Origin of the sequence: Desulfovirgula thermocuniculi DSM 16036 (assembly GCF_000429345.1) — a bacterium.
Lineage (GTDB): Bacteria > Bacillota > Desulfotomaculia > Desulfotomaculales > Desulfovirgulaceae > Desulfovirgula > Desulfovirgula thermocuniculi.
Genome location: NZ_KE386888.1, coordinates 3,478 through 58,820 on the forward strand (window position 1 = coordinate 3,478; position 55,343 = coordinate 58,820).

64 protein-coding genes and 2 riboswitches (1 of these 66 running past the window's edge) are annotated in these 55,343 nt (G+C 59.3%); of the genes, 54 read left to right on the forward strand and 10 right to left on the reverse strand.

Annotated elements, in window-relative coordinates; translation table 11 throughout:
- From G454_RS19890 to G454_RS0115970, 5 genes are all read left to right on the forward strand, one after another.
- On the forward strand, positions 1-728 hold a 728-nt coding region (locus G454_RS19890; RefSeq protein ID WP_035108170.1), incomplete at its 5' end, for a 4Fe-4S binding protein.
- A gap of 57 nt (positions 729-785) precedes the next feature.
- The gene (locus tag G454_RS19895) at positions 786-1,253 is read left to right on the forward strand and encodes a hydrogenase iron-sulfur subunit (RefSeq protein WP_156896868.1); all 468 of its coding nucleotides are present in this window, start codon (positions 786-788) and stop codon (positions 1,251-1,253) included.
- Between the two features lie 12 nt (positions 1,254-1,265).
- On the forward strand, positions 1,266-2,402 hold the full coding sequence (locus tag G454_RS0115960; RefSeq protein ID WP_156896865.1) for a 4Fe-4S dicluster domain-containing protein: 1,137 nt from the start codon (positions 1,266-1,268) through the stop codon (positions 2,400-2,402).
- A gap of 33 nt (positions 2,403-2,435) precedes the next feature.
- Positions 2,436-3,011 carry a 4Fe-4S dicluster domain-containing protein gene (locus G454_RS0115965; protein WP_027719357.1) on the forward strand — a complete coding sequence of 192 codons (576 nt, stop codon included), beginning with the start codon at positions 2,436-2,438 and terminating at the stop codon, positions 3,009-3,011.
- A 35-nt stretch (positions 3,012-3,046) separates the two neighbouring features.
- The gene (locus tag G454_RS0115970; RefSeq protein WP_027719358.1) at positions 3,047-3,898 is read left to right on the forward strand and encodes a CoB--CoM heterodisulfide reductase iron-sulfur subunit B family protein; all 852 of its coding nucleotides are present in this window, start codon (positions 3,047-3,049) and stop codon (positions 3,896-3,898) included.
- Positions 3,899-3,968: 70 nt separating this feature from the next.
- Here G454_RS0115970 and G454_RS0115975 read toward each other — a convergent pair whose 3' ends face one another.
- Genes G454_RS0115975 through G454_RS0115985 form a run of 3 tightly spaced genes read right to left on the reverse strand, consistent with a single transcriptional unit; the run spans position 3,969 to position 5,074 of the window.
- Positions 3,969-4,541 carry a manganese catalase family protein gene (locus G454_RS0115975; protein ID WP_027719359.1) on the reverse strand — a complete coding sequence of 191 codons (573 nt, stop codon included), beginning with the start codon at positions 4,539-4,541 and terminating at the stop codon, positions 3,969-3,971.
- Positions 4,542-4,574: 33 nt separating this feature from the next.
- Positions 4,575-4,832 carry a spore coat protein CotJB gene (locus G454_RS0115980; RefSeq protein ID WP_027719360.1) on the reverse strand — a complete coding sequence of 86 codons (258 nt, stop codon included), beginning with the start codon at positions 4,830-4,832 and terminating at the stop codon, positions 4,575-4,577.
- Between the two features lie 29 nt (positions 4,833-4,861).
- Positions 4,862-5,074, reverse strand: a complete 213-nt coding sequence (locus tag G454_RS0115985; RefSeq protein WP_027719361.1) for a spore coat associated protein CotJA — start codon at positions 5,072-5,074, stop codon at positions 4,862-4,864.
- A gap of 258 nt (positions 5,075-5,332) precedes the next feature.
- Between G454_RS0115985 and G454_RS0115990 the strand changes: the two genes are divergently transcribed.
- The 3 genes from G454_RS0115990 to G454_RS19905 are packed head-to-tail and all read left to right on the forward strand — an operon-like array spanning position 5,333 to position 8,069.
- Positions 5,333-6,007, forward strand: coding sequence for an N-acetylmuramoyl-L-alanine amidase family protein (locus G454_RS0115990; protein WP_051276621.1), 675 nt, complete (start codon positions 5,333-5,335; stop codon positions 6,005-6,007).
- A 43-nt stretch (positions 6,008-6,050) separates the two neighbouring features.
- The gene (locus G454_RS19900; protein ID WP_084413568.1) at positions 6,051-6,890 is read left to right on the forward strand and encodes a serine hydrolase; all 840 of its coding nucleotides are present in this window, start codon (positions 6,051-6,053) and stop codon (positions 6,888-6,890) included.
- Positions 6,891-6,905: 15 nt separating this feature from the next.
- Complete coding sequence (locus G454_RS19905; protein ID WP_084413561.1) at positions 6,906-8,069, forward strand: D-alanyl-D-alanine carboxypeptidase family protein; 1,164 nt, start codon at positions 6,906-6,908, stop codon at positions 8,067-8,069.
- A gap of 36 nt (positions 8,070-8,105) precedes the next feature.
- Here G454_RS19905 and G454_RS19910 read toward each other — a convergent pair whose 3' ends face one another.
- The gene (locus tag G454_RS19910) at positions 8,106-8,954 is read right to left on the reverse strand and encodes a spermine/spermidine synthase domain-containing protein (protein ID WP_035108179.1); all 849 of its coding nucleotides are present in this window, start codon (positions 8,952-8,954) and stop codon (positions 8,106-8,108) included.
- A 187-nt stretch (positions 8,955-9,141) separates the two neighbouring features.
- On the opposite strand from G454_RS19910, the gene spoIIAA reads away from it, so the two are divergent.
- The 9 genes from spoIIAA to G454_RS0116045 all read left to right on the forward strand — a co-directional run bounded on the left by spoIIAA (position 9,142) and on the right by G454_RS0116045 (position 17,074).
- On the forward strand, positions 9,142-9,486 hold the full coding sequence (gene spoIIAA, locus G454_RS0116010) for an anti-sigma F factor antagonist (protein ID WP_035108180.1): 345 nt from the start codon (positions 9,142-9,144) through the stop codon (positions 9,484-9,486).
- A 37-nt stretch (positions 9,487-9,523) separates the two neighbouring features.
- Positions 9,524-9,952 (forward strand): anti-sigma F factor, encoded by a 429-nt coding sequence (gene spoIIAB / locus G454_RS0116015; RefSeq protein WP_425387455.1) that lies wholly within the window; start codon positions 9,524-9,526, stop codon positions 9,950-9,952.
- Between the two features lie 14 nt (positions 9,953-9,966).
- Complete coding sequence (sigF, locus tag G454_RS0116020; RefSeq protein ID WP_027719365.1) at positions 9,967-10,746, forward strand: RNA polymerase sporulation sigma factor SigF; 780 nt, start codon at positions 9,967-9,969, stop codon at positions 10,744-10,746.
- Between the two features lie 78 nt (positions 10,747-10,824).
- On the forward strand, positions 10,825-11,019 hold the full coding sequence (locus G454_RS0116025) for a dodecin family protein (protein WP_027719366.1): 195 nt from the start codon (positions 10,825-10,827) through the stop codon (positions 11,017-11,019).
- Positions 11,020-11,359: 340 nt separating this feature from the next.
- Positions 11,360-12,364 (forward strand): TAXI family TRAP transporter solute-binding subunit, encoded by a 1,005-nt coding sequence (locus tag G454_RS0116030; protein WP_027719367.1) that lies wholly within the window; start codon positions 11,360-11,362, stop codon positions 12,362-12,364.
- A 60-nt stretch (positions 12,365-12,424) separates the two neighbouring features.
- Positions 12,425-13,135 (forward strand): DUF1850 domain-containing protein, encoded by a 711-nt coding sequence (locus tag G454_RS22980; protein ID WP_084413563.1) that lies wholly within the window; start codon positions 12,425-12,427, stop codon positions 13,133-13,135.
- Positions 13,024-14,862: a TRAP transporter permease gene (locus G454_RS0116035; RefSeq protein WP_211230142.1), complete on the forward strand. Its 1,839-nt coding sequence runs from the start codon at positions 13,024-13,026 to the stop codon at positions 14,860-14,862. The genes G454_RS22980 and G454_RS0116035 overlap by 112 nt, the downstream gene beginning before the upstream one ends.
- 45 nt (positions 14,863-14,907) lie before the next feature.
- Positions 14,908-16,248, forward strand: coding sequence for an aspartate aminotransferase family protein (locus tag G454_RS0116040; protein ID WP_027719369.1), 1,341 nt, complete (start codon positions 14,908-14,910; stop codon positions 16,246-16,248).
- A gap of 4 nt (positions 16,249-16,252) precedes the next feature.
- A complete protein-coding gene (locus tag G454_RS0116045; RefSeq protein WP_027719370.1) occupies positions 16,253-17,074 on the forward strand; it encodes a beta-keto acid cleavage family enzyme in 822 nt (273 codons plus the stop codon).
- A gap of 151 nt (positions 17,075-17,225) precedes the next feature.
- Here the strand turns inward: G454_RS0116045 and G454_RS0116050 are convergent, their stop codons facing one another.
- Together G454_RS0116050 and G454_RS21175 are read right to left on the reverse strand one after the other, a co-directional pair.
- Positions 17,226-18,098, reverse strand: a complete 873-nt coding sequence (locus tag G454_RS0116050) for a MurR/RpiR family transcriptional regulator (RefSeq protein WP_051276640.1) — start codon at positions 18,096-18,098, stop codon at positions 17,226-17,228.
- Between the two features lie 69 nt (positions 18,099-18,167).
- Positions 18,168-19,160, reverse strand: a complete 993-nt coding sequence (locus G454_RS21175) for an aminopeptidase (protein WP_027719372.1) — start codon at positions 19,158-19,160, stop codon at positions 18,168-18,170.
- A gap of 607 nt (positions 19,161-19,767) precedes the next feature.
- On the opposite strand from G454_RS21175, the gene G454_RS0116060 reads away from it, so the two are divergent.
- Positions 19,768-20,139 carry a hypothetical protein gene (locus G454_RS0116060; RefSeq protein ID WP_027719373.1) on the forward strand — a complete coding sequence of 124 codons (372 nt, stop codon included), beginning with the start codon at positions 19,768-19,770 and terminating at the stop codon, positions 20,137-20,139.
- Between the two features lie 311 nt (positions 20,140-20,450).
- On the opposite strand, the gene G454_RS20660 is transcribed toward G454_RS0116060, so the two are convergent.
- On the reverse strand, positions 20,451-20,708 hold the full coding sequence (locus G454_RS20660) for a nucleotidyltransferase domain-containing protein (protein ID WP_051276629.1): 258 nt from the start codon (positions 20,706-20,708) through the stop codon (positions 20,451-20,453).
- 65 nt (positions 20,709-20,773) lie between these two features.
- Positions 20,774-20,986, reverse strand: coding sequence for a HepT-like ribonuclease domain-containing protein (locus tag G454_RS22810; RefSeq protein WP_342669776.1), 213 nt, complete (start codon positions 20,984-20,986; stop codon positions 20,774-20,776).
- Positions 20,987-21,163: 177 nt separating this feature from the next.
- On the opposite strand from G454_RS22810, the gene spoVAC reads away from it, so the two are divergent.
- The 7 genes from spoVAC to G454_RS0116105 all read left to right on the forward strand — a co-directional run bounded on the left by spoVAC (position 21,164) and on the right by G454_RS0116105 (position 27,642).
- Positions 21,164-21,610 (forward strand): stage V sporulation protein AC, encoded by a 447-nt coding sequence (gene spoVAC / locus G454_RS0116075; protein ID WP_035108181.1) that lies wholly within the window; start codon positions 21,164-21,166, stop codon positions 21,608-21,610.
- Between the two features lie 6 nt (positions 21,611-21,616).
- On the forward strand, positions 21,617-22,630 hold the full coding sequence (gene spoVAD, locus G454_RS0116080) for a stage V sporulation protein AD (RefSeq protein WP_027719375.1): 1,014 nt from the start codon (positions 21,617-21,619) through the stop codon (positions 22,628-22,630).
- 4 nt (positions 22,631-22,634) lie between these two features.
- Positions 22,635-22,991 carry a stage V sporulation protein AE gene (gene spoVAE, locus G454_RS0116085; RefSeq protein WP_027719376.1) on the forward strand — a complete coding sequence of 119 codons (357 nt, stop codon included), beginning with the start codon at positions 22,635-22,637 and terminating at the stop codon, positions 22,989-22,991.
- A 13-nt stretch (positions 22,992-23,004) separates the two neighbouring features.
- Positions 23,005-24,510, forward strand: coding sequence for a spore germination protein (locus G454_RS0116090; protein WP_027719377.1), 1,506 nt, complete (start codon positions 23,005-23,007; stop codon positions 24,508-24,510).
- Between the two features lie 83 nt (positions 24,511-24,593).
- Complete coding sequence (locus tag G454_RS0116095; RefSeq protein WP_027719378.1) at positions 24,594-25,586, forward strand: acyl-CoA dehydratase activase-related protein; 993 nt, start codon at positions 24,594-24,596, stop codon at positions 25,584-25,586.
- On the forward strand, positions 25,583-26,671 hold the full coding sequence (locus tag G454_RS0116100) for a CoA protein activase (protein ID WP_027719379.1): 1,089 nt from the start codon (positions 25,583-25,585) through the stop codon (positions 26,669-26,671). The genes G454_RS0116095 and G454_RS0116100 overlap by 4 nt, the downstream gene beginning before the upstream one ends.
- Positions 26,668-27,642 (forward strand): acyl-CoA dehydratase activase, encoded by a 975-nt coding sequence (locus tag G454_RS0116105; protein WP_027719380.1) that lies wholly within the window; start codon positions 26,668-26,670, stop codon positions 27,640-27,642. Before G454_RS0116100 ends, G454_RS0116105 begins: the two co-directional genes overlap by 4 nt.
- A 29-nt stretch (positions 27,643-27,671) precedes the next feature.
- On the opposite strand, the gene G454_RS0116110 is transcribed toward G454_RS0116105, so the two are convergent.
- Positions 27,672-27,971 (reverse strand): carbohydrate-binding protein, encoded by a 300-nt coding sequence (locus G454_RS0116110; protein ID WP_027719381.1) that lies wholly within the window; start codon positions 27,969-27,971, stop codon positions 27,672-27,674.
- 153 nt (positions 27,972-28,124) lie between these two features.
- Positions 28,125-28,312, forward strand: a riboswitch (Lysine riboswitch).
- Positions 28,313-28,428: 116 nt separating this feature from the next.
- Between G454_RS0116110 and lysA the strand changes: the two genes are divergently transcribed.
- The 5 genes from lysA (at position 28,429) to G454_RS0116135 (ending at position 34,591) form a co-directional block, all read left to right on the forward strand.
- Positions 28,429-29,778 (forward strand): diaminopimelate decarboxylase, encoded by a 1,350-nt coding sequence (gene lysA, locus G454_RS19920; RefSeq protein ID WP_051276632.1) that lies wholly within the window; start codon positions 28,429-28,431, stop codon positions 29,776-29,778.
- Between the two features lie 114 nt (positions 29,779-29,892).
- Positions 29,893-32,526, forward strand: a complete 2,634-nt coding sequence (locus tag G454_RS0116120) for a CBS domain-containing protein (protein ID WP_027719382.1) — start codon at positions 29,893-29,895, stop codon at positions 32,524-32,526.
- A gap of 28 nt (positions 32,527-32,554) precedes the next feature.
- Positions 32,555-33,145, forward strand: coding sequence for a site-2 protease family protein (locus G454_RS0116125; RefSeq protein ID WP_169719395.1), 591 nt, complete (start codon positions 32,555-32,557; stop codon positions 33,143-33,145).
- 19 nt (positions 33,146-33,164) lie between these two features.
- Entirely contained in the window at positions 33,165-34,142 is a 978-nt protein-coding gene (trpS, locus tag G454_RS0116130) for a tryptophan--tRNA ligase (RefSeq protein WP_027719384.1), read from the forward strand.
- A gap of 59 nt (positions 34,143-34,201) precedes the next feature.
- Complete coding sequence (locus G454_RS0116135; protein WP_027719385.1) at positions 34,202-34,591, forward strand: hypothetical protein; 390 nt, start codon at positions 34,202-34,204, stop codon at positions 34,589-34,591.
- Between the two features lie 8 nt (positions 34,592-34,599).
- Here G454_RS0116135 and G454_RS0116140 read toward each other — a convergent pair whose 3' ends face one another.
- Complete coding sequence (locus G454_RS0116140; protein ID WP_027719386.1) at positions 34,600-35,262, reverse strand: hypothetical protein; 663 nt, start codon at positions 35,260-35,262, stop codon at positions 34,600-34,602.
- A gap of 119 nt (positions 35,263-35,381) precedes the next feature.
- Here G454_RS0116140 and G454_RS20665 point away from each other — a divergent pair, with 119 nt between their 5' ends.
- The 24 genes from G454_RS20665 to aroA form a co-directional block, all read left to right on the forward strand.
- Positions 35,382-35,927 (forward strand): DUF2953 domain-containing protein, encoded by a 546-nt coding sequence (locus G454_RS20665; protein ID WP_027719387.1) that lies wholly within the window; start codon positions 35,382-35,384, stop codon positions 35,925-35,927.
- Between the two features lie 182 nt (positions 35,928-36,109).
- Complete coding sequence (gene ytfJ / locus G454_RS0116150) at positions 36,110-36,556, forward strand: GerW family sporulation protein (protein ID WP_281168488.1); 447 nt, start codon at positions 36,110-36,112, stop codon at positions 36,554-36,556.
- Positions 36,557-36,660: 104 nt separating this feature from the next.
- On the forward strand, positions 36,661-37,254 hold the full coding sequence (locus G454_RS0116155; protein WP_027719389.1) for a nucleoside recognition domain-containing protein: 594 nt from the start codon (positions 36,661-36,663) through the stop codon (positions 37,252-37,254).
- Positions 37,255-37,257: 3 nt separating this feature from the next.
- The gene (locus G454_RS0116160; protein ID WP_027719390.1) at positions 37,258-37,794 is read left to right on the forward strand and encodes a nucleoside recognition domain-containing protein; all 537 of its coding nucleotides are present in this window, start codon (positions 37,258-37,260) and stop codon (positions 37,792-37,794) included.
- 43 nt (positions 37,795-37,837) lie between these two features.
- Complete coding sequence (locus G454_RS0116165) at positions 37,838-38,578, forward strand: pseudouridine synthase (RefSeq protein WP_027719391.1); 741 nt, start codon at positions 37,838-37,840, stop codon at positions 38,576-38,578.
- 37 nt (positions 38,579-38,615) lie between these two features.
- On the forward strand, positions 38,616-39,080 hold the full coding sequence (locus G454_RS0116170; protein WP_211230144.1) for a hypothetical protein: 465 nt from the start codon (positions 38,616-38,618) through the stop codon (positions 39,078-39,080).
- A gap of 13 nt (positions 39,081-39,093) precedes the next feature.
- Positions 39,094-39,513: a HutP family protein gene (locus tag G454_RS0116175; RefSeq protein WP_027719393.1), complete on the forward strand. Its 420-nt coding sequence runs from the start codon at positions 39,094-39,096 to the stop codon at positions 39,511-39,513.
- Positions 39,514-39,538: 25 nt separating this feature from the next.
- Positions 39,539-39,916 carry a chorismate mutase gene (gene aroH, locus G454_RS0116180; protein WP_035108173.1) on the forward strand — a complete coding sequence of 126 codons (378 nt, stop codon included), beginning with the start codon at positions 39,539-39,541 and terminating at the stop codon, positions 39,914-39,916.
- Positions 39,917-39,982: 66 nt separating this feature from the next.
- Positions 39,983-40,048: riboswitch (Fluoride riboswitch) on the forward strand.
- 64 nt (positions 40,049-40,112) lie between these two features.
- Positions 40,113-41,297 carry a cation:proton antiporter gene (locus G454_RS0116185; protein ID WP_027719395.1) on the forward strand — a complete coding sequence of 395 codons (1,185 nt, stop codon included), beginning with the start codon at positions 40,113-40,115 and terminating at the stop codon, positions 41,295-41,297.
- 12 nt (positions 41,298-41,309) lie between these two features.
- On the forward strand, positions 41,310-41,741 hold the full coding sequence (locus tag G454_RS0116190) for a universal stress protein (protein ID WP_027719396.1): 432 nt from the start codon (positions 41,310-41,312) through the stop codon (positions 41,739-41,741).
- Positions 41,742-41,770: 29 nt separating this feature from the next.
- The gene (locus tag G454_RS0116195) at positions 41,771-43,534 is read left to right on the forward strand and encodes a dynamin family protein (RefSeq protein WP_027719397.1); all 1,764 of its coding nucleotides are present in this window, start codon (positions 41,771-41,773) and stop codon (positions 43,532-43,534) included.
- A gap of 18 nt (positions 43,535-43,552) precedes the next feature.
- A complete protein-coding gene (locus G454_RS0116200; protein ID WP_084413567.1) occupies positions 43,553-44,059 on the forward strand; it encodes a HEAT repeat domain-containing protein in 507 nt (168 codons plus the stop codon).
- A 17-nt stretch (positions 44,060-44,076) separates the two neighbouring features.
- On the forward strand, positions 44,077-45,261 hold the full coding sequence (locus tag G454_RS0116205) for an MFS transporter (RefSeq protein WP_027719399.1): 1,185 nt from the start codon (positions 44,077-44,079) through the stop codon (positions 45,259-45,261).
- A 191-nt stretch (positions 45,262-45,452) separates the two neighbouring features.
- Positions 45,453-47,006 carry an anthranilate synthase component I gene (gene trpE, locus G454_RS0116210; RefSeq protein WP_027719400.1) on the forward strand — a complete coding sequence of 518 codons (1,554 nt, stop codon included), beginning with the start codon at positions 45,453-45,455 and terminating at the stop codon, positions 47,004-47,006.
- Positions 47,007-47,026: 20 nt separating this feature from the next.
- Entirely contained in the window at positions 47,027-47,677 is a 651-nt protein-coding gene (locus tag G454_RS19930) for an anthranilate synthase component II (RefSeq protein WP_051276646.1), read from the forward strand.
- Complete coding sequence (trpD, locus tag G454_RS0116220) at positions 47,674-48,708, forward strand: anthranilate phosphoribosyltransferase (RefSeq protein ID WP_027719401.1); 1,035 nt, start codon at positions 47,674-47,676, stop codon at positions 48,706-48,708. The genes G454_RS19930 and trpD overlap by 4 nt, the downstream gene beginning before the upstream one ends.
- Complete coding sequence (trpC, locus tag G454_RS0116225; RefSeq protein WP_027719402.1) at positions 48,705-49,487, forward strand: indole-3-glycerol phosphate synthase TrpC; 783 nt, start codon at positions 48,705-48,707, stop codon at positions 49,485-49,487. The genes trpD and trpC overlap by 4 nt, the downstream gene beginning before the upstream one ends.
- A gap of 14 nt (positions 49,488-49,501) precedes the next feature.
- Positions 49,502-50,122: a phosphoribosylanthranilate isomerase gene (locus tag G454_RS0116230; RefSeq protein WP_027719403.1), complete on the forward strand. Its 621-nt coding sequence runs from the start codon at positions 49,502-49,504 to the stop codon at positions 50,120-50,122.
- Between the two features lie 18 nt (positions 50,123-50,140).
- Positions 50,141-51,349 (forward strand): tryptophan synthase subunit beta, encoded by a 1,209-nt coding sequence (gene trpB, locus G454_RS0116235; RefSeq protein WP_425387454.1) that lies wholly within the window; start codon positions 50,141-50,143, stop codon positions 51,347-51,349.
- Complete coding sequence (gene trpA / locus G454_RS0116240) at positions 51,330-52,169, forward strand: tryptophan synthase subunit alpha (RefSeq protein ID WP_027719405.1); 840 nt, start codon at positions 51,330-51,332, stop codon at positions 52,167-52,169. Before trpB ends, trpA begins: the two co-directional genes overlap by 20 nt.
- Positions 52,156-52,986 carry a 3-deoxy-7-phosphoheptulonate synthase gene (gene aroF, locus G454_RS19935; protein WP_051276634.1) on the forward strand — a complete coding sequence of 277 codons (831 nt, stop codon included), beginning with the start codon at positions 52,156-52,158 and terminating at the stop codon, positions 52,984-52,986. Before trpA ends, aroF (G454_RS19935) begins: the two co-directional genes overlap by 14 nt.
- Positions 52,987-53,199: 213 nt before the next feature.
- Positions 53,200-54,243: a 3-deoxy-7-phosphoheptulonate synthase gene (gene aroF, locus G454_RS0116250; RefSeq protein ID WP_027719406.1), complete on the forward strand. Its 1,044-nt coding sequence runs from the start codon at positions 53,200-53,202 to the stop codon at positions 54,241-54,243.
- On the forward strand, positions 54,228-55,325 hold the full coding sequence (locus G454_RS0116255; protein ID WP_027719407.1) for a prephenate dehydrogenase: 1,098 nt from the start codon (positions 54,228-54,230) through the stop codon (positions 55,323-55,325). Before aroF (G454_RS0116250) ends, G454_RS0116255 begins: the two co-directional genes overlap by 16 nt.
- Positions 55,322-55,343: the beginning of a 3-phosphoshikimate 1-carboxyvinyltransferase gene (gene aroA / locus G454_RS0116260; RefSeq protein ID WP_027719408.1), read on the forward strand. The gene runs 1,271 nt beyond the window's last position; 22 of the gene's 1,293 nt are visible here — the first part of the coding sequence; its start codon is at positions 55,322-55,324; the stop codon falls past the right edge of the window. Before G454_RS0116255 ends, aroA begins: the two co-directional genes overlap by 4 nt.

The window sequence follows — 55,343 nt, forward strand, 5'->3', positions numbered from 1 at the left end:
GCCAGGCCGTAAAGAACGCTTTAAAGCTAAAGGAGCTCAACCCGCAGGCGAGGGTGTATGTGCTTTACCGGGACATCCGGGTGTATGGGTTAAACGAGCGGTATTACACCCTGGCGCGGCAGAAGGGAGTTATCTTCATTCGCTACGACTTAGAAAGGAGGCCGGTGGTAGAGGCGGCGGGTGAAGGCTTGGCGGTCAGGGTGCGCGACCATGTTTTGGGGGTGGAATTGGTCATAGAGCCGGACCTGGTGGTTTTGAGCACTGGGGTGGAGCCTGGGGAGGACAACGGGAGACTGAGCCAGTTGTTCAAGGTGCCCCTGAGCAGCGACGGGTTTTTCCTGGAAGCGCACATGAAGCTGAGGCCGGTGGACTTTGCGGCGGAGGGGTTGTACTTATGTGGTTTGGCCCATTCGCCCAAGCTGGTGGGTGAGTGCATAACCCAGGCCAACGCTGCGGCCATGCGGGCGGTGACGCTTCTGGCCAAGGAGCGCCTGGCCAATGTGGCCATAACGGCCACGGTTAACCCCCGGCGTTGCGTGGCCTGCGGGGTTTGCGTCAAGGTGTGCGACTACCAGGCCCGGAGTGTGGACCGCTTGCGCCGGGTGGCGGAAGTCAACGAAGCCCTTTGCCAGGGCTGCGGGGCCTGTGTAGCCGCCTGTCCCAACGGGGCTTCGCAGCAGAAGGGGTTTGAGAAGGGACAGTTGCTGGCCATGCTGGAAGCCGTTTAGAAATTCAGAATTTAGGAGGTTTTTACAATGAGCGTAATGCTTTCTCAGCAGCCGTTGATGGGGCCGGCTCAAGAAGAGGTGCAGGAGTCCGGCCTGAAAGCGGCAGCTTCTTTTGAACCCAAGATCATCGGCCTGGTTTGTAACTGGTGTGCATATGCCGGTGCCGATCTGGCCGGGACTTCCCGCATACAGTACCCGCCCAATATCCGCCTGGTGCGGGTAATGTGCAGCGGCGCCGTAGACCCCTTGTATATCCTGCGCCCCCTCCTGAACGGGGCCGACGGTGTGCTGGTGGGCGGGTGACACCCGGGGGACTGCCACTATGGTAGTGGCAATTATAAGGCCCGGCGGCGCATTGCCGCCCTGCGGGCCATTTTAAAACAATTCGGTATAAACGAGGAGCGGGTGTGGTTCCGGTTTATCAGCGCTTCCGAAGGCAAGCGTTTTGCCGAAACGGTGCAGGAAATGGTTAGCGCGTTAAAAAAACTGGGTCCTAACCCTTTGCGCCACCGCTGGGACATTTGAAGTTTGTCGAGGGTGATAAATGTGAAAACAGCTTTAATTAAAGTGAATGGCGGTTCTCCACGGCAGGCTATCATAGACCTCTTCAAGGCCATGCTGGAACAGCGTATCGTGGATGCCCTGATTGTCCCTCAGGAAGTGCCGTCCCGCCGCATGGTGGTGCCCACCCTGGTGGTGTCCAGTGATGGGCTAGCCAGCGCCATTCCTTTTGCCCCGGTGGCCATTATCAATGCCGCCCGAGCGGTAAGCCGGCTGACAGCCACTGATCCAGGGTTCAAGGTGGGGGCTATTTTACGGCCCTGTGAAATACGGGCGCTGGTGGAAATTGCCAAATTGCGGCAGGCCACGCTGGAGCGGATCCTGATCATCGGTGTGGACTGCCTGGGCACTTTTGAACCAACCGATTATTATCACTTGACGGAAACAGGCCTGGATGTTGAGGCCTGGTTGGCCCAAGCTGCCAGTTCAGGTCAAGTGGCCCTGAACGGAACAAAAGTCAGGACGGCCTGCGCTATTTGCAACGCCATATCGCCCGTCGGTGCCCATTTATCTCTGCACTGGGTGGGTTGCAATGTTAACGAGGAGCTTTATTTAACCTATGATGACAGCGCGGTGAACCTAGACGATCTCTTTGAGGCCGGCATTTTATGGCCGGGGGAATTGCCGCCGGCCAGGCAATCGCTGGTGGAATCACTACAGAAGCAGCGCCGGGAAGTGGAGGAACAATTGTGCGCTGATTTTGCCTCCCGGGTAGCCGACATCAATTGCTTGCTGGATGAACTGGCCTCGTGCATGGGGTGCCACAACTGCCGCAAGGTCTGTCCTATATGTGTTTGCCGTGAATGCATTTTTGAGAGCAACCTGTTTGAACATGAACCGGCAAAATACTTGCAGTGGGCTGCGGCTAGTGGGGCAATAAAACTGCCCGCCGATACCCTGCTTTACCACTTGACACGCATGCATCACATGGCCGTCAGTTGCGTGGGCTGCGGGCAGTGCGAAAGCGGTTGTCCTAGCAAGATTCCCTTGACCTTGCTTTTCCGCACCATCGGCAAAACGCTCCAGGATCTCTTTACCTATGTACCCGGCGCCAACGTGGGTGAGCCGCCTCCTTTGACCACTTATAAAGAGCATGAACTGGAACCCCGGTAGTCGTCCATGTCCGCTTTTGTGAGGTGAATTTTCATGGCTACGGGCGTCTTAAACCTTCCGGCAGGGAAAGTGGAAGTGAATACAGGTTTTCTGGAAGAGGTGGCCCGGTTAAGCGGCCAGCCCCTGGAGCTCTGTTTCCAGTGCCAGAAGTGTACCTCCGGGTGTTATCTCACCCAGGACGGTGATTACGCCCCCAACGAGATCGTGCGCTTAATTCAGTACGGAGCCCGGGAGGCGGTGTTGCAGAGCAAATCCATCTGGCTCTGCACGTCCTGCGAAACCTGTGGCCTGCGCTGCCCCAATGGCATCCGCATGGCAGAGGTTATGGACACGTTGAAGCAAATGGCCGTGGCCCGTGGTCTTGTTCCTGCCGGTGAGGTCAGTGCCCTGTTTCATGAGCTGTTTTTAAAGGAAATCCGGGCTATCGGCAGGGTACAGGAAGCAGTGCTGATGCTCAAGTTTAAACTGAAAACCGGCAACCTTTGGGAGGATATGGATTTAGGCTGGCGGTTGTTCCGGCGGGGCAAGCTACCCCTTGTGCCGCGGCTGAAAAAGAACCCGGCGGTGCGGTGGGTCTTTGAGCGGGTCGCCGGGCAGGCCAACAATTAGGCAACCCATAAATTTCCTGGAAGAGGTGGCGTCATATGCAATACAGCTATTATCCCGGTTGCTCCCTGGAAGCCACCGGGGTGGAATACAACCTTTCCACCCGGGCAGTAGCTGCGGCGCTGGGGGTGGAATTGGTGGAGTTGCCCGGCTGGACCTGCTGCGGTTCCTCCTCGGCCCACGCGGTGAATAAAGACCTGGCCTTGGGATTGGCGGCTCACAATATTGCCCTGGCTCAGGAGCACGGCCGGGACCTGGTGGTGCCCTGTGCGGCCTGTTATACCCGGCTGTCCAAAGCGGACTACCAGATGAGGCACGACCCGCAGGAAAGGGTGCGGGGGGAGAAGCTGGCCGGGTTTACCTATACGGGCGAAATAACAGTCTACTCCTTCCTGGAAGTGGTAAAGGATCACATAGGCACCGAAATGATTGCCCGGGCGGTGCAGCGGCCGCTGACCGGCTTAAAGGTGGCCTGTTACTACGGGTGCCTTTTGGTGCGCCCGCCGGAGGTGCGTCCCTTTGACCGGGCTGAAGATCCCGTCTCCTTGGACGAGGTGGTGGCAGCGCTGGGGGCAGAGCCGGTTTCCTGGTCCTATAAAACCACCTGCTGCGGTGCGGGGCTTTCCCTCACCCGGCCGGCGGTGGTGAAGCGCCAGGTGGACCGCCTCCTGGCTGCCGCCCGGGAGGCCGGGGCCGAGGCCCTGGTCACCGCCTGCCCCCTTTGCCAGAACAACCTGGAGATGCGACGGCCGGCTACGGAAAGCCTCCCCGTATTTTACTTTACGGAGCTGATAGGCTTGGCTCTCGGGCTGGGCGAGGCCCGTGCCTGGCTGAAAAAGCACCTGGTCGATCCTCTCAACCTATTACAAAAGCTTTCCCTTGCCGTTTGATGGTTGCCGGCGCCTTATTCTCGGCGGCGCAAAAAGGAGCGGGAGGGGCACTTGCCTCTCCCGTATCCATTTAAAAAATCTTCTTCCTGGCCATTTCCTCCTGTACGTCGTTTAGTGCCTCGCCGAAGCGCTGGAAATGCACCACTTCCCTTTCCCTCAAAAAACGCAGGGTGTCCTTTACGCCGGGGTCGTCGGTAAGGCGTATGAGGCGCTCGTACGTAGCCCTGGCCTTCTGCTCGGCGGCCAGGTTTTCGTGGAGGTCGGCCACCGGGTCGCCCGTGGCCTGGATGTAGGCTGCTGTCCACGGCACGCCGTTGGCATCTGCCGGGTAAACCGCCTGGTCGTGCAGGGCAAAGTAAGAGCCGAGGCCCTCCCGGCGCAGCTGCTCGGGGGTGGCTCCCTGCAGTAAGCGGTAGATCATGGTGCCGATGATCTCCCAGTGGGCCAGCTCTTCGGTGCCGATGTCTGTGAGGAGGCCTTTTGCCTTATTGGTGGGCATGGTGTAGCGCTGCGTGAGATAGCGCACGGCAGCGGAGAGCTCGGAGTCCGGCCCGCCGTACTGGGCCATGAGAAACTTGGCCATGCGCAGGTCCCTGTTATAAACCCTCACCGGGTACTGCAGCTTCTTTTCGTAAAGCCACATAACCGCATCCCGTCCCTTTCCTTACGTGGCTGGTTAGTATTGCACTTCCCAGGGCCACGGCTCTTCAATCCAGCGCCACCTGTGCTCCACGGGTGAGGAGCCGTATGCCGCCAGAGGGCCGTACGTGCGTTCGTAATGTGCCTTTAGCTGGTTGAGCCGCTCGGCAACCGTGTTGTAGTCGTTTAAGGGCTCCTGCTCGCCGGGGTGAGTATCAAGGTAAAGAGTAAGCTCAACGGCCACGAACTCCAGGGCCTGGATTTCGCGTAGCATTTGAGCCTGCTTCGGATCCATGGTTTTTTCCTCCCCAGAAAAGCTGAAGGTTAATACGGGTAGGGGCTGTAAAGCTCCGGGAACAAGGTGCCTTTTTCCAGCGCCTCACCGGGGCTGTATATTTTGCCGTAGCGCTGCCAGGGCACGTAGGCCTGGGCCAGCTCCACCGGCGGGTAATAGGCCGCGACGTGTGCCTCCGGGACCGCCGCCTGGGCAAGACCGGCCTTTGTTTCCTGGGAAGCCGCTTCCTTCGGGCTGCTCATACCTGGAACCCCCTTTGCATTCATCTACCAAACATACTATGTTATGGTAGCCCGTAAGGGCACAGTTTGGCACGGCCTGTAAGAAACTACCTTTTGCGGGGGCTTATAAATTTGGGGCATAGGGTAAACGCTTTAGATAGGGTCATGGTCCTCAATTTCGCCTAAGTTTAGCTTTCGCTCGGCTCAGCTTGCTTCCGGGCCAAATCCAGCTTCCAAAGTAAGGGATAATCCGTGGGAGGGGGGAAGTGTTTCTCCGGAGTGAAAAATGTTTCGCTGCTAAGGCTGGCGGCCCTCACGGCTTTTTTTTGCCTCTCCTGCGGCCTTGCAGGCGCCGGAGCCGGTTCTCCTTTGAGCGGGCGGGTGGTGGTCATCGATCCCGGGCACGGTGGGGATGATCCCGGTGCCCTGGGGTGTCACGGGATTGTGGAAAAGGATGTGGCCATGGAAATTGCCAGGAAGGTGGCTCTTGCCTTCAGGGAGGCGGGGGCGCAGGTTGTCCTGACCCGCGACGGGGACCTGGACCCGGAGGGCAGGAGGGTAGAAATACGCGATTTGCCCCGGCGGGTGGAGCTGGCCAACAGGTGCAGGGCCCATCTTTTTTTAAGCATTCACCTGAATCACTTCAGCGAGCCCGATGAGTACGGCGCCCAGGTGTTTTACCAGTGCGGGTCGGTGGAAGGTAGGAAGCTGGCGGAGGCCATCCAGGCCGAGTTGAACCGCCACCTGGTTGACGTGGGACGCCAGGCCCTTGGAGGGGACTTTTACGTGTGCCGGAACGCCCGCATGCCGGCAGTTATTGTGGAGGTGGGGTTTTTAAGCCACGAGGAGGAATCCAGGCGATTGACCGATCCGGAGTACCAGGAGCGGGCTGCCAGGGCCATCCTGGAAGGCGTGGCCAGGTACCTTCAGGGCAACCGGGAGGAGGTGAGGTAAGCTGCGCGGCCTTTTCCTTGGAGGCATCTTGCTTTTGCCCCTCATGCTGGGCATCCTCTCGCTACGCTCTTCAACCCCTGCCGCGCGGGAGGTGGACTACTTCCCCCTGAAAAGGCAGGTGGAAGAGTTTGTGCAGGGTAAAGGGGCAACCTTTGCCGTTTACTTTGAAGACCTGGCTACGGGAAAAGGCTTCGGCATAAACGAGGACAAGCCCATGGTGGCCGCCAGCACGGTTAAGCTCCCCATGGCCTTGTACATCAACGAGCAGGTGGTGCAGGGGAAAATGCGCTGGAGCGATCGGGTGGCTTACAGCCGAGATACTGACTACGAAGAAGGCTCGGGGGTGCTACGCTACGAGGCCAGGGACGGCGATACGTACTCGCTACGCCTTTTGACCAACCTGGCCATAACCATTAGCGATAATGTGGCCTTCCGCATGCTGGCCAGGCACGTGGGGCGGGACAACTTTATTGCTTACATGAAGGAGCTGGGTGGTAAGACCGTTTACCCGGAAGGCAAGAACTTGACCACCGCCAGGGACCTGGCCGTCTACGTACGGGCCACCCTGGACTTTGCCCGCCGACACCCGCAGGAGGGGGGGCGGTTGCTGGACGATCTGGCGCACACCGCCTTTCACTTCGGGCTACCGGGCATGCTGCCTCCCGATGTGCCAGTGGCCCACAAAGAGGGAGACCTGGAGGGCATAGCCAATGACTGCGGGGTGGTCTTCTGCCACCGGCCATACATCCTGGTAGTTTTAACTAGTGGGGTCAGGGATGTACGGGAGGGCTTCCGGGACATTGCGGCAATCAGCAAAATGGCCTACGACTTCCAGCAGGGGTTGCCGCCTGCAGAAGTCTATCCTTACTGGAAGGGTAACTGAGGGAGGGCTGAAAGGGTGTTAAGGAGAAAATTTTTGCTCTGCGCCGCGCTCTTCTTATTCCTTTTCTACGGCACCGCCGTCCCGCTTTGGGCCCAAGAAGCTGCCACGACCGGTATCGACCTGAATGCGGAGGCGGCGGTGCTCATGGAGGCTCACGGGGGAAAGGTGCTGTGGGCCAAAAACCCGGATAAGGAACTGCCCATGGCCAGCGTGACCAAGATCATGACCCTGCTGCTGGCCGTGGAGGCGGTCGAGCAAGGAAAGGCGAGCCTTGAGGAACGGGTGGTGGCCAGCGAAAACGCCTGGGAGATGGGCGGCTCGCAGATTTACCTGGAGCCCGGCGAGGAGTTTAGCTTGAAGGAGATGCTCATTGCCGTGGCTGTAGGTTCGGCCAACGATGCCAGTGTGGCCGTGGCCGAGCACCTCATGGGCAGTGAAGAGGCTTTCGTGGAGGCCATGAACCGGCGGGTGCAGGAAATGGGCTTAAAGCACACCCGCTTTGCCAACTGCACGGGGTTGCCGGCCAAGGGGCATTATACATCCGCCTACGATATGGCGGTCATCCTGAGGGAAGCTCTGAAATATCCCCTCTTCCGCCAGCTCTCCTCCATCTACGAGTACGACTTAAGGGGAGGGAAGTTCAAGCTCTGGAATACCAACAAGCTTTTAAAGTGGTACCAGGGAGTGGACGCGGGCAAAACGGGGTGGACCACTGAGGCCAAGTATTGCCTGGCCTCATCGGCGGAGAGGGACGGACTGCGGCTAATTGCGGTGGTGCTGGGGGTTCCCGAGCCCAGGGGTCACTTCCGCGAGTCCATAAAGCTCTACAATTACGGCTTTGCCCGTTACAGGGCCGTCAACCTCCTGCCGGCAGGCGCAGTGGTGGCCAGCTTGCCCGTGGAAAAAGGCGTTCCCCCGGAGGTGGAAGTTGTAACGGCCGAGCGGGTGGCGGTGGTGGTGCCCAGGGGAGAGGAGCGGGGATTTACCACCACCTACGAGTTGCCGCCCAGGTTGAAGGCTCCCCTGGCGCAGCATCAGGCGGTGGGCTACTGCGTGGTGCAAAAAGGGGGCCAGGAGGTGCACCGCGTGCCCCTTCTGGCCGGTCGGGAAGTTAAAAGGGCCAGCTTCCTGCAGCAGGTAAACCGCGTTTTAAACCGGGTGTACGGCCCGGGCAGGTAAAAAAAAGAGGTGCTCCGGTAAACGGGGCACCTCCTTTTATTCCTTCTCCAGCGCTTTTCTTAACGGGCGCGGCAGGAGGAAGGCACGACGGTAGGTTTCCTCGTCTAAGTAGCGCAGGTCCGGGGGGAACGGCTGCAGGGGCCTTCCTTCCAGACCTTTAAGGCAGAGCAGGAAGCCCCACAGGTCCTCATAGGAGGGGATGAATTCCACATAGGGCAGGACGGTGGGGAAAATACCGGACACCATGCGGTAGAGCCAGGAGAAGCCCTTACCGCCAAAAGCGTAATTTGCGGACGTTCCCTGCACGGCCACACTACCCTTTTCCTTTAAGACCCTGTAAAGCTCCTTAAAGAAATTTTCGCTAAGGACGGTGGAGGCGAGGCCGAAAGGATCGTCGGTTACGTCTACCACGGCCACATCAAAGGAGCCCGCGGGGCAGGTGGCCACGTATTCCGCAGCATTGGTAAAGACCAGCCGGCAGCGCGGGCTGCCCGTCAGGCTACCTTTAAGATGTTGCCGGCATAGCTCTACCACTTCCCGGTCTATATCAACCCCGACTACCTCTTTTACGGTGGGGTAACGCAGGATCTCCCGTACTGCCTGGCCTTCCCCCATTCCGCAGACGAGTACCCTTTCGGGGGCAGGGTGGGCGACCATAGCAGGGTGCACCAGCAGCTCGTGGTAGATGTACTCATCGGCTTCGGCCGATTGCAGTACACCGTCGAGAAAGAGGGAGCGTCCCAGTTTTTCCACATCGAGTATCTCCACCTGCTGGTAAGGTGTCTTCTTGCGCACCACCACGGAATGGACGCGGTAGAGGCGCAAGCCCCCCGTAGTGGCGTCTGACGTCTGGTACCACTCTTCTTCTCTCAAAACCTCTTTCATGGCTTTCCCTCCAAAAAACATTATACACCTTTCTTCTCTTAATTTCCTCCAAAATGTTGCTTTAGCGGCAATTTGCTTTTTAGCAGGAAATATGGTAACATTTAGCAGGAGGGTGTGGATTTGCCTTGGGCAAGAGCGGCATAACACTACCGGCAATTTGAGGTGAGTCAGGCTTATGAATGTGAATATGAAAAAGACAATAGAAGTGGAGTTTAAGGAAGGCACGCTCATTGCCCGCCTGGAAGGAGAGCTGGACCTGCGGGTGGCCGATTTGTTACGCAAGGAGCTGGAAAAGGCCATCGGCCGCTACCCCTTGCGCCACCTCGTCCTTAATCTGGGCCGGGTAACCTACATGGACAGCTCCTGTCTGGGGGTCATTCTCGGGCGCTACAAGCGCCTGGCCCAGCAGGGGATCGGCATTTCGCTGGTGGGCCTCCAGCCTCAGGTACGAAAGGTCTGCGAGCTTTCGGGGTTGCTGCGCATTATGGCCGAGTACGGCAGCGAGGAAGAAGCAGTGGCCAAGGCCGGATGAGGGGTGCTGCGAGGTGAAGGTAATTAACCAGCTGAAAATGGAGTTCCCCAGCCTGCCCGAAAACGTCGCCTTTGCCCGCGTGGCGGTGGCCTCTTTTGCCTCCCAGCTCGATTTTACCATTCACGACATTGAGGAAATTAAGGTGGCCGTGTCCGAGGCCGTGGCCAATGCCATCGTCCACGGTTACGGTAACTCCCGCGGGGGGTTAATCAGGGTTTGCCTCAAGCTCACCGATGAGGCGCTGGAAATCCAGGTGGAAGATCACGGCAAGGGCATAGAGGATGTAAAAAAAGCTCTTGAACCCACCTATTCTACCGACCCCGAGAGGATGGGCCTAGGTTTTGTTTTCATGCAGGCCTTTATGGATTACCTGCACGTGGATTCCGCTCCCGGTAAGGGAACACGCGTGACCATGGTCAAAAACGTACCGCGGGGTGCCGCTGCAGCCGCTTCAGAAAAGCATTGAGGTGAAAGGCGGTCATGAGCACAAGGCTGATGGAGATGAACCTGCCGCGCTTTCCCCTGCTCAGCGACGAGGAAATGCGTGAACTGCTGCGGCGTGCCCAGGCGGGGGATAAGGCTGCCAGGGAAAAGCTGGTCAACTGCAACTTAAAGCTGGTGTTTAACCTGGTGCGCCGGTTTCAAAATCGCGGTTACGAGCTGGAGGACTTGTTCCAGATAGGCTGCATTGGGCTGATGAAGGCCATTGATAAGTTCGACCTGAGCTACGACGTAAAATTCTCTACGTATGCCGTGCCCATGATTGTGGGGGAAATAAGGCGCTTCTTGCGTGACGACAACCCCGTTAAGGTAAGCCGCTCGGTAAAGGAAGCCGCCTACCGCATCCATCAGGCCCGCCAGCAGCTGGCCGCCAGGCTGGGCCGCGAGCCCACGGTAGGAGAGGTGGCCCTGGAGGTGGGGCTTTCCCGGGAGGAAGTGGTTACCGCCCTAGAGGCGGCCCAGGCACCCACGTCCATTTACGAGACTTTGCACCAGGACGAAGGGGATCCCATTTACCTCCTGGATCAGTTACAGAGCGACGAGAAGGGCGACCTGCCCTGGCTAGATCACATTGCCGTGCAAGAAATGCTCAGGGGCCTGCCCGAGCGGGAGAGGAAGATCATTACCTGGCGCTTTTTTGAAGACCAGACCCAGGCGGAGATAGCCCGCCGCCTGGGCCTCTCGCAGGTGCAGGTTTCCCGCCTCGAGCGCCAGGCCTTGAAAAGGTTAAGAGAACTCATGCAGAAGGACGTGCCGTAGTTGGCCCCTTGCATAAAGGAAGCTCCGCTTACAGAAAATAGGGCTGGTCGAAAAATTCAAGGCAAAGGGGGAGAAAGGATGCACATTAAGGTAGCCGAGCTGGTGGGTGAATCGCCCAACGGCTGGAGGGCCGCCGTGCAGGCTGCCGTAGATGAAGCCTCCAGGACCTTCGGCGACATTGTCGGCGTAGAGGTGCTAAACCTCACGGCCAACGTGGAAAACGGCAGGGTGACCGAATACAAGGCCAACGTAAAAATTGCCTACAAGGGGTAGCTGCAAAATTGCCAAGGAAAGCCCTCCGGGAGGAGGGAGCAAAAAGAACCCCCGCCCAGAAGTCTTGGCTGCCGGGCAAGGGGTTCTTTTTTATGCCTTGAGCAAAAAATTTTTCCGCGGGTGCAGTTGCAAGCAGGAAAATTCAAGGAAGCGTTGAAACTATTAAGTAAGTTCTTTATGAAGAAATAATTGTCCCATGCAGTTGTAGAAGAAGGATATATTTCAATATAGCATGACACAGTAAAAGGGGGGTGCATTGGGGGTTCCGGTTCTGCATTTCAGAAATTTAAAAAATTGTTTAAATTACTAAAGCAAATGTTGGGGGGAATCAAGGATGGAAATGGCTAAAAAAAAGGCGGTTGCGCTGGTTGCTGCTTTTTTAGCCCTGGTGATGGCCTTTGCCGCCGCCGGTTGCGGGACTAAGGGAACGGGTAAGGACGGTGCTGCGGCCAAGAAAAATGAGTTGCTCTTTGCTACGGGCGGAACGGCAGGAACATACTACCCGCTGGGCGGCGCTATTGCTAAGGTTTGGAATAGCAACATACCTGGCATTAACGTTACCGTCCAGTCCAGCGGGGCGTCGGTAGAGAACCTGCGCCTTTTGGACAAGGGAGACGCCGACCTGGCCCTGGCAATGACCAATGTAGCCGACGATGCTTTTAAGGGAAAGGGTCAATTTAGCGCCCCCCTGAAAAACTTTAAGGCTGTGGGCGTGGTCTACCCGGACGTCGTACAGGCCATAGTAGCAGCAGATAGCAACATAAAGACAATCCAGGACTTAAAGGGCAAGAAGGTGGCCGTCGGCCCTACCGGTAGCGGCACCGAGGTCACTACGAGGATAATCCTGGCGGCCTACGGGTTGAATTATACGGAGCGGAAAGACCTGCAGCCCGTGTACGCCACCTATGCCGATGCCGTGGACCAGTTTAAAGACGGCCACCTGGATTCCGTATGGAACGTGCTGGCGGTTCCGGCGGCGGCCATTCAGGATATCACCACCACCAAGGGCATCCGCTTCCTGAGCCTGGAAGGCCCCGAGTACGAGAAGCTTTTGGCCGAAAACCCCCTTCTCGTGCCGTACGAAATACCTGCCGGCACCTACAAGGGACAGGACAAGCCGGTTAAGACGGTGGCCATTAACTCGGCCCTCTACGTCAGGGCAGACCTCCCTGAGGACCTCGTCTACCAGTTGACCAAGGTCCTGTATGAGAAGAAGGACGAAATTGCCCAGGGGCACGACCGGGGACGGCAGATCGACCTGCAGAAGGCCCTGGCAGGCATAACCACGCCGGTACACCCGGGCGCGGCCAAATATTACGCGGAAAAGGGCATTAAGCTTCCATAAAGATAAGCGCGGGCAAGGCCGGGGAAAACCTGGCCTTGCCGGTTAACTGATGGGGTAGAAATGAGGGCTTGGCTGGCAATCGCCATACTGGCCGGGTTTCTGGTCGTCCAGGGAAGCGCTTTTAAAATTACGGCCCTGGAAATCGTGCACGGCAGGAGCGGCGCGTTGCTGTACCGGCAGACCGTACAGCCCGGAGAGAAGTTTCACCTGGTATTTACCCACTCTGTTTCACGGCAGCAGGTGGTGGAGATCTATGAGATTAGGCCGGACGGCAGATTGGCCGTGGTGGAAATGGACTTTGACACCAATGGGCCCAATTTGCCGGCAGGGCCTGAAGGGACGACCCGGTGGATAATTGAAAAAAACCGCTTTCGAGTAACGGGGTACGAATTAACGCTGGAGGAAATAAGCCTTTTTGTCGGGCAGGTAGTGGCCAACCACCGCCTTATCATCGGGAATAAGGAGGTATCCCTCCAGGAAGTGGCAGGGCCGGGTGAGTACGTGAAAATAAAAGCCGCTTGCAGCCCTTTAGCTGAGCATGTTTGGAAGGAGGCGCAGTTATGGCTTTACCGGAAGTTAAAGCCGGTGCGGAAGGAATACTGCAGAAATACGACCGCGAGTCGGCATACAGGCGGCTATCGGGGCCACTGGCGGGAGCAGTGTCCATTATATGCATCATCTGGTCTCTTTTTCAGTTGTATACGGCAGCCTTTGGGGTTTTCCCGCCAACGCTACAACGGGCACCGCACCTCGGCTTTGCCCTTGTGCTAATTTACCTGCTCTATCCGTTCAAAAGGGGCGCCAGGCGGGATCATATACCCTTGTACGATTTCCTTCTTGCCGCCTTATCGGCGGCTGTAACATCCTACCATGTGGTCTTTTACCGCGCGCTTATCGATAGGGCGGGAGCCTATACTCCGCTGGACATAGCGGTTTCCGCCCTGGGGGTACTTCTGGTACTGGAGGCCACCCGCAGGGTGGCAGGCCCGGTACTCGTTTCGCTGGCGGCGCTGTTTTTGCTATACGGCTACTTTGGCCCGTATATGCCCGGCTTTCTGGCCCACCGGGGGTACTCCTTTAGCCGGATAGTCACGCACAGCTTCCTCTCCACGGAGGGGATTTTGGGTGTGCCCATTTCCGTATCTTCTACCTTTATCTTTCTCTTCCTCGTGTTTGCCGCTTACCTGAGGAAGACGGGTATCGGGGACTGGTTAACGAAGCTGGCCATTGGTATTGCCGGGGGAGCAACAGGGGGCCCGGCCAAGGCGGCGGTCATAGCCAGCGCCTGCCAGGGTACGGTTTCCGGAAGTTCGGTGGCCAACGTGGTGGGTACGGGCTCGGTAACCATCCCCCTGATGAAGCATATTGGCTACCGCAAGGAGTTTGCCGGTGCCGTGGAAGCTGCGGCTTCCACGGGAGGGCAGCTCATGCCGCCTATTATGGGCGCTGCCGCGTTTATCATGACCGAGTTCACGGGGGTATCTTATGCCAAAATTGCCGCCGCGGCGGCCATACCGGCCATTCTTTATTTCACCGGCGTTTTCACCATGGTGCACCTGGAAGCCAAAAAAGCAGGGCTTAAAGGGCTGCCCAGGGAAGAGCTGCCCAGTGCGGGCAAGTTGCTTAAAGAAAAGTGGTACTTGCTTACCCCCATTGCCGGCATTGTCTTTTTCCTGGTTACCGGCAGGACGGCCATGCTGGCTGCCCTTTACGGGATTATTCTTACCGTAGCGGTGAGCTTCATCAGCAGGGACACGCGCATGTCGCTCAGGGGAATTTTGCAGGGGCTGGAGGAGGGGGCGCGGAGCGCCCTGGGGGTGGCAGCGGCCTGCGCCACGGCGGGGATTCTGGTGGGGATCATTACCCTGACAGGCCTCGGGCTGAAGATGGCCCACGGGATTGTGGAGCTTTCCGGCGGCAACATTTACCTCACCATGCTCTTCACAATGATAGCCTCCCTTATCCTGGGCATGGGCGTACCGACAACGGCAAACTACATTATCCAGGCCACTATCGCTGCTCCGGCCCTCGTGGCTGCGGGGGTGAAAGTTCTGGCCGCCCATTTGTTTGTCTTTTACTTTGGCATCATTGCCGATGTGACGCCGCCGGTGGCCCTGGCCGCATTTGCGGCTTCGGGAATAGCTGGTTCGGAACCGTTCAGGACGGGTTTTGAGGCCTCAAAACTTGCCTTTGCCGCCTATCTTGTCCCCTACATTTTTGCCCTTTCGCCTTCCCTGGTTTTAATTGATGTAACGCCCCTGGAGATTATAAAAGCGCTGGTTACATCTATCATAGGCATGATCGGGGTAGGGGCGGCAATAGCCGGTTACCTCGTGCGCCGCTGCAGCTACTGGGAGAGGGCAGTGCTGTTTGCAGGTGGTGTCATGCTGGTTGACCCGGGTACCCTGACCGACGCGATTGGTATAGTCGTCGTTTCCCTGGTCTTTCTCTGGCAGAAGGTGAGGGCAGCAAAGGATGCTTTAGCCGGGAAGGCTTGAGGTTCCCGGCTGGCGCATAACCAGGCTGTTAGGAGGACGCCCAAGATGAACGATAACGTTTTTTACAGGAACATCAGGAAAGAGTATCCGATAGTGGATAGGGGAGAGGGGATCTACCTGTATGATATCCACGGCAAGAGATACATCGATGCTTGCTCCGGGTCGGCGGTGGCCAATTTGGGGCACGCCCATAAAAAAGTAGTCCAGGCTATGAGCGAGCAGGCAAAAAGGATAGCCTTCGCCCACTTATCCAGGTGGACTTCCCGCCCGCTACAGAGATTGGCCGATATGGTGGCCTCTCTGGCGCCGGGCAGCCTTAATAAGTTGTACCTGGTTTCCGGCGGCTCGGAAGCTACGGAATCGGCCCTGAAAATGGCCAGGCAATACTACCTGGAAAGGGATGGCAGGAGCTCCAAGTACAAGGTAATCTCCCGCTGGATAAGCTTTCACGGCAACACGATCGGCGCCCTCTCCATGACCGGCGATGTAAGGCGGAAAAAGTATGGCCCGCTGCTCTTAAACTTTCCCAAAGTAGCTCCTGCCTATTGTTACAGGTGCTTTTTCAAGAGGGAGCCGGAAAATTGTGGCCTGGAATGTGCGTACGACCTGGAGCGGGTAATTAAGCTGGAAGGGCCGGAGACCATTGCCGCTTTTATTGCCGAGCCCGTAGTGGGGGCGGCTGCGGGTGCCCTTGTTCCGCCGCCGGATTACTTCAAGGTCATCCGGGAAATCTGCGACCGGTACGACATACTGTTTATTGCCGATGAGGTGATGACGGGGTTTGGCCGCACGGGCACCATGTTTGCCGTGGAGCAATTCGGCGTGGTCCCGGACATCATCTGCGTGGCCAAGGGCATGAGTGCCGGCTACATTCCTCTGGGCGGGTTGATTGTCAAGGACGAGATTTACGAAGTTTTCAAGCACGGATCGGGGGTTTTCGTGCACGGCCATACATACGGGGGCAATCCCCTGGCGGCGGCAGTGGCCGTGGCCGTTATTGAGGTTCTGCTGGAAGAAAAGCTGGTGGAGAACTCCCGCGTAATGGGGGAATACTTGCTTGAGCAGCTGAAGGAAAATCTGAGCAAGTTTTCCATAGTCGGCGACATACGCGGCCGCGGCTTAATGCTGGGTGTAGAGCTGGTGGCCGATAAGGCTACCAAGCGGCCTTTTGACCCGAAGCTAAACATGGCCGAAAGGGTTACACTCAAGCTCATGGAGCACGGCGTAATTGTCTACCCGGGTACAGGTGCTGCCGACGGGGAGGCGGGGGATCACTTTTTGCTGGCGCCGCCCTTAATTATCACCAAAGAACAGGTGGACGAACTGGTAGGGTTGATGGTTAAAGCTTTTGCGGAGCTGGAAAAGGATTTGGTAAAGGGGTTGTAGGGTAATGGAAAAGCTCATCATTACCATTGCTCCAACCGGCAACGTGCCGACGAGGGAGATGACGCCACACGTGCCGGTTACTCCGGAAGAGATAGCCAGGGACATTATGGATTGCTACAGGGCGGGGGCCGCCGTGGCTCACATCCATGCCCGGGATGAAAATCAAAAACCCACGCATAAAGTTGAATTTTTCGCGGAGATCTTGCGCCGCCTTGACGAACTTGGCTGCCCCGTCATCCGCCAGCTTTCCACCGGCGGCCGCCACGGCAGAACTCTGGAGGAACGATCTGCAAACCTCCAGCTCAACCCGGAGATGGCCAGCCTCTGCACCGGCTCGACCAACTTCCCTAACATGGCTTATGTTAACCCGCCGGACCTGGTGGAACACCTCGCCAGGATCATGCTGGAAAGAAACATCAAGCCCGAGATAGAGGTCTTCGACACGGCCATGATCAATAACGCCGTGCTTTTAAAGGAAGCCGGCCTGCTTCGCGAGCCCCTCCATTTTAACTTTGTCCTGGGCATCCGCGGGGCCCTCCCGGCTACGCCGAAGAACCTGTTCCACCTGGTGGAAAGCCTGCCGCCCGGTTCTACCTGGACGGTAACCGTTATCGGCCCGCAGCACGTTTACCTCTCGACCATTGCCCTTGCCATGGGGGGTCACGTGCGCGTGGGCATAGAGGATAACATTTATTACCAAAAAGGGGTGCTGGCCAAAAATGTGCAGCTTGTGGAAAGGATCGTGCGCATAGCACGCGCGGTGGGGCGGGATATTGCCACCCCGGATGAGGCGCGCCGCATTCTGGGGCTCAAGGGCAACTCTTGAAAAAACGAAAGAGCCCCCGCAGTAGGGCTGCTCCGGCATACCGAACCCGGCCCCCGCCAGGCGGTGGGTTCCCCGCCTTCAGTTTGCTGGGGGCGACCCGCCTGCCCGGAGCAGCTTTACGGCGGGCCCGCGGTGGTGGTTGAAGAGGCACTTATTTCGCGGGGGGCTCGTAAACGTTAACCTTACTCCAGATGCTTTCCAGCTCTGCGAGTGTGTGCAGCGTCTCGTCCCTTTGCCTCTCGCTAATGGCCACGATGAGAGCGTTTATGATACTGAGCGGTGCTACAAAAGAGTCGATAAAAGAGTTTATATCGGTGCGAGCCAGGAGGAAAGCATCGGCATGGGTAATGAGAGGGGATAAGAGGCTGTCCGTGATGGCCATAGTTTTTGCTCCCTTTTCCTTGGCCAGCTTTAAAAATTCCACGGTTTGTTTCGTATATCTATGAAAGCTGATCCCGATCACCAAGTCCTGCTCGTCAATGGAAATTAGATTTTCAAATATTGTATCTGGGTTACACCTGATGACTGGTTTTTTCAACACCATCTGGAGGTAAAAGGCAAAAAAATGAGCCAGGGCTGCGGCACTACGCAAACCTACTACATAAATACGCCGGGCCAGGTAAATGGCGCTTACCGCTTTTTCAAAGTCCTCTCTTGAGATTTCTTCCAGCGTAATTTTTAGGTTCTGAATATCGTTGTTTATTACCTTATCGAGAATGTTGCCGTTGCCGAGGGATAAATTCATACGTTCGGCCGTAGTGAGCCTGTTCCGGATAATTTCCTGCACGTCTTTCTGCATATCGGCGTAACCGTCGTACCCAAGGGCAATGGCAAAGCGGACCACCGTTGACTCGCTGACCCTAAGTTCACGGGCCAGGCGGGAAGCAGTTAAGAAGGCCACCCTGTCTGGGTGAGCCAGGAGGTACTCTGCTATTAACCTTTGGCTTTTGGTGAAGCGGGGCAAGTTTTCTTTAAGTTTTGCAATAATCTCCATTATGGTGGTGGCGGCACCTCCAGTTAGCATCTCCACGCCGGAAGCATGATTTCTCAAAAAAGTTTATCATACAAGCTGCGGTACCTACAACCTTTTACCTTACTCACGCTCGAAAACTATTTCCCCCCTGTCGACAATTAACCTGCCGTCTATTTTGACGGTTGCCTCGTACATAACCATATCAATGTGCACAGGTGAATAGACGGTTCCCCCGTAAGTGAGATTTGAACCCAGGGCCACGTGCACGTTTCCCCTGGCCTTCTTCTCCTCTTCGAAGTCGCCGTTTCGTAAAGACATGGGATTTAGGCCGATCCCGATTTCGGCAATGTTGTCGGCATTCTCTACTTCTTCAAGGATTTGCCTTAATCTTCGGGCAGCCGGTCCTTCACCGTAACATTTCACTACCCTCCCGTTGGCTACTTCCAGGGTTACCGGTTCGGCGTGGCTGCCGATGTAGCAAATGGGCCCATCGATTACAAGCCGGCCATGGGCGGTGCCTTCATTAGGCATCTGTGAAACCTCCCCGTCGGAAAAAGCCATCTGCATTCCCGGGAGGTGGGCTTTCCCACACTCTACGAAGACAACTTCTCCGGCTATGCTGGCCCTGAATTCCGTGCCTGCAGGTGTGGTGATCTCTATTGTTTTGCCCTGCCGCCAGATTTCCGCCAGCCTTTCGCCCTCGGCAAATAGGGCCTCGTAGTCGGCCAGTGCTCCACCTTTTATCCAATTGTCCATATCTCTCATGACCATCGAGCAGTGGCGGATCCGTTTGGCTTTCAAGCGCTCCCAGAGGGCCCTGTTGTAAATTGCCGCTCCGGAAGAGCGTGTCAGGCCTATGCTCACGTCTGCTCCATGGTAGGCGGCTTCGATAACTTTATTCACGTTTGTGGACCGATCACCCGGGTTCCTGCTGGGGGTTATACAAATGGTGAATTCCGCTCCGGCAGCCTGGACGGCAGCCGCCAGTGCGTAGGCCATGCGCATATCGGTGGCGGTGTCGCAGACGATGATTACCTCCTCGCCCGGTTTTACGGCCAGCAGTTTTTCAATAATCCTGCGGGCCTGAACGCTGGCATCAATGATTAAAGACATTTATTTCCCCCCTTGATGAAATAATTGTATCAAGGTATCATGCATGTTGTAATAATTACATCACCCTTGGGCATTGTATACCAAGGCATGATTTTTTTCAAACGTCTTTATTTCGAATTCCGCAACGCTTTGCTTGCTTTCAGGTTAATTTGGGATTGTAAATCTCCGGCAATCTTGCAATTTGGCGCTTTTTCGTGTAGGTGCTATGGTCGCCGGGTGTGACGAGATATTACAAAATGCGACAGTCTTTTTCCTTGACTATTCTTTTTCTGGATGATATTTGTTGCTAGGTGGCATTTTTAAGAAAGGTGCGGGCGCACCTGACGCAAACTGCCTGGGGTGTGTAAAGTTGTTCTTCTGGTTGCTTTCCTTTAGAACCACTGCCGAGATGCCTTCTCCCGGTGATACGCTTACGACAATTGCCTTTCTTGCGTGCCTGCTTCTCGTGGCGCTTGGGCTGGGGGAGCTATACAGAAAGGGATAACGGGTCAAGGGGGGGCGTATGCCCTGTTTAACTGCTGTTCACGAGAAGTGACGCCGCTTTGTTGTGCGAAAAACGGGATGTAACAGGGCTTTTATCGGTGGTTGGAGATAAAAGGGGAGTATTTTGTGGAAAAGCGCAGCTTCAGTTTGCGGCAGTTTTATCTTTATGCCAGTTTGTTTTGCCACTCTCATCATAATAATGATCGTTGGCGGTATAAGGTTCGTTGCTGCTCTAGCGGCACAGTCTTTTGCGGTTCCGCCCCCTTTTCCTGCTGTAAGCGACTCAGCGCTGCGCTTTAAGGAACTGCAGCAACGGAAGGTAAACATAACGTGGGAGGAATTCAAACTGGAAGTGGAAAGGAAGCGTGCGCAGCAACTGGCTTATGAGCGAACACGCTTTGTGCGCGATTTAATCGCCAGCGCTGCCTGGCGTACTTATACCGCTGCCGGTTTATCTGGTTCAATGGCGCTATGCGCGGCAGGAGAGGTCCTTTGAAAATGGGCGTGCGGCCGAATTAGAACGGTGCAGGCCGGCGCCAACTCTTCTCATGGGCCGGTAAAGCTGAGGAGGGTGTGGGAGGAGATCCCGCGGAGTAAATATGTTAGAGAAAGATGGGAACAAGGCCCGTCTGGGACATCATCCTCTATGGCCTGGTGCAAACGAAATTTTCAGACTATTGGTCCGCCCTTCCGGTCGTCAAGAGATCCAGCAGGTTACTTTGTAAAAAGTGCTGCATGTCTAGGTAAATGTCCCAAGTTTTTTCCACCCAGCTATAGCGGGCCTCTTCATCCCGGCTAAAAAGCACCTCACCGCTGCTTACCGAGTGGTTGAGGGGCACGGGGGCGTAGTTTTAGCACCTTCACATCCACCGGGTAGCGTATTTCTTGCTCCAGCTCAGCCCCTAGAGAAAGCTCGTAATCAAGGGCTTTTTCCCGGGGAACAACATCCTCTTGCAGATAAATACCAATGTCTATGTCCCGGAAGAAAGGCTCGGCGATAAAAGAGCCAAAAAGGTAAGCAAAGATAATTTCCCTGCGCTTGGCCAAAAGATGCTGCAGTTGCAAGGTAATTTCTTTCCTTTTTCATTCCGTCAAATTGAACCTCCTGCCCATTTTCTTTATCCTCTCTTCTATAAAGCCTTCAGGAGGGTTGCTAGTTCGGTCAAGTACAGGTCTAGATCGTTAAGGCTGCTACAGATAATTTCATAAACTTTGCGGTCATCGATGTCCCCGTATTGATGGATCAGTAGATTGCGGAACCTGGCCATGCGAATCAGGCGCTCCGCCAACAAATTCAACTCTTCCACCCTCTTTTGAATCCAGTATATACCAATCTGTCGCACCGATCAACTGCCGCGCCCTTCGTTTTGGGATGTGCGGGATTATAATAGGCGGGGAGTTATCCGGGGGATGCCATGCGTTAACCCCCGGCTTTTTGTTTTTGCATAACGGCGTGAAGGCGGGGAAACCATAACTGGCGGGAGGTGCGGGAAGTGGTAGAGGTAAAGGATTCCCAGCCCATGGAGATACGCAAGAGGGAGTACCAGAAATTGGTGCAGCAGGTTATCCCCCGTCCGACGGTCGGGCGCAACGTCTTCTGGGCCTTTGTGGTCGGGGGCCTCATCTCTCTTTTAGGGCAGGGGTTGATGAACTTTTTTGCGGGCTTCGGGCTGCCCTTAACCGAGGCAGGGGCGGCTGCCTCTGCCGTGCTGGTATTTCTCTCGGCCTTTCTTACGGGGCTGGGGGTTTACGATGAAATTGCCAAATTCGCCGGTGCCGGGGCCATCGTGCCCATCACCGGCTTTGCCAACTCCATGGTAGCCCCGGCCATGGAATACCGCGCCGAGGGCCTGGTGCTGGGCGTGGGGGCAAGGCTTTTTACCGTTGCCGGTCCGGTGCTGGTCTTCGGCATTGTTACGGCCTGGGCCATCGGTATTCTTTATTACCTCTTCCGCCTCGGGGGGTGAAGTTTGTTGCCCGCACCCAAAAAGAACGGACTGCAGACCGTGTGGTTTCAGAGCCCGCCGGTAATCATTTCCACGGCCACCATCGTGGGGGGCAAGGAGGGCCAGGGGCCTCTCGGCCAGACCTTCGATAAGGTGTTGGAGGATAATTACTACGGCGAAAAAAGCTGGGAAAAAGCCGAGCAGCGCATGCTGGAAGAGGCCATGCAGATGGCCATCGAGCGTGCCGGGCTGCAGCCGCAGAATGTGGACTTTATGCTGGGCGGCGACCTTTTAAATCAGATTATCAGCGCCAGCTTTACCGCCAGAAACCTGGGCATCCCCTACCTGGGCCTTTACGGCGCCTGCGCCACCATGTACGAGGGCCTGGCCCTGGGGGCCATGCTCATTGACGGTGGTTTTGCCGATAAGGTGCTGGTGGGGGTGTCCAGCCACTTTGCCACCGCCGAGAGGCAGTTCCGCTACCCCACCGAGCAGGGGGTGCAGCGGCCCCTTTACGCCTCCTGGACGGTGACCGGCGCTGCGGCAGCCATCTTGGCCCGTGAGGGAAACGGCCCGGTGGTTACCCACGCCACCATCGGCAGGGCCATCGATTTCGGGCAGGGCGACCCGCAGAACATGGGAGCGGTCATGGCCCCGGCGGCTGCGGACACCATTGCCCGGCACCTGGCGGATACCCAGAGAAGCCCCGACTATTACGACCTCATCGTCACCGGCGACCTGGGGACGTACGGTCGCGAACTGGCGGAAACACTGCTGCGCCAGAAAGGCTATGAGGTCGGCGGGAGGCTGTACGACTGCGGGGTAATGATCTACTCCCCGGAACAAGACCCCCATGCCGGCGGCAGCGGCTGCGCCTGCTCGGGGGTGGTTACCTGCGGATATCTTATCAAGCAGCTGAAGGCCGGGTGTATAAAGCGTTTCCTGGGAGTGGCCACGGGGGCCCTTTTCAGCCAGTGCAGCTTCCAGCAAGGGGAAACCATACCCGCCATTGCCCATGCCGTAGTGGTGGAGGGAAGGTGAGGGGATGATTTTTCTAAAAGCCTTTGTGGTGGGCGGGATGTTCTGCGTAATTGCCCAGCTTCTCATGGACCTGACCAGCTACCGCATAACCCCGGCCCACGTGCTGGTGGGGTTTGTTACCGCCGGGGCCGTTTTAAGCGGCCTCGGCCTTTACCAGCCGCTGGTGAACTGGGCGGGGGCAGGGGCAACGGTGCCCCTGACGGGGTTTGGCCACCTGCTGGCCCAGGGGGCCATTAATGGCGTGCAGCAAAAGGGCATTTTGGGTGCCTTCTCCGGCGGGCTGGCGGCGGCAGCGGCGGGCTTATCTGCAGCGGTAGTTTTCGGCTACCTGGCTGCTCTGGCCTTCAAGCCTAAGGGATAGGGGGACAAGGAAAGTGGCGCAGCAGGCCGAGACGGCGGGGAAAACGCGCGTGCAGAGGGACCTGGAAGAAAACACCGCAAGGCTAAAAAAGATGCTGGGCATCGGGGAAAGCTTTGACATCCTGCTCAAGGAATTTGAAATCGGCGGTGTCAGGGCGGCCCTGCTCTTTGTCGATGGCCTCACCAACGACACCGTTTTTACCCTCATACTGGACCACCTGGCCGATCTGAAGAAAGAAGAGGTAACCCTAAATGCCCTGCGCAAGCTTTTTTACCGCCATCTCCCCTATACGGAAATAAGCCAGGTAAATACACTGGAGGAGGTGGTGGAGAAGGTGCTTTCCGGCCCCCAGGCTCTTTTAATCGACGGGGAGGAAAGCGCCCTCATTATTGACGCGCGCATTTACCCGGTCAGGCAGCCGGAAGAACCCGACCTGGAGAGGGTGGTGAGGGGCTCCAGGGACGGCTTTACAGAGACACTGGTCTACAACACCGCCCTTATACGCCGGCGCCTGCGGGACCCCCGCCTGCGGATGGAATTAATGCAGGCCGGCTCCCGCTCCAAAACGGATATCGTCGTCTGCTTTTTGCAGGACGTGGCCAACCCGGATCTTGTGGACAGCGTGAAAGAAAAGATCCGGAACATCAACATAGACGGCCTGCCCATGGCGGAAAAGGCCGTGGAGGAGCTCATCACGCCCGGTAGCTTTTGGAATCCCTTTCCCCGCGTGCGCTACACGGAGCGCCCCGATGTGGCCGCCATGCACCTTTTGGAGGGGCATGTGCTCATCCTGGTAGACACCTCTCCCAGCGTGATCATTTTGCCGGCCACCTATTTCCACCACCTCCAGCACGCCGAAGAGTACCGCCAGAGCCCGGCGGTAGGGGTCTGGCTCAGGGCGGTGCGCTTTGTGGGGGTAGCGGCCTCCCTTTTCCTCCTCCCGCTCTGGCTTCTGGCCGCCATGCACCCGGAAATACTGCCGCCGGCGCTGGGCTTTATCGGGCCCAAGAAGCCCAGCGCCATACCTCTTATCGGGCAGTTTATTATTGCGGAGTTTGCCGTAGATATGGTCAGGCTGGCCACCATCCATACCCCTACGGGCCTTACCACGGCCATCAGCATTGTGGCCGCCTTGCTTATCGGTGAGATTGCCGTAAACGTGGGGCTATTTGCGCCGGAGGTCATCCTTTATGCCACGGTGGCGGCCTTGGGAACCTTCCTCACCCCCAGCTACGAGCTTTCCATGGCCAACCGGCTGGTGCGCTTTTTCCTGCTGGTGGTGACGGCTCTTGCCGGCGTGCCCGGCTTCATCCTGGGAACCCTGGGAGTGGTGGTCTTCCTCGCCGCCACGAGATCCTTTGGCGTGCCCTACCTCTGGCCCCTCATTCCCTTTAACTGGACGGCCATGAAAAAAGTGCTGGTAAGATCACCCGTACCCATTGACAACATCAGGCCGAGCGCCTTGAAGCCAAGAGACAAGTACCGTCAGGCCGTGCCGGAACCGGCCCGCAAGAGGTAAAGCCTTCCGGGGCCGTTTTATTTTGCCTTCTTCCGGGTCATACTAGAATTTGTGCCGGAAGATCAAAGAGGAGGTGGGCACCGTTGCCAAGGATAGGGATCCCCCGCGCCCTGCTGTATTACCATTACTTCCCGTGGTGGGAGGCCTTTTTCGTCTCCCTGGGAGCGGAAGTGGTGATTTCCCCGCCCACCACCAAGGCCATTTTAGACCGGGGCCTGGAGCACGCCGCAGATGACGTGTGCCTGCCGGTAAAAGTGGCCGTGGGCCACGTGCTGGAACTGAAAGACCGGGTAGATGCTATTTTTTTGCCCCGCCTGGTAAGCGTGGCCGCCAGGGAATATATTTGCCCCAAGTTCCTCGGCCTGCCGGAAATGGTGGGGCACAGCATAAAGGGGCTGCCACCGCTTCTCAGCCCCGGCCTGAACTTGTACCGCGGGGGGAGCCCTTACCACTTCTTTGCCGCGCTGGGACGCGCGCTAGGGTATCCGCCGTGGCAGGTGCTGGCTGCTTACCGGCGGGCCTGCCGGGTTCAGCAGCAGTACAAAAGGCTGCTGGAAAGCGGCCTCTTTCCTGAAGAAGCACTTGCCGCACTGCGCGGCAGGCATGATGCTGCTGCCCCCCGGGACACCATGGGTTCACCGTTGGTGGCGGTTATCGGGCATCCTTACAACATCTACGACGCTTTTGTAAGCATGGATCTCCTGGGTAAGCTTGGCCGCAGGGGGATAAAGGTGATCACCGCCGACAGCCTGAGCGAGGAAAACGTGTGCCGGGGTGCGGCGCATTTGCCCAAGCGCCTTTTCTGGACGCTGGGGCGGCGCACGGTAGGGGCCGCCTATCATTACCTCCAGTGGGGCCGTGTTGACGGTATGATCCACGTTTCCTCCTTTGCCTGCGGTCCGGATTCCTTTGCGGGGGAGTTCATTGCCCGCCGGGCGCACCGCATGGGTCTTCCCTTCCTGAGCCTGGTGCTGGACGAACACAGCGGGGAGGCCGGGATGGTCACGCGCCTGGAAGCCTTTCTGGATATGGTGGAGCGGCGAAAGAAGTACCGTGAGGAGGGAAGTGCCTCATGAAAGTTACCTTTCCCCACATGGGGCACCTGTGGGTGAGCGTGGCGGCCATGCTGCAGTACCTTGGAGTGGAGGTGGTGGTGCCGCCGCCCACCACCAAGCGCACGTTAACCCTGGGCTCTCGCTACGCTCCCGAGTTTGCCTGCCTCCCTTTGAAGCTTAACCTGGGTAACTTCATAGAGGCCCGGGAACTGGGCGCGGATACCATCCTTATGGCCGGCGGTTGCGGCCCCTGCCGCTTCGGCTATTACGCCCAAGTAGAGCACGCCATCCTGGAGGATCTGGGGTACCGCTACCGCCTGGTGGTCATGGAGCCGCCGCAGAGGCACGCGGGGGAACTCCTGGCGAAAATCAAGTACATTACCGGTCACCGCTCGTGGTTGGAGGTGGCCAGGGCCATATGGTTTGGTTTTCAAAAGGCGAGGCTGCTGGACGAGCTCGAAAGGCGCGCCCACTACCTGCGCCCGCGGGAGGTACGCAGGGGGAGCACGGACAGGGCCTTTGGGGAAGCCCTGAAAATCGTGGCCGCTGTAAGGCACCCGCGGGACATGGCGAAAGCTGCCGAGCAGGCGCACCGCATTATGTCGGAAGTGGCCTTTGATGCGTACCGTCCGGTGCTGCGGGTGGGCATAGTGGGGGAGATCTTTACCCTCCTGGAACCCTTTGCTAACTACGACCTGGAGAGGAAGCTCGGGCACATGGGGGTGGAGGTCGACCGCTCCATCTACCTCAGTGAGTGGATAAACGATCACCTCCTGTTTGGCCTGGCCGGGGGTCGGCGCACGAGAAAGGCGGCCTGCCGGGCAGCCGCCCCCTACCTTAATCACTTTGTGGGGGGGCACGGGCAGGAAACGGTGGGTAGCGCCGCGCTGTACGCCGCGCAAGGCTACGACGGGGTTATCCAGCTGATGCCGTTCACCTGCATGCCGGAGATCGTGGCGGCCAGCATTCTGCCGAAGTTGAAGGCCGAGCTGGGCATACCCGTTCTAACCATTGTCGTGGACGAGCATTCCGGGGAGGCGGGGCTCATTACCCGCCTGGAGTCTTTTGTAGATCTCCTGCACGGGAGAAAGGGGGTAGAAGGGTGAGGGGATACCTGGGAATTGATGTGGGCTCGGTGAGCACCAACATCGTTTTCCTCAGCGAGCGGGGGGAAGTTTGCGAAGCGGTTTACCTGCGCACGAGGGGGCAGCCCATCCGCGCCCTGCAGGAGGGGCTGGGCGAGCTGCGCCGGCGCCTGCCGGCGGAAGTTTCCGTCCTGGGGGTGGGGGCTACGGGGAGCGGGCGCTACCTGGCAGGCCTGGTGACGGGCGCCGACGTAATTAAAAACGAGATAACCAGCCATGCCGTTGCCGCTTCCACCCTTGTGCCGGGGGTGCAGACGGTAATAGAAATTGGCGGGCAGGACTCCAAGCTGATCATCCTGCGCGGCGGCATAGTGGCGGACTTTGCCATGAACACCGTCTGTGCTGCCGGTACAGGTTCTTTTCTCGACCAGCAGGCGGCACGCCTCGGCATACCCATCGAAGACTTTGGGCGCCTGGCGCTGCAGTCTTCTGCCCCCGTGCGCATAGCCGGTCGCTGTGCCGTTTTTGCCGAGTCGGACATGATTCACAAACAGCAAATGGGTTACAGCCTTGCCGACATTCTGGCCGGATTGTGCGAAGCTCTGGTGCGCAACTACCTTAATAACGTGGGAAAGGGTAAGGAAATCCTGCCGCCGGTGGTTTTTCAGGGCGGCGTGGCCGCCAATGCGGGCATGAAAAGGGCTTTTGAGAAGGCCCTGGGAATGGAGGTCATCGTGCCGCCTTACTACCATGTTATGGGCGCGGTAGGGGCGGCACTCCTGGCGAGGGAAAAGATGGCCGCGCGCCGGCCCAGCAAATTTAAAGGCTTTGGGGTTACCGAGGCGCGTTTTCAGGCCGCCGGCTTTGAATGCGGCGGTTGCCCGAACGCCTGCGAGGTGGTAGAGCTTCGGGAAGGCGGGGAGGTCCTTGCCCGCTGGGGGGATCGCTGCGGGCGCTGGTCCAGCTCCCTGGGCTTACAGAATGTCGGATAAAAAAGGCGGGGAGCTCTGGCCCCGCCTTTTTAAGCCCGTACCGTCCAGTTATAGCCGTTGTTATTGTCCCAGTTATTGGCCGAGTCTTTAAAGCAAAAGGACATGGTGCTGTTGAGCATGCGCACCGTTGCTTCCCAGCCCCGCATCGTGCGGTCCATGCGCACGGTGTTCACATTCTGCCACTTTAAGGGGTCGCCGAAGCCGTAGTGGAGGTAGACCTGGTCGGCCCCGCAATTGGCCAGGAGGCCGTTGTAAATGATGTTTACTTCGTTAAAGCCGGCAGGCTTCACCTCCACACCCTTAGGTACGTCATGCCACGCCTGGATCAAGACTACCTACCTCCCTTGGTATTCAAATTTCACCTTTTATGTTCTCCTAGCAATGTCTGCTCTATGCATTAATTATTGACGTGTGCCTTGCCACCGTGTAAAATTACAAAAGCAAAACCGCATATTATAGTACCTCATCTCTTTATTTCGTGGGGGTGGGGTAGAGGTTGCGGGCAACATGAGTACCCTGCCGGAGGGGCCGGACTCCGGTGAGGGCGGGGGAAAGGGTTGACCGCCGAAGTCCGGCTGTTTTCCCGGGGCAGCCGGGCTGGGCCGTCACCAAAGAGGTGCCGGACTGTCACCCGGTTTCAAGAGCAGCCGGGTGGAGCGCTATCTCACCGCTATGCGGATAGCGGCAGCGTCCTTTTAGGTACGACAGGGAAGGCGGCCCGGAGGAGTAGCCGCCTTCTTTATTTGGCCTGGCCCAAAAATCAACACAGGGGGTTTTCCGGAACATATGAGGTTTCACGGTACCATGACCGTTAACAGCAGGGGCCACCTGGAGATCGGTGGCTGCGATGCCGTAGAGCTGGCGGCGAACTTTGGTACCCCTCTTTACGTGCTGGACGAGGAACTCTTTCGCCAGAACTGCCGGGAGTATTACCAGGCCTTCTGCCAAAAATACGGGGCGGAGGTCATTTACGCCGCCAAAACCCTCCTCACCACGGCCATCTGCCGCCTGGTGGAGGAGGAAGGCCTGGGGATGGATGTGGTCTCCGGCGGGGAGCTCTACACGGCTTTGAAGGCCGGCTTCCCCATGGAGCGGGTTTACTTCCACGGCAACAACAAGTCGCGGGAGGAACTGCAGCTGGCCCTGGAAGCCCGCGTCGGTCGCATCGTGGTGGATAACCTCTACGAGCTGGAAATGCTCGAGCGGCTGGCCGCGGCCATGGGAGCCAGAGCCCGGGTGATCCTGCGTCTTACGCCCGGCATTGAAGCCCACACCCACGAGTACATCAAGACCGGGCAGATCGACAGCAAGTTCGGCCTGGTTATTGAAAACGGCCAGGCCCTGGAGGGGGTCAAGAGGGCCCTGGAGCTGGACCACATTGAGCTTTGCGGCCTGCACTGCCACATCGGTTCGCAAATTTTTGAGCTGGAGTCCTACGCCCACGCCGCCCGGGTAATGATGGAGTTTGCCGCCCTGGCCGCAAGGGAGACGGGCTGGGTGCTCGAGGAGCTGGATCTCGGCGGCGGCCTGGGTATTTACTACGCCGCCGGTGATCAGCCGCCCTCCGTTGCCGAGTATGCCGATGTGGTGGTGGGCGCCGTGCGCGAGAGCGCGCTGGCCCTTGGCCTTCCCGTGCCCAGGGTTATCGTAGAGCCGGGGCGCTCCATCAGCGGCCCTGCCGGCACCACCCTCTATACGGTGGGCGCGGTAAAAAACATCCCCGGGGTGCGCAAGTATGTGGCTGTGGACGGCGGCATGGGTGACAACCCCCGCCCGGCCCTTTACCGGGCAAGGTACGAGGCCTGCCTGGCCAATAAAGCCTCCGCTCCGCCGGAAGAAGTGGTGTCCATTGCCGGGAAGTGCTGCGAGTCGGGGGATATGCTCATCTGGGATATCGCCCTGCCGCGCGTGGAGCCGGGGGACATCCTGGCCGTAAGCTGCACCGGGGCTTACAACTATTCCATGTCCATGAATTACAACCGCCTCCCCCGCCCGGCCATGGTACTGGTCAGGAAAGGCCGCGCGGAGCTAATCTTAAAGCGCGAGACATACGAGGATATCGTGCGCAACGACGTAATGCCGGAGAGGCTGTGCAAAAAGCACCCGGCGGAAGACCCGGTATGTGCGGTAAACTAAGCGCATTTTCCCCAAAAAGCACCCTGCCCTTTTGGGGTGCTTCTTTTATCTTGCAGCGGTTTGTTATAAAATTTAACGGGGGCGCAGCCGGACATTAAAAAGGGTGTTTGGCGCATGGAGATCATTACTACCCACACCAATACCGACCTGGATGCCCTGGCGGCCATGGTGGCCGCCCAGAAGCTTTACCCTGAAGCCCTTATGGTCTTTCCGGGAAAGCTTTCCCGCAACGTGGAGGAGTTCATGGCCCTACACAAGGACGCCCTGGCCGTGACCAGCCTGCGGGACGTCGACCTCGAAAGGGTGCGGCTGGTGGTGCTGGTGGACACCAAGAACCCGCGGCGCCTGGGCAAGCTGGCGGAGGTGCTGAAACGTCCCGGAGTGGAGGTACATATTTACGACCACCACCCCTGGGCCGAGGGCGATGTGCGCGGCACGGTGGAGGTGGTGGAGGATGTGGGGGCCACCGTAACCCTTTTGGTGGAGAAAATCCGCGAGCAGGGGATTCCCCTTAATCCCCTGGAGGCTACCATCCTGGCCCTGGGCATATACGGCGATACCGGGTCGCTGGTCTTCACCAATACCACGCCGCGGGACCTGGCCGCCGCCGCCTTTCTTTTGGAAAAGGGGGCCAATCTCGGGGTGGTGGCCGAGTTCCTGGGGCGCCCCATGACGGAGGAGCAAAAGTCCCTTTTAAAGTCGCTTTTGCTCTCGGCGCAGCGCTACCAGGTTAACGGCGTGAAGGTCCTCCTGGCCACGGCTGCCGTAGACGAGTTTGTGGTGGGGCTGGCCGTGCTCACACACACCATTTCTGAGATCGAGCGGCTCGATGCCGTTTTTACCGTGGTGGAAATGGAGGATCGCGTGCATATTGTGGGGCGCAGCAAGGTGGCCCAGGTGGACGTGCAGGAGATACTGGCCTCCTTCGGGGGCAGCGGGCACCCGGCGGCGGCTTCCGCCACGGTAAAAGGGGTGCCCCTGGCCAGGGTGGCGGAAAAGCTGCGCCAGGTTATCGAGCAAAAAGTAAGGCCCCCCCTCACGGCGGCGGGGATCATGTCCAGCCCGGTAAAAACGGTCACCCCTGCCACCACCATTAACGAGGCCGGGCGCATCATGCTGCGCTACGGGCACACCGGCCTGCCGGTGGTGGAGGACGGCCGGCTGGTGGGGGTCATTTCCCGGCGGGATGTGGAGAAGGCAAACCTCCACGGGCTCAGCCACGCCCCCGTCAAGGGCTTCATGAGCCACAATGTCATCTGGGTCACCCCGGACGTCCCGGTCACGGAAATCATGCAGCTGATGATCGAGCACGACATTGGCCGCGTGCCGGTGGTGGACAACGGTCGCCTGGTGGGCATTGTTTCCCGCACGGATGTCCTGCGCACCATGCACGGCGAGCTTCCCTCGCGCTACCGCACCCTCTACGCCGGCCACGTCTCCAGCGCGGGGAGCAATGTGGCCGGGCTCATGCGCCGCGTGCTGGGGGAGCGGGAATGGGAACTCGTCTGCCAGGCCAGGGAAATTGCGGCGGGCATGGGCTGCAAGGTCTACATTGCCGGGGGAGTAGTGCGGGACATCTTGCTGAAGGCGGAGAACCTCGACCTGGACCTGGTGGTGGAGGGCGACGGCATAGCCTTTGCCGGGGAGATGGCCCGGCATTACGGGGTCACCTTACGCTCCCACCCCAAGTTTGGCACGGCGGAGATTGTCTTCCCCGACGGCTTTAAGGTCGACGTGGTCACGGCCAGGGTAGAGTATTACGAATATCCCGCAGCCCTGCCCCGGGTGGAGAGTTCTTCCCTGCGCCAGGACCTGTATCGCCGTGACTTTACCATCAATGCCATGGCCATCGATTTAAACGGCGAGCGCTTTGGGGAGCTGATAGATTACTTCGGCGGGAGGCAGGATTTACAGGAGGGGCTCATCAGGGTATTATATAACTTAAGTTTTATCGAAGACCCCACGCGCCTGCTGCGGGCCGTGCGCTTCGAGCAGCGCTACGGGTTTAAAATAGAGCCGCAGACGTTAAAGCTGGTTCACGAGGCCGTGCGCCGGGAAGTGTTGAACCGCGTATCCCGTGAGCGCCTCTGGGAGGAAACAAAGCACATTCTCGCGGAGGAAAAGGCGGGGAAAATGCTTCTGCGCCTGCACCAGCTGGGCTTGTGGCCCTTTATTTTCCGCGAGGTGGACTTCTGGCAGGTGCAGGGGGTGCTCGGCGAGCTGGGCGACGCCCTGGCCCTTCTGGAAGAGTGGGGCTTTCCCTGCGGGGAGCGCTGGCTCTGCTATTTCCTGGCCGTGGTGCACCGCAGCAGCCCGGACGCGGCGCAAGAATTATGCCTGCGCTACCACTTTAACAAGCGCCAGATCCAGAAAGTCCTGGCCACCCTGGAGGCCTGGCCCCGGGTTTTAAGTTTGCTGGGCCAGTACGAGCAAGCGCCCAGGAGCCGCCTGGCCGAGGAGGTGCTCGCCCTGCCCCGGGAGGCCTACCCCCTTGTCCTCGCCCTTGCCGGCGAGAACCGGGTGCGGGAGCGTTTTCACCAGGTGCTGCTGCTGGTGAAGAACAGCCGGCCTACGGTTGACGGCTCCTTTATCAAGAGCCTGGGTTACCGTCCCGGGCCGCTTTTTAGGGAAGCCCTGGATGCCGTCCGACGGGCCAAGCTGGACGGCCTCGTGAAGACCAGCGAAGAAGAAAAGGCCTTTGTGCAGGAATTTTTGCGGCGCCGCCAGGGGGAGGATGGCCTTGTTTAGCTTGCCCAGCCCCTATGAAGTGGGCATTATGCTGCCGGCGGTGGTTTTAGGGCTTACCTTTCACGAGCTGGCCCACGGGTGGGTGGCGGATAGCCTGGGCGACCCCACGCCCCGTTACCACGGGCGGCTGACCGTCAACCCCCTGGCGCACGTGGACGTGATTGGCCTCATCCTGTTGTTCGTGGCGGGTTTCGGGTGGGCCAAGCCGGTGCCCGTAAACCCTTACAATTTCCGGGGTAATATGCGCCGGGGTATGGTACTGGTGTCCCTGGCCGGGCCGGCGGCCAACCTGGTGCTGGCTTTAGTAGGGGCGGTGCTGCTGGGCCTGGGGGGCTGGGCATTGCCTTACGGCTACGAGATCTTGACCGCCATCATCCGCATTAACATTGTGCTGGCCGTTTTTAACCTCCTGCCCGTGCCACCCCTGGACGGCTCCAAAATCCTGGCCGGCCTTTTGCCCGGAAGGCAGGCCTGGCTGTACGCCCTGGAGTCCTACGGGACCATCATCCTTTTATTTTTGCTTTTTACCGGTATCATCGGGCGCGTCCTGGGGGTAATCATCCACCCCCTTTATCGCGCCTTCATGTCCCTGGCCAAGGCCGTCAGCCTGATCTTCTAGGAAGGAGATGCTGGGTGTAATGTTGAGGGTTTTAAGTGGCATGAGACCCACCGGACGCCTCCACATTGGTCACTTAAGCGTCCTGGAGAACTGGCGCGAGCTGCAGGAGAAGCACCGGTGCTTCTTTTTTGTGGCCGACCTCCACGCCCTAACCACGGCCTTTGACCGCACGGAGGAGATAAAGGGCAATACCCGTGAGATGGTCCTCGACTGGCTGGCCGTAGGGCTGGACCCGGAGAAAAGCGTCCTTTTTGTGCAGTCGCGCGTTTTGGAGACGGCCCAGCTGCACCTCCTCTTTTCCATGATCGTCCCCCTGGGCTGGCTGTACAGGGTCCCCACCTACAAAGACCAGGTGCAGCAGTTCCGGGAGAAAGGCAAGGACATCATGACCTACGGCTTTTTGGGCTACCCCGTCCTGATGTCCGCCGACATCTTGCTTTACCGGGCCGAGGGGGTACCGGTGGGGGAGGACCAGCTGCCCCACCTGGAGCTCTGCCGCGAGCTGGCCCGCCGCTTCAACCACCTGTACCGCCCCGTCTTTCCCGAGCCCCAGGCCATCCTGGCCAGGATACCCGTGCTGCCGGGCGTAGACGGGCGCAAGATGAGCAAGAGCTATGCCAACGACATTCCCATCATGGCCGAACCCGAAGAAATCTGGCGCCGGGTCAATGCCATGATCACCGACCCGGCCCGCATCCACAAGACTGACCCCGGCCACCCGGAGGTGTGCGTAGTACACAAGTACCACCGCATATATACCTCCCGGCGCCTGGCGGAAATTGAGGAAGACTGCCGGGCGGGGCGCGTGGGTTGCGTGCCCTGTAAGAAGCTTCTGGCGGGTTCCCTGGAGGCCCTGCTGGCTCCCGTGCGCGAGCGGCGGAAAGAGCTGGAAGCAAAGCCGGGGTTCGTAGAAGAGGTGCTGCGCGAGGGCACGCGCCGGGCGCGGGAAGAGGCTTCCGAAACGCTCGGTCTTGTGCGGGAGGCCATGGGTATATAAAAATCGGGCGGCATGATTACCCCCCTTCCGGCAAATAATTTTGGCCGGAGGGGATTTTTTTGCGCTACAGGAGGCTTTTCATCGGGGCCCTTTTTGTGGCCTTGCTTTGCGGTATAGCCTTGGCCTCTAGGGATTACAGGCCGGCCATGCGGGAGGGCGGGGAGGCGGTTATCCTGCGCCCCCTGGCCGGGGAAGAGGTGAGCAACCCCCTGTGGGTGGCCGGGAGTGTCCGCCACCCCGACCGGGAGGTGCGGGTGCGGCTGGTAACGGCGGAGGGGAAAGTGCTGGCAGAAAGGGTCCTGCGGGTGGGCAGGACGGGTCTTACCGAATTTGAAACCTGCCTGGAATACGGCCTCTGGGCGGAGCCGGTGGCGGCACGCCTGGAGGTGGTGGCAGCGCGGGAGAACGGGTTTGAGGTTCTGGCCTGCGTGCCGGTGGTCCTCAGGTAGGGCCCCGGCTAGCGCAGGCCTTTTAGGAGGTTAAGGGCAAAACGAAAGTTATCGCCAAAGGTAATGGAGTAATTATCCCAGAAAATGCAGCTCCCGCAGAGCACAAAAGCGCCCCCTGAGGGGAAGGTCCTTTCCGCGGCCAGGACGGGAGAAGGGAGGCCCTTAGAAGTGCGGCTCGTTTCCATCCCCCGCAGGATAGGCAGGGTGCCCCCGTCCAGCACCTCTAGGGGGGCACTGTAAGGGAAGACGACTTTACAGACCCCCCGGTTGTAGGCCAGGACCTGTGAGGTTACCAACCGGTAGGGGTCGCCTTCCAGGTGGTTTGTACCGTCCGTAACCTGGTCGTTTAAAACCAGGATGCCGAAGTGGCGGGAAACTTCCGTGCAGATGCGGGCCACGTCATCTTTGTTTTGAAAGTGAGCGGCAAAGATGACGCGCTTTCCCCTGCCGATCACGCCTTCTTTAATGGCTTCTATTTCCCTGTGGCTGAAAGGTGATTCCGGATAGTTAAAGACCACCGTATCATAAGAGAAAAGCTCTGCAAAGTCGTCCACTTCTTCAATGAGCAGGCCCTCTTCAAGCGCCCCACGGGCCAGCCGGGAAAAATAATAGGCGTCGGAAATTAAAAATTCCTGGTGCGTGCTGCTCCAGGCTACGCGCTTTTTTCCCATTGGTTGGCAACACCAGCCTCTCTTTACTTAATTGTAATTGGCTTTTGCCAACCGTATCAAGGTGGGCTTTTTAGCACATACTTTGCAAGGACCGGCAAAAAATAACGTGGTGGGCAGCAGTGCTCATAGCCGCATCCGCTTTCCTCTTCCTGCTTCTCCTTCTCCTGGCTTTTATGCCCTTGACCCTGGAGGTGAGGTGCCGCTACCGGGGCCTGCGGGGGGAGTGGGAGCTTGCTTTAAGCACTTGGATTGGACTCAGGATTCCTCTTCGCCCCTTTCCCCGCGGGCCTGCCGTGTCCGGGCGGGGGAGGAAAAAGAAAAAAAGCTTCCTTTCCTTCCTGGTGCGCCTGCTGGGGAGGAAAGGTTACAGGGCCGGCCTGGCCTTTCTCCTGAAACACGTGGACATCCGCCGCCTGGAGTGGTACACTGCGCTTGGCTCCGGTGACCCAGCCCTTACAGGCGTGCTCGTGGGCGGCCTCTGGTCCGTAAAGGGCTTCGTCCTCGCCCTGCTAGCCCGCTTTTTGGCCGGCTTTACCTGCCTGCCGCAAATAAAAGTAATGCCCTGCTTTACCGGGGCAGGGCTTGACCTTTGGGTTTGCGGCGTTTTTACCACCAGAGCAGGTTACATCTTGCTGGCTGCCTTAAAGGCGGCCTTCTCCAGGTAGCGTTGGCCCCTGACCAATGGGAGGATGATCCCGCCCTCACCGCCGGAGCTCCGCCCCTTTACGGCCGGAAGTCGTCGTGCGCGATCAACACTGATGCCTGCCTGCTGCCCTGTATAATTTCCGGCTTTCAGGTCATATTAACCCATAAAACGTCAGTGCGCGTAGAAGGGGTGACCGGTGGCGTGCCAGCGGAGCAGCAGCATCCCATTGAAAGCCTCATGAAAACGGCCATGGAAACCATCAAAGAAATGGTGGATGTCAACACGGTGGTAGGCAGCCCCGTGGAAACGCCGGACGGCACGGTGATCGTGCCCGTGTGCCGCGTGGCCTGCGGTTTCGGTGCCGGTGGCGGCGAGATAGAGGCGCAGGCGCAGGAAAACGAGCAGTTTCCTTTTTTCGGCGGCGGCAGCGGGGCGGGCATGTCCGTACAGCCGGTGGGGTTTCTGGTGGTGGGGCAGGGGCAAATACGCTTCCTGCCCATAGACGGCAACGTGCTGGCAGACAGGCTTATCGACCTGGCACCTCAACTCCTTTCCCAGCTGCAGTCCCTTTTCAAGCGCGGCGAGCAAAAGCAAGCTGCTTCCACCGTGCCGGCGGCTCCTCCCGGGGGTACGAGGGCGGCCTTTTAGGAAACAACCGGCAACCGCTCTCCCGGGCCGGTTCTAATCCCGCCCTTTTTTTCATAAATGTGAATAAAGCTGCGAGGCTTGGCCCCGGGAGGGTTTCTCGCTTTATGGTCAATTACATCTGGTTGGGAATGATTGTCTCCGGTATCGTTGTGGCGGCTGCCCACGGGCAGGTCGAAGCGGTGACCAGGGCGGTCCTGGAGGGGGCGGACAAGGCAGTTAAAACTTCCCTTAACCTCGTGGCCATTTTAACTTTCTGGCTGGGCATGATGAGGCTGGCGGAGGCCAGCGGTCTGGTAAGTGCCCTGGCCTACCTGGTCCGCCCGGTGACCCGCTTTCTTTTCCCGGAAGTGCCTCCCGACCACCCGGCCATGGGGGCCATCATCATGAACCTCAGCGCCAACATCCTGGGCCTGGGCAATGCCGCCACCCCCATGGGCCTAGTGGCCATGCAGGAACTGCAGAAATTAAACCGCGGTGATCCGAAAACGGCTACCGCTTCCATGTGCACCTTCCTGGCCCTCAACACTTCCTGCCTCACCCTCATCCCCACCACCATCATCGGTATTAGGACCATCTACGGTTCCGCCGACCCCACGGCCATTGTGGGGACGACCATTTTCGCCACCGCCTGCGGGATGACCATGGCCGTAATCGTGGACCGCCTCCTGCGGCACTTTTACGGGCGGGGGGTGACGTAAGCCGTGCTGGAAGTGCTGGACGAGATCTCCCGCTGGGTGATTCCGCTGCTCCTCTTGTTGATCCCCTTGCTCGCGGCGGCCAGGGGCATTCCCGTTTTTGAGGTTTTTGTGGAGGGCGCCTCACAGGGCTTTCACACTGCCGTTAAGATCATCCCCTACCTTGTGGCCATGCTGGTGGCCATCAACGTTTTCCGCGCTTCCGGGGCCATGGAAGCGCTGGTTCATCTCCTTGCCCCTCTCTTGAATCCCCTGGGGTTTCCCCCGGAGGTGCTGCCCCATGCGGTGATGCGTCCCCTGTCGGGCGGTGCGGCCCTCGGCATTGCCACCGACCTCATAGCCACCCACGGCCCGGACAGCTTTATCGGGCAGCTGGTCTCCACCATGCAGGGCAGCACCGATACCACCTTTTACGTGCTGACCCTGTACTTCGGTTCTGTGGGCATTACCCGTTACCGCTACGCCATTGTTTCCGGCTTGATGGCGGACTTTACCAGCCTGGTGGCCTCAGTTTATATCGTGAATAAGCTTTTTCACCCGTAATAACGCCTTGGGGGCGTGTTAAAATATTCCCGGGTGGTGGCTCGTGCAGGAGAGGTTGCAAAAGGTAATGGCCAGGGCGGGGATTGCCTCGCGGCGGCGCTGTGAGGAGATGATAGCCGCCGGCATGGTGAAGGTTAACGGACGGGTGGTAACCCGCCTGGGGACCAAGGTAGACCCGGAAAAGGACGTTATTGAGGTAAACGGGAAGGTACTGCCGCCTCCTGAAAAGAAAGTATACATTTTGCTTTACAAGCCCAGGGGTTACGTGAGTACGGTAAGGGACCCCCAGGGGAGGCCAAAGGTGCTGGACCTCTTGCGGGGGGTGAGGCAGCGGGTGTACCCCGTAGGCAGGCTTGACTATGACAGCGAAGGGCTCCTTTTGCTGACCAACGACGGGGAGCTGGCCTTTGCCTTGACCCACCCCCGCCACCAGGTTCCCAAAACTTACGAGGTGCTGGTGGAGGGAGTGCCGGGTGCAGAGAAGCTTGCCCGGATGGCTAGGGGGGTTCTCCTGGAGGACGGGCGCACCGCCCCGGCTGAGGTGCGCCTGCTGGGAGAGGTGAGGGGGAACGCCCTCCTGGAAATTACCATCCGCGAAGGGCGCAAGAGGCAGGTACGCAGGATGTGCGAACACATCGGGCACCCCGTGCTGCGCCTGGTCAGAACGCGCGTAGGTTTTTTAAACCTGCGGGGCCTCAAGCCGGGACAATACCGTTACCTTTCGCCCCGGGAAGTTCGGCAGTTGCGGGAAATGGCAGGAATTCCAGATTTACCGGCGAAATAACTTGAAAGAGGCATCATTTTGTAGGGGTGGTGTACCTTTGCTGCCTGGACCGGGGGCGGGGGAAGGCTCTTCCCAACCGATTAGGGCAAGAGTAAGGCTGGACTTTAAAGGCGTTCCCCAGAAGGGGCGCCTTTTCTGGGGCAACAAGCCCGTCGAGAAGGTGGCCGAAGAGGCCAGGGAGCAGCAGGTGACCTACTGGCGCCACGTGCCCATCCAGGGGGTACACATCAGCGATGTGGACATGGGCCTGGAGGTATACACCATTTACGATGACGTGAGCGACAGCGAGGTAGCCTATGCGCCTGTGGTGCTGGAAGTGATTGCCGATTCCCTGGAGGACCTGGTACGCTTTGTAGTGAGGGAGGATTTCCGCAAAATAGAGATTATCTCCCCTACTTCACTTACCTTAGGCAAGCACGAGATGGAAAAGCTCATGTTCCGCATTTTTGAAGAATTCACCCACTACCGCCGCAACCTGGAGCGCAAGCTCAACGTTAAGTAAGCGAGGTGGGCTTATGACCCTGCCGGGCAGCAAGCAGGTAGCCCGTGTGGCCTTAACCATGGCCATGAGCGAGGACAGGGAACAGGAGCGGGAGTTGAAGGCCCGCTTTGCCCGGGAAGGTTACCGCACCGCCGCGGTGGATTACGGCGGGGATTTTCTCTCCTGCCTGAACAAGGTGGTGGAGCGGGCGGTGGTGGCGGCAAAGCGTGAGGGAGTGATTAAGGAAGTGCACGCGGAGGAAGGCGCGGTGGCCGGGGCTACACGGGAGGCCCTTTCCCAAATCATGGCCAAGGCCATTGGCTCCAACGTGGGCGGGAAAATCGGCATTGCCCGCTATCAGGACCACATCAGCGTGGCCGTGTTTTTCGGCGTGGGGCTTTTGCACTTGGATGATGTTGCCGTCGGCCTGGGCCACCGGGCCGTTTCCTCGTGAAATTGCCACAATGGGGGATGGCAGGATGGAGAAGGCAAGTATTTTTTTGCGCGGTATCCGCGGGGCAGTTACGGTAGAACGGAACACGGCGGAAGAAATTGTCGCCGCGACGAAGGAGTTGCTGGAAGCAATTGTCGGTGAAAATAACCTGCAGCCTGAGGACGTGGCCGGGGTTTTTTTTACCGTCACCCCCGACCTCAACGCGGAATTTCCGGCTGTGGCGGCCCGGAAGATGCCCGGCTGGAAGTACGTGCCCCTTATGTGCGCCCAGGAAATCAACGTGCCGGGGAGCCTCCCCAGGTGCATCCGCGTCCTGGTTTTTGCCCATACCGCCCGCTCCCAGCGGGAAATAAAGCACGTTTACCTGCGCGAGGCAGCGCGGCTGCGGGAGGATTTAATTTAATTAACGCTTTTCCAGAGGATTGACATTGCGGGCCGGCCCGTGCTAAAATGCCCTTGGTGCCTACAATCACAAAGAGGCGATGGAGCTCGCCTTTAAGCGCCCGTTAAGAGGGCTAATAGCTCCTACCAAAAGCTCTTGAAAGGGGTTTTTGGTAGGGGCTTTTTTAGTGCAAAACTTTTTAGGGGGTGTGTGAGTTTTGAACACGTGGCTGGTAGCGTCTGTCTGGGTGGGGCTGGCCCTGGCGGCGGGGCTGGTATCCGTGCGCACCGGTATTTCCGTGGCCATGGTGGAAATTCTGATGGGGGTGATTGGGGGCAACTTTTTGGGCCTCCAGGTCAATGAGTGGGTGAATTTTTTAGCCGGGCTGGGGGCCATTTTGCTTACCTTCCTGGCCGGGGCAGAGGTGGATCCGGAAGTATTGAAAAGTAAGTTTAAAGAAAGTGTGAGCATAGGTTTTGCATCTTTTCTTCTCCCCTGCCTGGGGGCCTTTGCCTACGCTTACTACGTGGCGGGCTGGGATTTAAGGGCGGCGCAAATTGCCGGCATTGCCCTTTCCACCACCTCCGTGGCTATTGTGTACGCAGTAATGGTAGAGACGGGGCTCTCCAACACAGAACTAGGGCAGACCATCCTGGCCGCCTGCTTCATAACCGACCTGGGCACGGTGCTGGCCCTGGGAGCGCTTTTTGCCAACTACGACTATTGGATGCTGTTGTTTATAGCCATAACGGTAGCCTTCCTCTTCCTCATGCCCAGGGTTACGCCGGGGTTCCAAAGGGTGTTTGGGTACCGGGTCAGCCAGATTGAGGTAAAGTATGTGCTCCTTGTCCTCTTGGTTTTAGGGGGGTTGGCCAATAAGGCCAACAGCGAGGCCGTGTTGCCGGCTTACCTCCTGGGCTTGGCCCTGGCCAGCTTTTTCCAAAAAGAAAAGGAGCTGCTTTACCGCATCAGGGCAGCTACCTTTGCCCTGCTCACGCCTTTTTATTTCCTGAAGGCCGGTCTATACATCTCCCTCCAGGCAGTTTGGGCCTCGCTGGGTTTGATCCTGGTATTGCTCCTGGTAAAAATGGCGGCCAAATTTGTAGGGGTATGGCCTCTGGCTTGGATCTTCCGTTATGGAGCCCGGGAAGGCACCTATACCACCCTGCTCATGTCCACGGGCCTCACCTTTGGCACCATTTCCTCCCTTTTCGGGTTAAGCCACGGGTTTATAGACCAGCAGCAGTACACCGTTTTGGTTACTGTTGTGATAGCCAGCGGAGTTATCCCCACCATTATTGCTCAGGCCTTCTTTTACCCGCGGGCGGAAAGTGTGTCGGCTGAAGAAAGTGCAGCTTACCAGACCCGCAAGGCTAGACTTATAGAGACGAAATCCAGGTAGGGAGTGATGAACATGTATCGCAAAGTGCTGGTGGCTTATGACGGCTCCCCTCATGCCAGGAAAGCCCTTGCGGCTGGCCTGGAACTCGTCCAGTGCTGCGGCTGCGAATTGCATGTGGTGGCCGTAGCCAATTTGCCTGACTACGCGGGTACCGTATCGGAAGTGGACGATATGGTGACAAGAGCCAGGGACTTTTACCAGAAGGAGCTGGAAGAAGCGGCCCGCAGGGCAGCCTGGAAAAACATAAAACTACATACCCATCTGGCTTTTGGGCACATAGGAGAGACCATCGTGCGCTTTGCCCGGGAGCACAATTTCGACCTCATTGTGGTAGGCTCCCACGGTTGGAGCGCCATCCAAAGGCTGGTCATGGGCAGCGTTTCTTCCTATGTTGTACGCCACGCCCCCTGTGCCGTGCTGGTGGAAAAGGGCCAGGAGGATTGAAAAATTCAGTGGCGAGGGGTTGAGAGTTTATGCTGGAAGGCTTCCGGGAGCAAAAAACCGTTTTAACCGGCGCCATCAAGGAGCTGGTAGCTATAGCGCAAGAAAAGGGAAACAGCTTTGCCGTGGAACTGCTTTCCGAAAGCCTGGCCAGGCTGGCCAGTGAATCTTTCACCCTGGTGGTCATGGGTGAATTCAAGCGCGGCAAGTCAACTTTGCTCAATGCCCTTTTAGGGGCCCGCCTCTTGCCCACGGCAATTATACCCCTCACGGCCATTCCCACCATCATCCGCTACGGTACAGAGCCTTCGGCAAAAGTCGTCTTCCAGGACGGGCGTGTGGAGGCAGTGCCCGTTGCTGATATTGTGCTCTACGTGACGGAGAAAGAAAATCCGCGCAACGTGAAAAAGGTGCGGGAGGTGGAGGTTTTCTACCCTTCGCCCCTCCTTGCTGACGGGATTATTCTGGTGGACACCCCGGGAGTCGGCTCGGCATATGCCCACAATACCGAAGTTGCCTACGGGTACCTGCCGCGGGCCGATGCCGTGATTTTTGTCATCTCCGTAGACGCCCCGCTGGGCAAGGGAGAGCTTGACTACCTGCGGGACATCCGCCACCACGTGCACAAGATTATCTTCGTGCTCAACAAGGCCGATATTGCCAGCGAGAGCGATCTGGCCGAGGCCGCCGATTTCACCCGCAACCTCCTGAAAGAGCACCTCAAACTGCAAGACATTACCCTGATGCCTCTTTCGGCACGCACGGCCCTGGAGGGGAAGGAGAGCGGTAGTACGGAAAAAATGGCTGCCAGCGGCATGGCCGAACTGGAGCGGCTGGTGGAAGAGCTGATTAGAAATCAAAAGGGCCGCCTCATTATCTCGGCTACCGCCTCGCGGGCCCTGCGCATCTTGAATGAATTGGAGCTGGGGCTGGATATCTGGAAGCGCGGCATGGAAGAATCTATGGAGGGCCTGGAGAAGAAAATTGCCGCCTTTCAAGCCGAGCTGGCGCATCTAGAGCAGGAGAGGGAGGACAGCATTCACCTCCTCTACCGTGATGTGGATAAGCTGGCCGAGCGGGTGGCTGAAGATATGGCGGCCTTTGAGCGCGAGGTATTTCCCCAGCTTGCCGCGCGCCTGGAGGAATTCGTGCAGGAAACTTTTGCTAAACACTCCCTGAAGGAAACGGCCCGCTTGAGCCAGGAATACATTAAGGCCATTATCCTCGAGGTTCTGGAAAGGAAAAGAGAAGAGGAAAAAGAAGTCATGCAACAAGAGTTTGCCCGTGTAGCCCAAAGGTTTTTCAGGCGGATTGAGGAAATCGTTGACCGCCTGCTGGCAGCTTCGGCGGAGATATTCCAAGTAGAGGTGCATAAGACCGGTTATAAAGAATACATTCTTGGAGACCGTTACTTTTACTTCCACTTTTACGAGCATCCCACCTTCATCCCCGCTTTTGAAGAGCTAACCGTGACTTCCTTGCTTCCCAAATCTCTGCTCAAGAAGCACATTTTAACCAAGACCCGCGCCACGCTGGCCGAGTTGCTTAACCGTAACTGCGGAAGGGTGCGGGCGGATCTGGTAGAGAGCTTAAAGGAAAAGGTAAGGAACGTGGCCGGTGAACTGCGCCTGCGTGCCGATGCGGTGACCTTTAGCTTAAATAATGCCCTGTCCAGGGCCCTGGAGGAGAAAAGAGCCAGCGCGGCGGAGCAGGAACAGGCCAGGGAGAGGTGGGAGAAGGAAAAGCAAAGGCTGGCCGAACTAAGAAGAAAACTCGAGGATCTGGCGGCTCTCTGAAACGCCACCGGGATAACCATGGTTACCAGGTTTTGTCCTCGCTGTTACAGCGCCAATGCCGCCGAAGCCGGGACCTGCCGCCACTGCGGTGCGGCGTTGGCTTCCCCTGCTGGGGATGACTACCTGGCAAAGCTGGTTTGGGCGCTGCACCACCCGGAGCCGGAGACAAGGGTAAGAGCGGCTGAGTTGATTGGGCGCATGGGCAAGGCTGCCTTGCCAGCGGTTGCGGCCTTGGTGCAAGCCTATACGTCTGCCGGCGATCCCTTTTTAAGGGCGGCAGTTGTTGAGGCCTGCGGCTCAATTGGCGGCGATGAGGCTTCTGAGCTGGTGCTAAAAGGCGCTGCGGATCCCAGCTACATTGTGCGCCTTTCTTCCCTGGCTGCTCTGGAGAAAGCAATTTCCACTGCGGGGGAGAAGCGCAAAAAGGAGATGGTGGATATGATACGCCACCTGGCCAAAGGCGATCCCGGCTCCGTTGTGCGGGAGAAGGCTGCGGAATTAATCAATAGGCTTGGCCTTAAGTGAAAGGGAGGGCACTAAAGGTGAATGATGAGAAAAAAGCGGTAAAGAGCCAGGCCGTCAAATTCATTGTGATTATGGGCCTGGTGAGTCTTTTTGCCGATGTGACCTATGAAGGGGCGCGGAGCATTACGGGACCCTACCTAGCCCTTTTGGGGGCTAGCGCTGCGGTAGTAGGCTTTGTATCCGGCTTAGGAGAATTTCTGGGGTACGGCCTGCGCCTTGTTTCCGGCTACCTGGCCGACCGCACGGAAAGGTACTGGCTGGTGACTGCCCTGGGCTATGCCGTAAACCTCCTGGCCGTGCCGGCCCTGGCCCTGGCCGGCCGGTGGGAGGTGGCGGCAGGGCTGTTGATACTGGAGCGGGCGGGAAAGGGCATACGCACGCCGGCCCGGGACGCCATGCTCTCCTACGCCACCTCACAGGTGGGGCGCGGCTTTGGCTTTGCCGTGCACGAGGCGCTGGACCAGATAGGGGCTGTGGGCGGGCCGCTTCTGGTGGCAGCTGCTCTTTATTTGGCCAAAGATTACCGGATCGGCTTTGCCGTTCTCATCCTGCCGGCCATTTTGGCCCTGGGAACTTTAGCTAGGGCGCGCCTGGTTTTTCCTGATCCGCGGGTTATGGAACGCTATCACGAAAAGGAGTTGTCTCCTGCTCCGCAGTTACCTCCGGTTTTTTGGCTTTACATTGCTTTTAGCGTTACCGCGGTAATGGGGTACCCGCATTTTCAGCTGCTCTCTTTTCACTTTAAGGAGCAAAGCGTTTTGCCCGATGCCTACATACCCCTCCTTTATGCCTTTGCCATGGGTATCGACGGCGGGGTAGCTTTCTTAGCTGGTTGGTGCTACGACCGCGCAGGGCTAAGGTCTCTTTTTGTTTTTCCCCTGCTAGCCATTTTCTTGCCGTGGCTCGCCTTTTCCTCTAGCCACTGGCCGGCAGTGGCGGGAATGATTATTTGGGGTGCCCTGATGGGCCTGCAGGAGGCCACCATGCGGGCGGCGGTGGCCGACATGACCCCGCCCCGGCAGCGCGGTCTGGCCTACGGCATTTTCAACACGGCTTACGGCGCGGCATGGTTTGCAGGCAGCGCCGCCCTGGGTTTTCTCTACGACCGGTTACCGGGATATATAGCGCCTTTTGTAACGGCCTTGCAGCTACTGGCGGCAGCCTTACTTCTTTTTACGCTGAAGCTGGCAAAAAAATCTTGACCCCGTGTACCGGCTCATGGTAATATGGCCTTGTAAGTGAGGAACAACCGCATAAGAGGGCGACGAGCTGAGGAGAGTTGAGCCTGAGGGGAGCTTCAGATGAGCCGAGGCGGGCCTTTTGCTGGTAACGGCAGATGCGCCGGTGCTCATGTGGAGCACCGGCTTTTTGCGTTTGTAATGGGGGTGAAAGGGTGTTTTTCCCCACCAGGGACGATTATGCGCGGCTGGCCGGGGAATACCGCCTGGTGCCTGTAGCCAAGGAACTGGGGGCGGACACGGAAACTCCGGTAACCCTTTATGCCCGCTTCCGGGAGCGAGAATTTTCCTTTCTCCTGGAAAGCGTGGAGGGTAGCGAGAAGCTGGCCAGGTACTCTTTCGTCGGCATAGAGCCACTGGCCGTCTACCGCCACAGGGGAAGGGTGGGTGAGTTCGTTGCCCCACCGGGCGCCTTCCGGGAAAATCTTGTCGTTGCGCTTGCGCAGGGTGGCCTGACCCCGCAGGAGAGGCCGAAAGGCTCGCTGGTGGTTGAAGGCAGCCCTGTCGAGATCTTGAAGTGGGTAATGCGCTTTTTCGGCGCACCTGCCCTGCCGGGACTGCCCCGCTTTTACGGGGGGGCGGTGGGCTACCTGGGCTATGACCTGGTACGCTGGCTGGAACGCCTGCCCGCCGTGGCCGAAGACGATCTGGGCTTGCCCGAGGTGTTCCTGGTTTTCACCGGCACCCTGCTCATCCTCGATCACCTGAAGCACACGTTGCAGGTCGTGGTGAACACCCTGCCGGGCGCCGGGAGGGGGAGGGAGTACGAAGAGGCGGTGGGGCGGATCGAGCAGGTTTGCCGCTTGATGGAGGAAGAGGCCCCTCTTGGCGCCGGTAAGCCCGGCCTGCACCTGGAGCCGGACCGCTCCGGCTGCCCGGCTCTGACGCGGTCCAACATGAGCGCGGAAGAATTCGTCTCGCGGGTGCACAAGGCCAAAGAATACATCCGCAAAGGGGATATATTGCAGGTGGTCCTCTCGCAGCGCCTGCAGGTGCCCTTTGAAGGAGACGCCTTTGCCGCCTACCGCCTGCTCCGCCGCCTGAACCCCTCGCCGTACTTGTATTACTTACAGCTGGGGGATCTGATCATAGCCGGCTCTTCGCCGGAGATGCTCTTGCGGGTCGAAGGGGGGGAGGCGGAAACGCGCCCCATTGCCGGCACGCGGCCCCGGGGAAAGGATGCCCTCCAGGATGAGCTTTTGGCAAAAGAACTCCTGGCCGACCCCAAAGAAAAGGCGGAGCACGTCATGCTGGTGGACCTGGGCCGCAACGACCTGGGAAGGGTGTGCCAGCCGGGTACGGTAACCGTACCCCAGTTCATGGTAGTGGAAAGGTACTCCCATGTCATGCACCTGGTTTCTTCCGTGCGGGGCAAGCTGGCCCCCGGGAAGACGTCCCTGGATGCCCTGTGGGCGTGCTTTCCTGCCGGTACCGTTTCCGGGGCCCCCAAGGTGCGGGCCATGGAAATCATCGAAGAGCTGGAGCCCCAGAGGCGCGGCCCTTACGCCGGGGCGGTGGGGTACTTAGGTTACAACGGCAACCTGGACATGGCCATTACCATCCGTACCCTTATCTTCCACCGCAGCCGGGCTTACGTGCAGGCCGGGGCGGGTATTGTGGCGGATTCAGACCCGGAGAGGGAGTACCAGGAAACCGTGAACAAGGCCATGGCCCTGCTGTGCGTGCTGGAGTCCTTAAAGAGCGGCTAAGAGGGAGGGAGGTGGGAAAAATGCCCTCAGGTGCCCTGCGGCTGCTCATCATCGACAACTACGATTCTTTTACCTACAACCTGGTGCAATACTTTGGAGAGCTGGGCGTTCCGGTGGAGGTCTGGCGCAACGATGAGATAACCGTAGAGGAGATCGAGGCCCGCTCTCCCACCCACCTGGTTATCTCCCCGGGGCCGGGCGGCCCTGAAGAAGCCGGGGTAACTCTGGAGGCGGTGAAGCGCCTGGCCGGCAGGGTGCCCATCCTGGGAGTGTGCCTGGGGCATCAGGCCATCGGCCGGGCTTTTGGGGGAAGGGTGGTGCTGGCCGGGCGCCTCATGCACGGCAAAACATCGCCCGTTTACCACGACGGGCGCACGCTGTTTGCCGGGCTGCCTTCTCCCTTTGTGGCCACCAGGTATCATTCCCTCCTGGTAGACGCCCGGAGTATCCCCCCCTGCCTGGAGGTCAGCGCCTGGACGGCAGAAGGCGAGGTTATGGGTTTAAGGCACCGGCACTTTGCCGTGGAGGGAGTGCAGTTTCACCCGGAATCAATTCTTACGGAGCACGGGCGGGAACTGCTGGCCAATTTTCTGCGCCACCGCGCGGGCTCTTGGGCCGGGAGCGTACGGGTAAAAACTTCGTTTGCGCGGAGAGGAGATGAGCGCTCGTGATCCGGGAAGCTATCGCAAGGCTGATAGCCAAAAGCGACCTCAGCGAAACCGAAGCCGAGCAGGTCATGGACGAGATCATGTCCGGGCAGGCCACCGCCGCCCAGATTGGCGCCTTTCTCACCGCCCTGCGCTTAAAGGGCGAGACGGCGGCGGAGATAACCGGCTTTGCCCGGGCCATGCGCCGCCACGCCGTGCAGGTGCGCACGCGGCACCCCCTGGTGGTGGACACCTGCGGTACTGGGGGTGACGGCAGCGGCACCTTTAACATCTCCACCGCCGCAGCGCTCGTGGTGGCCGGGGCGGGCGTTCCGGTGGCCAAACACGGTAACCGCTCGGTTTCCAGCCGCTGCGGCTCGGCCGATGTGCTGGAGGCCCTGGGGGTAAATTTAGAGCTTTCGCCGCCGGCCCTGGAGGAATGCCTGGATAGGGTGGGCATTGCTTTTCTCTTTGCGCCGGTGCTGCACGTGGCCATGAAGCACGCTGCCGGCCCGCGGCGGGAGATTGGCATCCGCACGGTTTTTAACATCCTGGGACCTTTGACCAACCCTGCGGGCGCCCAGGCGCAGGTGGTGGGGGTTTACGACCCCGCTCTTGTGCCCCTTATGGCACGGGTGCTGGTGCGGCTGGGCACGCGGCGCGCCTTTGTGGTACACGGAGCCGGTGGCACAGACGAAGTTTCCCTGGCCGGCCCGGCAGTGGTGGCCGAAATTAAAGGGGACGAGATAAGCGAGTACCTTCTGGACCCCGCAGATTTCGGCTTTGCGCGCGCTCCCGTGGAGGCCCTGGCAGGAGGTACACCCACGGAAAATGCCGCTCTCGTCAGGGAGGTTTTGCGGGGCGCCCCCGGGCCCCGCCGGGATGCGGTGCTCATCAACGCTGCCCTGGGCCTGGTGGCAGCCGGCAGGGCTGCCGACCTGCGGGAGGGCCTGTACCTAGCCGCCGCAAGCATTGACGGCGGTGCGGCGCTGGCCAAGCTGGAGGAGCTGGTTTCCTTCACCAACCGTGCCGCGCGGCAGGTGGCCAGCCTGTGATACTGGAAAAAATCGTGGCCCAAAAGAAAAGGGAGGTTCAGCGCCGCCAGGAAGTGCGCCCCCTGGCCGGCCTCGTAGCCGCCGTGGGAGATTTGCCCCCTCCCCGGGACCTGGCCGGGGCCCTGAGGCACCCGGGGGAAGTGAGCCTCATTGCCGAAGTCAAGCGGGCCTCCCCATCAAAGGGATGGCTGAGGAAGGGGTTAAAGCCGGTGGAGCTGGTGCGCCTGTACAGCCGCGCGGGGGCGCGGGCCATTTCCGTGCTTACTGATAACGCTTTCTTTTACGGCCACCGTTTTTTCCTTCCCCTGCTGAGAAGGGAAACGCAGCTGCCCCTTTTAATGAAGGACTTTATCGTAGACCCGTACCAGATTTACGAAGCGCGCTGGCTGGGGGCCGATGCCGTCCTGCTCATAGCCTCCATTTTGGACGACGGGAAGCTGCGGAGTTTTCAGCATCTGGCCGGCGAGCTGGGATTAAGTTGCCTGGTGGAGGTGCACACGTCGGCAGAGCTAGGGCGCGCCCTCGATTCCGGCGCCCGCATGGTGGGCATCAACAACCGGGACCTGCGCACCTTTACCGTGGACCTTGCCACCACCTTTCGCCTGCGGGAGGAAATAAGCGACCCGGAAGTGGTGGTGGTCAGCGAAAGCGGTATTGCCTCGCGGCGGGAGATGCTGGCGCTGCTGGAGCACCGCGTTGACGCCGCCCTGGTGGGGGAGGCGCTGGTAACTGCTCCCGATCCGGAGCAAAAAGTAAAGGAGCTCCTGGGTAGCGCGTGAGGAGGGAGGGCACCGTGGTGAGGGTGAAGATCTGCGGGATAACAAACCTTGAGGATGCCCTCCTGGCGGTGGAAGCAGGGGCAGATGCCCTAGGGTTTGTCTTTGCTCCCAGCCCCCGCCGCGTGACCCCCCAGGAGGCGGGGCGAATTTGCCGCGAGCTGCCGCCTTTTGTAGTGCGCGTGGGCGTGTTTGTGGATGCCCCTCTGGAGGAGGTGCGGGCGGTGGCGGAGTCCTGCGGCCTGGATGCCGTGCAACTGCACGGCAGCGAGCCTCCGGAGTATTGCCGCGGGGTGGGGCGCAGGGTAATTAAAGCCTTGCGCGTCAGGGAATCCCTTGACGCGGCTTCCCTTAAGGCCTACCCGGTGCAGGCGTTCCTGCTGGACACTTACGATGCCGCGCGTCCCGGGGGCACGGGCAGGAGCTTTGACTGGGAGCTGGTAAGAGACCTGAGGTTTCCCAGGCCCTTTATCCTTGCCGGTGGCCTTACGCCCGCGAACGTGGCCCGGGCCGTGGCCCTTCTCAAGCCGTACGGGGTTGACGTTTCCAGCGGTGTGGAAAGGGAGGGGCAGCCGGGCAGGAAGGACCCCCAAAAGGTGAAGCTTTTCATTGCGGAAGCTAAAAAGGCGGTGCTTTGAGAAAGGAGGACCATGGCGGTGTCGTTGCCGGACGAGAGAGGCTACTTCGGTCCTTTTGGCGGGCGCTTTGTCCCCGAAACCCTCATGCCGGCGCTGGAGGAGCTTGCCGCGGCCTACCAAGAGGCCCGGCAGGACCCTTCCTTTTGGAAGGAGCTGGATTACTATCTCGTGCACTACGCCGGGCGCCCCACACCCCTGTACTTTGCCCGCCGCTTGACAGCGCAATGCGGGGGGGCGCGCATTTATCTAAAGAGAGAGGATTTAAATCACACCGGGGCGCACAAGATCAATAACACGCTGGGGCAGATCTTGCTTGCCAGGCGTATGGGCAAGAAGCGCGTCATTGCCGAAACGGGAGCCGGCCAGCACGGGGTGGCTACGGCCACCGCAGCCGCCCTTTTTGCCCTGGAGTGCGTTATCTACATGGGGGAAGAAGACATGGCCAGGCAGGCCTTAAACGTTTTCCGCATGTCCCTCCTGGGGGCACGCGTCGTCCCCGTGAGGGCCGGCAGCCGCACCCTGAAGGACGCCATGAACGAGGCCATGCGGGACTGGGTAACCAACGTGCGTACCACCCATTACCTGGTGGGCTCCACAGCCGGCCCCCACCCTTACCCCGTCATGGTGAGGGATTTCCAGCGGGTAATCGGCGAAGAAGTGCGCCGCCAGATTCTGGAACTGGAAGGGAGGCTGCCCGACGTGATCGTGGCCTGCGTGGGCGGGGGAAGCAACGCCATGGGCATCTTTTACCCCTTCCTGGGGGATGAGGGGGTGAGGCTGGTGGGGGTGGAGGCGGCAGGAGAAGGCCTGGAGACGGGACGGCACGCGGCTACTTTGAACTGCGGCCGGCCGGGTATCCTGCACGGGGCAAAAACCTATGTGCTCCAGGACGAAGACGGCCAGATCCAGCTTGCCCACTCCATTTCTGCCGGCCTGGACTACCCGGGCGTGGGCCCCGAGCACAGCTATTTAAAGGAAACGGGGCGGGTTACCTATACCGCCGTGACCGACCGGGAGGCCCTGGAGGCATTCTTACTGCTGGCGCGTACCGAAGGGATCATCCCCGCCCTGGAAAGCGCCCACGCCTTGGCGCAGGCCGTCAGGCTGGCCGGGGAAATGCCAAGAGATGCCATTGTGGTGGTCAACTTGTCGGGCCGCGGGGACAAGGACGTGCAGTCCGTGGCCGCAGTGCTGGGAGGGGAGAAGAATGGGCTGCCGACGCATTGAGGAGTGCTTCAACGGCCTCCGCGAAAGGGAAGAAAAGGGGCTCATTGTTTACCTGGCTGCCGGGGACCCGGACTTGGAGACCACCGCCTTGCTGGTCCAGGCGGCGGTGGAGGCAGGCGCCGATATGGTGGAGGTGGGCATTCCCTTTTCCGATCCGGTGGCAGACGGGCCGGTGATCCAGGGAGCCTACGCGCGGGCTCTGGCCAGAGGGGTAAAGGTGGCGCAAATTCTGGAAATGTGCGCGGACGTGCGGCAGCGCGTGCAGGTCCCCTTAATTCTCATGAGCTATTACAATCCTATTTTCCGGTACGGCCCGGGTGGCTTCACCAGAGATGCGGCTGCGGCGGGGGTGGACGGCTTGATCGTCCCCGACCTCCCCCTGGAGGAGTGCGGGGAGCTGCTGCGCCATGCCGACAGCCGGGGTCTGGCCCTCGTTCCCCTGGTGGCGCCCACCACCACGGAGGCGCGCCTGGCGGCCATTGCCGATGTGGCCCGCGGGTTTGTTTACTGCGTTTCGGTAACCGGTGTTACCGGGGCGCGGGAGGAAATTCCGCCTGATTTGGAGAACTTTATGCTCCGTGTAAGGCGGCACGTGCGGCTGCCCTGTGCCGTGGGCTTTGGCATAGCCGGGCCCTTCCAGGCGCGGCGGGTGGCGCCTTACTGCGACGCGGTGGTGGTGGGCAGCGCGCTGGTGGCCATGGCCGCCGGGGTGCCGGTAGGGGAGAGGGAGGCCCTGGCGCGCCGCGTGGAGCTGTTTGTGTGCGAGATAAAGGAAGCCTTAAGGCAGTTCTGGGGGGGACTGGAAGTTGCCGGGGTATAAGCTGGCCGGCAGGGAAAGCCGCCCGCAGGGCACCGTCATTGATCTGGGAACCTGCCGCCTGGGTGCCGGCCAGGTAGCCGTCATTGCCGGTCCCTGCGCGGTGGAGGGCGAGGAGCAGACAATCGGCCTGGCTCTGGAACTGAGGAGGCTGGGCGTGCACGCCCTGCGGGGCGGGGCCTTTAAGCCGCGCACGTCCCCTTACTCTTTCCAGGGCCTGGGAGAAGAGGGCTTAAAAATACTGGCCAGGGCGCGGGAGGCCAGCGGGCTTCCCGTGGTTACCGAGGTTACCGATGTGCGCTACCTGGACCTGGTGCTGCGGTACAGCGACATCCTACAGATCGGCAGCCGCAACATGCAAAATTTTGGCCTGCTCAAAGAGGTGGGGCGGGTGCGGCGCCCGGTGGTGCTGAAAAGGGGGTTTGCGGCCACCATTGAAGAGTGGCTTTTGGCCGCCGAGTACATCCTGGCCGAGGGCAACCAGCAGGTAATCCTGTGCGAGCGGGGCATCCGCACCTTTGAAACCTACACGCGGAACACCCTAGACATTAACGCCATCCCGGCGGCCAAAGAGCTTTCCCACCTGCCGGTTATTGCCGACCCCAGCCACGGCACCGGTCGCCGTTCCCTGGTGGGGCCGGTGGCCAGAGCAGCCGTAGCCGCCGGGGCCGACGGCCTGATGATTGAAGTACACCCCTGCCCGGAAAAGGCCCTTTCCGACGGTTACCAGTCCCTTACGGTGGCCGAACTGGAGGACCTGCTGGCCGGGCTGCGCTCTCTGGCCCGCTCTTTGGGCCGGGAAATTCCCGGCCCCCTGTAAAAAACAGTTGTTTTGGCGTTGTTTTTTGTGTTAAGATTGCAGTGTAGCCAGTTTTTTGTGCCGGCAGGACGGTGGGACGGATAGGAGGTGAGTTTTTGCCGCTTTGGTTAGGGTTTTTCTAGTTCTTGTTTCTTTGTGGGGTTGTAAAATCCCCTCTTTTTAGTTTTGCACACAAAATATAAGGCAGGACAGAAGGACGGGAGGGAAGGTTTCATGATTGTCATCATGCAGCAGGAAGCCACCGAGGAGCAAATAGGGGCGGTGGTGGAGCGCCTGACAAAGAACGGCTTTCAGGCGCACCTTTCCCGCGGCGTGGAGCGCACCATCATCGGGGTCATTGGCGACCGCACGCGGCTTTTCGACATGGCCCTGGAGGCCATGCCCGGGGTGGAAAAGGTGGTGCCTGTGCTCCAGCCCTACAAGCTGGCCAGCCGTGCCTTTCACCCGGAAAACAGCCTGGTTCCCGTCGGCGACCTGGTCATCGGGGGAGAGGAGGTTCACGTCATGGCCGGCCCCTGCGCGGTAGAGAGCGAGGAGCAGTTGCTGGAGACGGCCGTGCAGGTGAGAGCTGCCGGGGCCACCGTTTTGCGCGGGGGCGCCTTTAAGCCCCGCACTTCCCCCTACTCCTTTCAGGGCCTGGAGGAAGAGGGCTTGAAGATACTGGCCAGGGCCAGGGAGCTTACCGGGCTGAAAATCGTCACCGAGGTCATGGATACGCGCTCCCTGCCCCTGGTGGCGGAGTACGCCGACATCCTGCAGATTGGCGCCCGCAACATGCAGAATTTTACCCTCCTGCGGGAGGTTGCCAGGATAAATAAACCGGTGCTCTTGAAGAGGGGCATGTCGGCTACCATTGAAGAGTGGCTCTTGGCCGCCGAGTACATTATGTCCGGGGGCAACCACCAGGTAATCCTGTGCGAGCGGGGCATCCGCACCTTTGAAACCTACACCCGCAACACGCTGGACCTTTCCGCCGTCCCGGTGGTTAAGTACCTGAGCCACCTGCCGGTGGTGGTCGACCCCAGCCACGGCCTGGGCAAGTGGCGTTTTGTGCCGGCCATGGCCAGGGCGGCCATTGCCGCCGGGGCCGACGGGTTGCTGGTCGAGGTCCACCCTAACCCTGCGGAGGCCCTTTGCGACGGTCCCCAGTCCCTGACGCCGGAAAACTTCCGCCAGATGATGGAGGAACTGGCCCGCGTGGCAGAGGTGATGGGCCGCCGCCTGGGTGGGGGGGCCGGGCCGTGTTCGTGCAGGTAACTATTGTGGGTGTGGGCTTAATAGGCGGGTCCTTGGGCCTGGCACTGCGCCGCCGCCGCCTGGCCGGGCAGGTGGTGGGAGTGGATAAAAACCCGCACAACCTGCTCCTGGCTATAGAGGCGGGGGCAATTGACCGCGCTGCTGCCGGCCTGGCCGAGGGCCTGGCCGGGGCCGAGGTGGTGGTGCTGGCCGTGCCGGTGATGGAAGTGCTGGAACTCCTCCCGGCCATAGGGAGGATGCTCTCCCCGGGGACGGTGGTCACCGATGTGGGCAGCACGAAGGCGGCTGTATGCCGGCGCGCTGCCGAAGCCATGCCTTCCCACAGCTGGTTTGTCGGGGGTCACCCCATGGCCGGCTCCGAACAGGCGGGCATGGCCGGCGCCGACCCTTACCTCTTTGAAAACGCCTACTACATTTTAACCCCTCTCCCCGCCACGCCCGGGGGGGCGCTAGGTAAGGTCCGCGCCATGGCCGAGGGCGTGGGGGCAAGGGTGGTGGAGATGGATCCCGCATTCCACGATACCGCTGTGGCCCTTATCAGTCACCTTCCCCACCTGGCGGCTGTAGCCCTGGCCAACGTTTTGGCCGAGGCTCCGCACGGGGAGAGCTGCCTTTCCCTGGCCGCCGGGGGGTTCCGGGATACCACCCGTGTGGCCTCCGGCAACCCGCAGATGTGGAAGGACATTTTCCTTACCAACTCCCAGCCCGTTTTAGAGGCCCTAGCCTGCTTCCGGGCACAGCTCGAGCGTCTGGAAAAGGCCATCCGGGAAGGTAGAGAGGAAGAGATCCTGTACCTGCTCCAGAAAGCCAAAAAGCTCCGCGATGCCCTCCCCGCCCGGGCCCGCGGCTACCTGCCGGCCATGTACGAGATCGTGGTGGCCGTGCCCGACCGCCCGGGAATGCTTGCCCGGCTTACCGGCCAGCTGGGGCAGGCCGGCATTAATATCGCGGATATCGAGATCCTGCGGGTGCGCGAGGGCGAGGGAGGTTCCATACGCCTGGCCTTTGCCACGCCCGCAGAGCAGGAACAGGCCACAAGCATATTGCGCGGGGCCGGTTACCAGGTGGTGAAAAGGGAGTGAACTGGGAAATAACCCCTC

What these genes read in the sequence shown, in the direction of transcription:
- G454_RS19900 (WP_084413568.1), top strand. Translation starts at nt 6,051, where the DNA reads ATGCTGGGCATCCTCTCGCTACGCTCTTCAACCCCTGCCGCGCGGGAG.
- sigF (WP_027719365.1), top strand. Translation starts at nt 9,967, where the DNA reads ATGAGCACAAGGCTGATGGAGATGAACCTGCCGCGCTTTCCCCTGCTC.
- G454_RS0115975 (WP_027719359.1), bottom strand. Translation starts at nt 4,541, where the DNA reads ATGTGGCTTTACGAAAAGAAGCTGCAGTACCCGGTGAGGGTTTATAAC.
- G454_RS22980 (WP_084413563.1), top strand. Translation starts at nt 12,425, where the DNA reads ATGAGGGCTTGGCTGGCAATCGCCATACTGGCCGGGTTTCTGGTCGTC.
- G454_RS0115985 (WP_027719361.1), bottom strand. Translation starts at nt 5,074, where the DNA reads ATGAGCAGCCCGAAGGAAGCGGCTTCCCAGGAAACAAAGGCCGGTCTT.
- G454_RS0115970 (WP_027719358.1), top strand. Translation starts at nt 3,047, where the DNA reads ATGCAATACAGCTATTATCCCGGTTGCTCCCTGGAAGCCACCGGGGTG.
- G454_RS0116155 (WP_027719389.1), top strand. Translation starts at nt 36,661, where the DNA reads ATGGTCAATTACATCTGGTTGGGAATGATTGTCTCCGGTATCGTTGTG.
- G454_RS0116195 (WP_027719397.1), top strand. Translation starts at nt 41,771, where the DNA reads ATGCTGGAAGGCTTCCGGGAGCAAAAAACCGTTTTAACCGGCGCCATC.
- G454_RS0116040 (WP_027719369.1), top strand. Translation starts at nt 14,908, where the DNA reads ATGAACGATAACGTTTTTTACAGGAACATCAGGAAAGAGTATCCGATA.
- trpS (WP_027719384.1), top strand. Translation starts at nt 33,165, where the DNA reads ATGTTGAGGGTTTTAAGTGGCATGAGACCCACCGGACGCCTCCACATT.
- aroH (WP_035108173.1), top strand. Translation starts at nt 39,539, where the DNA reads ATGGAGAAGGCAAGTATTTTTTTGCGCGGTATCCGCGGGGCAGTTACG.
- G454_RS0116030 (WP_027719367.1), top strand. Translation starts at nt 11,360, where the DNA reads ATGGCTAAAAAAAAGGCGGTTGCGCTGGTTGCTGCTTTTTTAGCCCTG.
- G454_RS0116140 (WP_027719386.1), bottom strand. Translation starts at nt 35,262, where the DNA reads ATGGGAAAAAAGCGCGTAGCCTGGAGCAGCACGCACCAGGAATTTTTA.
- G454_RS0116200 (WP_084413567.1), top strand. Translation starts at nt 43,553, where the DNA reads ATGGTTACCAGGTTTTGTCCTCGCTGTTACAGCGCCAATGCCGCCGAA.
- G454_RS0115965 (WP_027719357.1), top strand. Translation starts at nt 2,436, where the DNA reads ATGGCTACGGGCGTCTTAAACCTTCCGGCAGGGAAAGTGGAAGTGAAT.
- G454_RS21175 (WP_027719372.1), bottom strand. Translation starts at nt 19,160, where the DNA reads ATGTCTTTAATCATTGATGCCAGCGTTCAGGCCCGCAGGATTATTGAA.
- G454_RS0115980 (WP_027719360.1), bottom strand. Translation starts at nt 4,832, where the DNA reads ATGGATCCGAAGCAGGCTCAAATGCTACGCGAAATCCAGGCCCTGGAG.
- G454_RS0116120 (WP_027719382.1), top strand. Translation starts at nt 29,893, where the DNA reads ATGGAGATCATTACTACCCACACCAATACCGACCTGGATGCCCTGGCG.
- G454_RS0116045 (WP_027719370.1), top strand. Translation starts at nt 16,253, where the DNA reads ATGGAAAAGCTCATCATTACCATTGCTCCAACCGGCAACGTGCCGACG.
- trpA (WP_027719405.1), top strand. Translation starts at nt 51,330, where the DNA reads ATGGGCTGCCGACGCATTGAGGAGTGCTTCAACGGCCTCCGCGAAAGG.
- spoVAC (WP_035108181.1), top strand. Translation starts at nt 21,164, where the DNA reads ATGGAGATACGCAAGAGGGAGTACCAGAAATTGGTGCAGCAGGTTATC.
- G454_RS19910 (WP_035108179.1), bottom strand. Translation starts at nt 8,954, where the DNA reads ATGAAAGAGGTTTTGAGAGAAGAAGAGTGGTACCAGACGTCAGACGCC.
- G454_RS0116100 (WP_027719379.1), top strand. Translation starts at nt 25,583, where the DNA reads ATGAAAGTTACCTTTCCCCACATGGGGCACCTGTGGGTGAGCGTGGCG.
- lysA (WP_051276632.1), top strand. Translation starts at nt 28,429, where the DNA reads ATGAGGTTTCACGGTACCATGACCGTTAACAGCAGGGGCCACCTGGAG.
- spoVAE (WP_027719376.1), top strand. Translation starts at nt 22,635, where the DNA reads ATGATTTTTCTAAAAGCCTTTGTGGTGGGCGGGATGTTCTGCGTAATT.
- G454_RS0116175 (WP_027719393.1), top strand. Translation starts at nt 39,094, where the DNA reads ATGACCCTGCCGGGCAGCAAGCAGGTAGCCCGTGTGGCCTTAACCATG.
- G454_RS0116050 (WP_051276640.1), bottom strand. Translation starts at nt 18,098, where the DNA reads ATGCTAACTGGAGGTGCCGCCACCACCATAATGGAGATTATTGCAAAA.
- G454_RS0116125 (WP_169719395.1), top strand. Translation starts at nt 32,555, where the DNA reads ATGCTGCCGGCGGTGGTTTTAGGGCTTACCTTTCACGAGCTGGCCCAC.
- G454_RS0116190 (WP_027719396.1), top strand. Translation starts at nt 41,310, where the DNA reads ATGTATCGCAAAGTGCTGGTGGCTTATGACGGCTCCCCTCATGCCAGG.
- G454_RS19930 (WP_051276646.1), top strand. Translation starts at nt 47,027, where the DNA reads ATGCCCTCAGGTGCCCTGCGGCTGCTCATCATCGACAACTACGATTCT.
- aroF (WP_027719406.1), top strand. Translation starts at nt 53,200, where the DNA reads ATGATTGTCATCATGCAGCAGGAAGCCACCGAGGAGCAAATAGGGGCG.
- spoIIAA (WP_035108180.1), top strand. Translation starts at nt 9,142, where the DNA reads ATGAAAAAGACAATAGAAGTGGAGTTTAAGGAAGGCACGCTCATTGCC.
- G454_RS0116025 (WP_027719366.1), top strand. Translation starts at nt 10,825, where the DNA reads ATGCACATTAAGGTAGCCGAGCTGGTGGGTGAATCGCCCAACGGCTGG.
- spoIIAB (WP_425387455.1), top strand. Translation starts at nt 9,524, where the DNA reads ATGGAGTTCCCCAGCCTGCCCGAAAACGTCGCCTTTGCCCGCGTGGCG.